This window comes from Pseudoalteromonas sp. SG45-1, from assembly GCF_014164135.1.
In the GTDB taxonomy this organism is placed as follows: domain Bacteria; phylum Pseudomonadota; class Gammaproteobacteria; order Enterobacterales; family Alteromonadaceae; genus Pseudoalteromonas; species Pseudoalteromonas distincta.
The window spans coordinates 1-54,634 of the sequence record NZ_JACJEP010000027.1 but is presented as its reverse complement, the minus strand read 5'-3'; the positions used below and the strand labels follow the sequence as shown (position 1 = coordinate 54,634).

42 protein-coding genes are annotated in these 54,634 nt (G+C 39.2%); 26 read left to right on the top strand and 16 right to left on the bottom strand.

The window, feature by feature from the left end:
* Positions 1-427: 427 nt before the first annotated feature.
* The 3 genes from H5117_RS17530 to H5117_RS17520 form a co-directional block, all read right to left on the bottom strand.
* Complete coding sequence (locus H5117_RS17530) at positions 428-3,349, bottom strand: TonB-dependent receptor (protein WP_182738781.1); 2,922 nt, start codon at positions 3,347-3,349, stop codon at positions 428-430.
* A gap of 416 nt (positions 3,350-3,765) precedes the next feature.
* Positions 3,766-4,464 carry a metallophosphoesterase gene (locus tag H5117_RS17525; protein ID WP_182738780.1) on the bottom strand — a complete coding sequence of 233 codons (699 nt, stop codon included), beginning with the start codon at positions 4,462-4,464 and terminating at the stop codon, positions 3,766-3,768.
* A gap of 214 nt (positions 4,465-4,678) precedes the next feature.
* Positions 4,679-4,927, bottom strand: coding sequence for a YfhL family 4Fe-4S dicluster ferredoxin (locus H5117_RS17520; RefSeq protein WP_024595039.1), 249 nt, complete (start codon positions 4,925-4,927; stop codon positions 4,679-4,681).
* Between the two features lie 596 nt (positions 4,928-5,523).
* Here H5117_RS17520 and H5117_RS17515 point away from each other — a divergent pair.
* The 3 genes from H5117_RS17515 (at position 5,524) to H5117_RS17505 (ending at position 9,972) form a co-directional block, all read left to right on the top strand.
* Positions 5,524-6,051, top strand: coding sequence for an RNA polymerase sigma factor (locus tag H5117_RS17515; RefSeq protein WP_182720719.1), 528 nt, complete (start codon positions 5,524-5,526; stop codon positions 6,049-6,051).
* Positions 6,052-6,114: 63 nt separating this feature from the next.
* Positions 6,115-7,092, top strand: coding sequence for a FecR family protein (locus tag H5117_RS17510; RefSeq protein ID WP_182738779.1), 978 nt, complete (start codon positions 6,115-6,117; stop codon positions 7,090-7,092).
* Positions 7,093-7,116: 24 nt separating this feature from the next.
* The gene (locus H5117_RS17505) at positions 7,117-9,972 is read left to right on the top strand and encodes a TonB-dependent receptor (RefSeq protein WP_182738778.1); all 2,856 of its coding nucleotides are present in this window, start codon (positions 7,117-7,119) and stop codon (positions 9,970-9,972) included.
* On the opposite strand, the gene H5117_RS17500 is transcribed toward H5117_RS17505, so the two are convergent.
* A complete protein-coding gene (locus H5117_RS17500; RefSeq protein WP_182738777.1) occupies positions 9,969-11,756 on the bottom strand; it encodes a metallophosphoesterase in 1,788 nt (595 codons plus the stop codon). The genes H5117_RS17505 and H5117_RS17500 overlap by 4 nt on opposite strands.
* Positions 11,757-11,936: 180 nt before the next feature.
* On the opposite strand from H5117_RS17500, the gene H5117_RS17495 reads away from it, so the two are divergent.
* The 3 genes from H5117_RS17495 (at position 11,937) to H5117_RS17485 (ending at position 17,002) form a co-directional block, all read left to right on the top strand.
* Positions 11,937-12,998, top strand: a complete 1,062-nt coding sequence (locus H5117_RS17495) for a Ca2+-dependent phosphoinositide-specific phospholipase C (RefSeq protein WP_182738776.1) — start codon at positions 11,937-11,939, stop codon at positions 12,996-12,998.
* A 21-nt stretch (positions 12,999-13,019) separates the two neighbouring features.
* A complete protein-coding gene (locus H5117_RS17490; RefSeq protein WP_182738775.1) occupies positions 13,020-15,743 on the top strand; it encodes a TonB-dependent receptor in 2,724 nt (907 codons plus the stop codon).
* A 365-nt stretch (positions 15,744-16,108) separates the two neighbouring features.
* Positions 16,109-17,002, top strand: a complete 894-nt coding sequence (locus H5117_RS17485; protein WP_182738774.1) for a LysR family transcriptional regulator — start codon at positions 16,109-16,111, stop codon at positions 17,000-17,002.
* A 44-nt stretch (positions 17,003-17,046) separates the two neighbouring features.
* Here H5117_RS17485 and H5117_RS17480 read toward each other — a convergent pair whose 3' ends face one another.
* Positions 17,047-17,919, bottom strand: coding sequence for a DMT family transporter (locus tag H5117_RS17480; protein WP_182738773.1), 873 nt, complete (start codon positions 17,917-17,919; stop codon positions 17,047-17,049).
* Positions 17,920-18,177: 258 nt separating this feature from the next.
* The gene (gene yegQ, locus H5117_RS17475) at positions 18,178-19,563 is read right to left on the bottom strand and encodes a tRNA 5-hydroxyuridine modification protein YegQ (protein ID WP_182738772.1); all 1,386 of its coding nucleotides are present in this window, start codon (positions 19,561-19,563) and stop codon (positions 18,178-18,180) included.
* A 275-nt stretch (positions 19,564-19,838) separates the two neighbouring features.
* Here yegQ and ndk point away from each other — a divergent pair, with 275 nt between their 5' ends.
* From ndk to der, 9 genes are all read left to right on the top strand, one after another.
* Positions 19,839-20,270 carry a nucleoside-diphosphate kinase gene (gene ndk, locus H5117_RS17470; RefSeq protein ID WP_002961288.1) on the top strand — a complete coding sequence of 144 codons (432 nt, stop codon included), beginning with the start codon at positions 19,839-19,841 and terminating at the stop codon, positions 20,268-20,270.
* A gap of 170 nt (positions 20,271-20,440) precedes the next feature.
* Positions 20,441-21,571 carry a bifunctional tRNA (adenosine(37)-C2)-methyltransferase TrmG/ribosomal RNA large subunit methyltransferase RlmN gene (locus H5117_RS17465; protein WP_002961289.1) on the top strand — a complete coding sequence of 377 codons (1,131 nt, stop codon included), beginning with the start codon at positions 20,441-20,443 and terminating at the stop codon, positions 21,569-21,571.
* 126 nt (positions 21,572-21,697) lie between these two features.
* Entirely contained in the window at positions 21,698-23,536 is a 1,839-nt protein-coding gene (gene pilW / locus H5117_RS17460; protein ID WP_182738771.1) for a type IV pilus biogenesis/stability protein PilW, read from the top strand.
* Positions 23,533-24,399: a RodZ domain-containing protein gene (locus H5117_RS17455; protein WP_182738770.1), complete on the top strand. Its 867-nt coding sequence runs from the start codon at positions 23,533-23,535 to the stop codon at positions 24,397-24,399. Before pilW ends, H5117_RS17455 begins: the two co-directional genes overlap by 4 nt.
* Before the next feature lie 5 nt (positions 24,400-24,404).
* Positions 24,405-25,523, top strand: coding sequence for a flavodoxin-dependent (E)-4-hydroxy-3-methylbut-2-enyl-diphosphate synthase (ispG, locus tag H5117_RS17450; RefSeq protein ID WP_182738769.1), 1,119 nt, complete (start codon positions 24,405-24,407; stop codon positions 25,521-25,523).
* Between the two features lie 136 nt (positions 25,524-25,659).
* The gene (gene hisS / locus H5117_RS17445) at positions 25,660-26,940 is read left to right on the top strand and encodes a histidine--tRNA ligase (protein ID WP_008168943.1); all 1,281 of its coding nucleotides are present in this window, start codon (positions 25,660-25,662) and stop codon (positions 26,938-26,940) included.
* Between the two features lie 19 nt (positions 26,941-26,959).
* Positions 26,960-27,580: a tetratricopeptide repeat protein gene (locus tag H5117_RS17440; protein WP_182738768.1), complete on the top strand. Its 621-nt coding sequence runs from the start codon at positions 26,960-26,962 to the stop codon at positions 27,578-27,580.
* Positions 27,581-27,590: 10 nt separating this feature from the next.
* Complete coding sequence (bamB, locus tag H5117_RS17435) at positions 27,591-28,769, top strand: outer membrane protein assembly factor BamB (RefSeq protein ID WP_002961301.1); 1,179 nt, start codon at positions 27,591-27,593, stop codon at positions 28,767-28,769.
* 93 nt (positions 28,770-28,862) lie between these two features.
* Complete coding sequence (gene der / locus H5117_RS17430; protein WP_024597862.1) at positions 28,863-30,329, top strand: ribosome biogenesis GTPase Der; 1,467 nt, start codon at positions 28,863-28,865, stop codon at positions 30,327-30,329.
* Between the two features lie 60 nt (positions 30,330-30,389).
* On the opposite strand, the gene H5117_RS17425 is transcribed toward der, so the two are convergent.
* Complete coding sequence (locus tag H5117_RS17425; RefSeq protein ID WP_182692298.1) at positions 30,390-30,893, bottom strand: zf-TFIIB domain-containing protein; 504 nt, start codon at positions 30,891-30,893, stop codon at positions 30,390-30,392.
* A gap of 27 nt (positions 30,894-30,920) precedes the next feature.
* Entirely contained in the window at positions 30,921-31,508 is a 588-nt protein-coding gene (locus tag H5117_RS17420) for a DUF4202 domain-containing protein (RefSeq protein ID WP_024597860.1), read from the bottom strand.
* A gap of 226 nt (positions 31,509-31,734) precedes the next feature.
* On the opposite strand from H5117_RS17420, the gene H5117_RS17415 reads away from it, so the two are divergent.
* Both H5117_RS17415 and H5117_RS17410 read left to right on the top strand, forming a co-directional pair.
* The gene (locus H5117_RS17415; protein WP_182738767.1) at positions 31,735-33,462 is read left to right on the top strand and encodes a DUF885 family protein; all 1,728 of its coding nucleotides are present in this window, start codon (positions 31,735-31,737) and stop codon (positions 33,460-33,462) included.
* 119 nt (positions 33,463-33,581) lie between these two features.
* Positions 33,582-34,889, top strand: a complete 1,308-nt coding sequence (locus tag H5117_RS17410) for a DASH family cryptochrome (protein WP_182738766.1) — start codon at positions 33,582-33,584, stop codon at positions 34,887-34,889.
* A 29-nt stretch (positions 34,890-34,918) separates the two neighbouring features.
* On the opposite strand, the gene H5117_RS17405 is transcribed toward H5117_RS17410, so the two are convergent.
* A complete protein-coding gene (locus tag H5117_RS17405; RefSeq protein ID WP_182692300.1) occupies positions 34,919-35,983 on the bottom strand; it encodes a YeiH family protein in 1,065 nt (354 codons plus the stop codon).
* Positions 35,984-36,104: 121 nt separating this feature from the next.
* Between H5117_RS17405 and H5117_RS17400 the strand changes: the two genes are divergently transcribed.
* Positions 36,105-36,983 (top strand): LysR family transcriptional regulator, encoded by an 879-nt coding sequence (locus H5117_RS17400; protein ID WP_182720705.1) that lies wholly within the window; start codon positions 36,105-36,107, stop codon positions 36,981-36,983.
* Positions 36,984-37,106: 123 nt separating this feature from the next.
* Here H5117_RS17400 and H5117_RS17395 read toward each other — a convergent pair whose 3' ends face one another.
* The 7 genes from H5117_RS17395 to H5117_RS17365 form a co-directional block, all read right to left on the bottom strand.
* Positions 37,107-37,544 (bottom strand): hypothetical protein, encoded by a 438-nt coding sequence (locus H5117_RS17395; protein ID WP_182738765.1) that lies wholly within the window; start codon positions 37,542-37,544, stop codon positions 37,107-37,109.
* Positions 37,545-37,980: 436 nt separating this feature from the next.
* A complete protein-coding gene (locus H5117_RS17390) occupies positions 37,981-38,439 on the bottom strand; it encodes a thioredoxin family protein (protein ID WP_182738764.1) in 459 nt (152 codons plus the stop codon).
* 95 nt (positions 38,440-38,534) lie between these two features.
* Positions 38,535-40,502, bottom strand: a complete 1,968-nt coding sequence (locus tag H5117_RS17385) for a hypothetical protein (protein WP_182738763.1) — start codon at positions 40,500-40,502, stop codon at positions 38,535-38,537.
* A 144-nt stretch (positions 40,503-40,646) separates the two neighbouring features.
* A complete protein-coding gene (locus H5117_RS17380) occupies positions 40,647-42,281 on the bottom strand; it encodes a DUF6892 domain-containing protein (protein WP_182738762.1) in 1,635 nt (544 codons plus the stop codon).
* Between the two features lie 64 nt (positions 42,282-42,345).
* On the bottom strand, positions 42,346-42,819 hold the full coding sequence (locus H5117_RS17375; RefSeq protein WP_182738761.1) for a hypothetical protein: 474 nt from the start codon (positions 42,817-42,819) through the stop codon (positions 42,346-42,348).
* A 69-nt stretch (positions 42,820-42,888) separates the two neighbouring features.
* Entirely contained in the window at positions 42,889-43,275 is a 387-nt protein-coding gene (locus tag H5117_RS17370; protein ID WP_033036383.1) for a hypothetical protein, read from the bottom strand.
* Between the two features lie 166 nt (positions 43,276-43,441).
* Positions 43,442-44,341, bottom strand: a complete 900-nt coding sequence (locus H5117_RS17365) for a LysR family transcriptional regulator (protein ID WP_182738760.1) — start codon at positions 44,339-44,341, stop codon at positions 43,442-43,444.
* Positions 44,342-44,515: 174 nt separating this feature from the next.
* Between H5117_RS17365 and H5117_RS17360 the strand changes: the two genes are divergently transcribed.
* From H5117_RS17360 to H5117_RS17325, 8 genes are all read left to right on the top strand, one after another.
* Complete coding sequence (locus tag H5117_RS17360) at positions 44,516-45,193, top strand: glutathione S-transferase family protein (protein WP_154904096.1); 678 nt, start codon at positions 44,516-44,518, stop codon at positions 45,191-45,193.
* Positions 45,194-45,298: 105 nt separating this feature from the next.
* Positions 45,299-46,426 (top strand): zinc-binding dehydrogenase, encoded by a 1,128-nt coding sequence (locus H5117_RS17355; RefSeq protein WP_154904095.1) that lies wholly within the window; start codon positions 45,299-45,301, stop codon positions 46,424-46,426.
* Between the two features lie 223 nt (positions 46,427-46,649).
* The gene (locus H5117_RS17350) at positions 46,650-49,208 is read left to right on the top strand and encodes a CotH kinase family protein (RefSeq protein WP_182738759.1); all 2,559 of its coding nucleotides are present in this window, start codon (positions 46,650-46,652) and stop codon (positions 49,206-49,208) included.
* A 77-nt stretch (positions 49,209-49,285) separates the two neighbouring features.
* On the top strand, positions 49,286-50,200 hold the full coding sequence (locus H5117_RS17345; RefSeq protein ID WP_182738758.1) for a polyphosphate polymerase domain-containing protein: 915 nt from the start codon (positions 49,286-49,288) through the stop codon (positions 50,198-50,200).
* Position 50,201: 1 nt separating this feature from the next.
* The gene (locus tag H5117_RS17340) at positions 50,202-50,789 is read left to right on the top strand and encodes a DUF4956 domain-containing protein (RefSeq protein ID WP_033022227.1); all 588 of its coding nucleotides are present in this window, start codon (positions 50,202-50,204) and stop codon (positions 50,787-50,789) included.
* Position 50,790: 1 nt separating this feature from the next.
* Positions 50,791-51,885, top strand: a complete 1,095-nt coding sequence (locus H5117_RS17335) for an OprO/OprP family phosphate-selective porin (RefSeq protein WP_182738757.1) — start codon at positions 50,791-50,793, stop codon at positions 51,883-51,885.
* A 298-nt stretch (positions 51,886-52,183) separates the two neighbouring features.
* On the top strand, positions 52,184-53,218 hold the full coding sequence (locus H5117_RS17330; protein ID WP_182692308.1) for a type IV toxin-antitoxin system AbiEi family antitoxin: 1,035 nt from the start codon (positions 52,184-52,186) through the stop codon (positions 53,216-53,218).
* On the top strand, positions 53,199-54,056 hold the full coding sequence (locus H5117_RS17325; protein ID WP_182738756.1) for a nucleotidyl transferase AbiEii/AbiGii toxin family protein: 858 nt from the start codon (positions 53,199-53,201) through the stop codon (positions 54,054-54,056). Before H5117_RS17330 ends, H5117_RS17325 begins: the two co-directional genes overlap by 20 nt.
* The last annotated feature ends 578 nt before the right edge of the window (positions 54,057-54,634 follow it).

The following is a 54,634-nucleotide window of genomic DNA, read 5'->3' as shown; positions in this document are numbered from 1 at the left end:
CGAGTGCCCACACAGATGATTGCTTTATATTGTTAAAGAACGTTTTGAGTCGCTTTAGCGTCTCAAGGGATGCGAATAATACACCCTTTATTTTTCGAGTCAACACTTTGTTTTAAACTTTCTTTCGACAATTTAAAACCGAAGTTTTATTTAACTCTCTGAGTAGTTCGTGCCTCGCTATGCGTTGTCCGCTGCGCGTCGCCATATCCCGTCTCAGTGGGGTCGCATTATAGGGAGAACAGATTTTTACGCAAGCGTTTTATTGACAAAACTTTAAATAAAGCACTGTTCGCTGAGAATTTGAGCTAAACGCATTAAAAACACAACATAACTAGCATTTTATTAACATTTAACGCCTATTAAAGTGTTTGTTATGGCCTGCGCTATCAAAAAATACTGTCTACAGACCTGCTATTAAGTCATTTATCTAAAAGCTATAGTTAAAGCCCGCGTAAAAACGACGACCTGAGTAGCTAGTATTGAGTAATCGCGCATCGGTGTCATTTCCTAAACGCGTTACTGATTCAGATTTAGTTAAATTAATAACCGCTGCGGTAAAGCTAAGCCCGTCGTATAAATTTACGGATGCATTTACATCGAGTTGTTCGTAAGGGTCTTGGTATACATTTAATCCGCTATTTAAACCGAGTACTGTTTCGCCGCGCTTATTATAAGAAGCACGTACATTAAAATAATCTCCTTCATAATAAACAGAGGTGTTGTACTGATACTTTGCACTACCTATTAAGGCCGACTGACCAAATTCTTCACCATTAATTGTTACATCTGCTTTATTGGTTTTGTTATAGGTGTAATTTGCGTAAAAGCCAAAACCACTATCAAAGGCATGCTGAATAAATACTTCCGCGCCTTTTGATACTGCATCGGTGCCATTACCTACAGTGCTGTAAGGGGTTATATTAATAGTCCCTGCATCCACTATATTATTTTTACCAGCAAAGTTTTGCTCTACGTCGATCACCAGTGGCACAACAAAGTTATCTACTTTTTTATGAAAAAGTGCCAACCCAACAGCAGAACCTTCGCCATAATAATACTCAATAGATAAATCAGCTTGAACTGATTCAAATGGTTTCAAGTTTTTATTTCCGCCACTACCGCTAAAACCAGGAAGCTCGTTAAATGCGGCTCTATCTTCTGCCCATTCATCTGATACATAAGTAATGCGCTGCTGCGCACCTAAATCACTATAGTCAGGACGAGATATTACTTTAGCTATTGCCCCACGAATAACTAAATCGTCGGTTGCATCCCACGCTATATTAAAGCTTGGCAAAACTTGAGTGTCTTTGTTTTGCTGAGTGACTAATTGATAGTCTTCTACAAAACGAGCGTCACCTGTTACTGGCTCACCTGTTTCATCATTTGTGTGATCTAATTGGTAGGTATATAAGTCAGTAGATGAAGTAAGTGTTTTTGTTTGCACAACACGCACACCCAAATTACCTCTGACTTCACTAAATTCAAAATCACCTTGTATATAAAAAGCCGATATTTTTTCTTCTATATCGTAAACAAAATTATCTTCAATGCGCGTATAAGGTACATAACTAGCAGTGACCATATCGCGGTATTTATTCCAGTCGATACTTGGCATTTGGTTTATATCAAAACCACCTGCAATATTATTCTCACTAGTAAATACATTTTGAGCTAATGGCATTCCACCATTCCATTGGTAGCTATCAAAACGGGTAATGCCTTGCTCACTTGCTTCCCCTGCAGCAATATCAAAATTTGGTTCTAAAAAGAAGGTGTTGCCGGTTTCACGGTGAAGAATTGAGTTGCGGTACTTAACACCGGTTCTAATTGTTTTTAAAAAGCCCCAATCAACATAAAAATCCACATCAGCTTGGTAGTAATCTTCTTCTAGCTCACTGCGTACAAAGCTTGAGTTTGAAGAGCCCGCATCACGACCGCCTCCAACTCCATTTTGTAAATTAACTAATGTATTAGGGTCGATATTAAGTGACACATTATTTTGATTGAGCGACCAGCCAGCCGTTTGAGCTGCGTTTTGAATAGTGGCTGCGTTTTCGCCCGCGTTAGAACTTTTATACGCCGCTTCCCAGCTTTCTTCTGGGCCGCCCTCTGATTGTGTATTACCAATTACAAAGCGCGCTTTAAAATTATCACCTTCATAGGTTAAATTAAAATCAAAGGTATCGGAGGTAGATTCCTCACGTACGTAGCTACCACGCATCCACGGAAATTGCATATCATTTTCGACACCACTTGCCATTGCATCGTATTGCATACCAGTAACAATAGTGCCCGACTCATCAAGGTTTACATCCGTTAAAAAATCAGGATTTAAAGACCACTCTGGTATATCAATCACAGATTCTGTTCTGTCTTGCCCAAGTGTAAAACCAAAATAATTAAAGCCAAGCTCTAAACGATTTGTTGGTCGCCACTGTGAACTAAATTGAATCCCTTCGCGCTCACGTTTTTCGTTAAGAACAGAACCTCGAACAACTTGCGGAAACCAAACGCCATCGTAACTGTTGCCGTTTGCATCATTAATAGTATCCCAGCCATTATTGTTATCAACTGAGTTGCCAGTAACATCAGTAGGTTGGCCGTCACCGGTGTAGCGCCATACATTTGCATCGGTACCACCTGAGAGCGTTCTATTTGTTCGCTCTTGATAGGTATAGCCTACTAAAATGCCAAAATTTTCATCATCGTTTTTCCACGAATACAACCCAGTAAATTGAGGTTCATACTCTTTGGTAACATCGGCGTAAGTGCTTTCTACATTAAATACACCTGAGTTCGCCTCCATACTTAATGGCTTTCGGCTATGCATTAATACAGTACCACCAACACCACCTTCATCTAAACGCGCTTCTGGCGATTTAAATACTTCTACGCTTTCAATCATGGAAGAGGGTAATAGCGTATAATCAAAAGAACGTGAAGGCTCGCCCGGCGAAGACGCAATAAAATTACCATTGAGCTGAGTAAACGTAAGCTCAGACGATAAACCACGAATACTCACCGACGCACCTTCGCCACCATCGCGTTCAATAACTACACCTGGAACACGTTGCAATGAGTCAGCCACATTTTTATCAGGGAACTTACCAATATCCTCAGCAGTAATTGCGTCTACCACTGATCCCGACATACGCTTAACATCTAAATTTTCGGCCATGCTGGAACTTATTCCGCGTACTTCTATTACTTCCATACCTTTTGCGTGCTGCGGGTTTTCTTGCGCTGCAAAAGCACACGTAGAACCCAAAGCAGAAAAAATTGATATATAAAGTGACGACTTACAAAACGTTGAAAAAGGGAAAGGGTATATGCTTGCTACTATCATGTGAGAGGCTGTTCCATTTAAATCTGCTTATATAAAACCTAAAGCGAGAAGTTAGTCCTTTTACGTAAATTATTTACGAAATGGCAAAAATTGTTCCCAATTCTACACAGCCAAACTTAACCGTTTGTTAATCATCAATATTAAAACTAAATAAACGTCTCATATAACTGTATTAATACCTATTGAATGAAACTTAAAATCCAACCCACACTTCAAAACCACTCTCAATTAACAAACTAAGAGCGGCTTTGTGGTATTTAATAGCTTAATGAATAATTACAATGCATAAATCATCATAAAGTGTATACAAAAATACGAAGGGGATAATTTGATGTGGTAGTCAGCAGTTTATACTTTAAAAAGCAAAACTGCCGGATGATATTTGAAAGAAGTAATAATTGCTAAATAGCGCTTGGTTAATCAAGCGTAGCAATAACCTCTGAAAGCTCGAGTAATGTCGGCTTTCCACCATAATAATTTGTATCTATATGATAACTATCACCAACCCAAAAAGGCGCTTTAGTTGAGTTATGTCCATGTATTGAAAAGTCGACTCCATGACTTTTAACTACCTTATTTTGTTTAACTACTTCGCGATCCCACAACAAAGATTGCACGATTAGCGATTTATCATCAGGGTAATTTTCCCAATCCCACGATTGTGCAAATGTATGAGACAACCCTATTGTATAACCACGATACTCTAGTACTATTGAAAGCGGTTTAGTTAGTAACTCATCGCACATAACACTGAGCTTTTCTCTCGATACCGACTTGTGCCAATTGCCACCATTGTCAGTCCATAATTTAAAAGCCGCTATATCATTACTTAATAATGATTCCAACATTAAATGCTCATGATTACCTAATATCATACATGCCCTAATGGCTTGTAAGTATGTAAATAAGTCATATGTTTTATCCCCGCGATCAACAAAATCGCCTAGGCAAAACAAAGTATCTCTTTCAGGATTAAAATTTACGTTATTAAGTGCGTTTTTTAAGGCCGGTAAATCACCATCAAGATCGCCAATTACAAATACTCGGCACTCATCATTAATAAATATGGCTTGTTTTGAAGATACAGCCTGAATAGCGTTAATACCTATATCCAAAATAGACTCCTATAGAATGCAATCTAAAACTTAGATTAATACTTGAGTTTATAAAGCCTTAAGGTAACACAATATAGTTGATAATTAATGAAGGTAATAAGATTTGATTGAAACTAAAAATGCATGACAGAGGACCTTAGCTACAACCTAAATAATTAATGTAAGTAGTGTTTTTAGCCTAAATTAAAAGCTGCTTAGCAAAATACCTGACGAGTTATTTGCCAGTTACCCGCACAAATTTTTCTGCTAGTTCGTCCAAAGTTTCACGCTTATTCGGATCGGGCTTTATGCAGTCAATAGGGCAAACACTTACGCAAGTAGGTTTATCATAATGCCCTACACACTCTGTACATTTGTTTGCATCTATTTGGTATATTTTAGCGCCCATATAAATAGCCTCATTAGGGCATTCTGGGTCACACATATCGCAGTTAATGCATTTACTATTTATGAGTAAAGCCACTTATAAGCCTTTTCAATTAATATCATTACAAAACAAAAAGATAGATTTAAATGAAATGTTTTTTGACTGCTTTTCATACAATCCAAGTTCAATAAAAAACCTTTGTTTTTCATTAAATCGTAGCACACATTCGTAACTCACCATTTTATTTTTAGGTGTAAATTTCAGCCATAAATTATGCCTATTTTTCTCTGTTGCTTTGTTGATCCTAATCAATAAAAATAGCTGCACTTTTACTAAGCTTGATACTATTATTTTAACTTTTCTATGTCATTTTTTAAGCTAATATAAAACTAGCTGATCTGCCGAAAAGCGCTTAAGCCCTCTAGTCATACGCTAATCTCGCCAAAAGAACATTCAAATAAGTGATAACAAGGGAATATAGTACCTCCAAAAATTTAGTCTTTCTCAAAGCGTTATTTGCTCAAATACTCTATGCCTAAAATTAAACCCTATCTAAAGCGTTAAGATGCTCTAAATGATAATTTATTCTTCGTATCATTACTTTAATTTACTTAATCGCCCAACCGTACCTGTAATCAATTGGTCATATTATTCACTTAGTATTTATTTAAAATAAAATTCTAGACTGAGTAATGAAGACTTTTAAAAGCCCCCTGCCATCGAATTTAAATATTTCTTCTGAACAAAGCGATGTAAAAAACGTTATCAGCCATATTCGTAAGTTTGTTAGTCGTCGAACAAATAATACCGATGACGTAGACGACCTAGTCCAAGAAGCTTTGCTGAGAACTTTAAATAGAAATGACACATTAGAAATTGAAAACTTTCAGGCGTACATAAATCAAGTCGCAAAGTCTGTTATGTATAGTGATTGGCAAAAAAATAAAAGCCAACCAAATAATGCAGAAGATATTGAGCTTTTTACAGATGATAATAGCGATCCAGAGGCGCAGTCAATTACAGAGCAAAAGCTCGAGCTTGTTAAAAGTGCGTTGGAAGAGTTGCCACCTCTAAGAAGAAAAGTATTTAAGCTTCGACGTATTAACGGATTAAGTCGCGAAGAAATTAGTCTGCAGTTAAATATGAGCCAAGAATCTGTAAAAAAACATATTACGCGCGCAATGATACAAATAACGCTTCACATAGAAAAAAATCAATAAAAATGTCCCCTTTATTACACTTTTACGCTCTTTATATTTAATCAACGCAGGTTAGGTTTTTTAATGAACGAACAACGCTTAGAACAGGCAGCAGATTGGGTAGATCGGATTAATGATTTAAATGATCATGACCGTAAAGAACTATCGCTTTGGTTAAAATGCACAGAAAATAAGGCTGCATTTGAGAAAATAGCCAATGTATTTGGCGATCCTGCTGTTAAACAGGCTCTACACATTTACACTAAACAATATAGTTTACCGACTCCAATAATTACGCCTAATGCTAAACGTTCTAGGGCTTTCCCTATGCTCGCCTTAGCAGCTAGTTTTAGCGCTATTGCTTTTGCAGTGTACTGGCTTTCTATATCTCAACAAGCGTTTACACCAACACCTATTGCAAAAACAGCAGTTGAAACTAACCTACCTCAGCTTTTAGAAGCACGTTTAGGCAAACGTGTATCTAAGTTATTAGATGACGGTTCATATTTACACTTAAATGCAGATAGTGAGTTGACTGCGCACTTACTACCACACTCTAGGCAAATCGAATTAAAAAAAGGACAGGTTTTTTTTGATGTAGCCAAAGATAAAACACGGCCATTTATAATAAATTCCGGACAAGCAAGCATTAAAGTACTAGGTACTTCTTTTGATGTAGAGCGCAATAAGGATGAAGTAGTGGTAACAGTGTACGAAGGCAGGGTAGAAGTCTCGGCCTTAGATAAAGTGATATTAACTCCCTCTCAACAAGCTGTTATAAAAAATGGACATATAGCTGTAGATTATAGCCAGCAGTTGACACAACTCCCTGCTTGGCGAATGGGTTGGATTGATGCAAAAAAAGAACCTCTAACCACTGTTATTAAGCAATTGCAGCGTTATAGCCCTATGGTAATTAAAGTAGATAACGCACTAAATAATACTTTAATTAGCGGACGATTTAATCTCGAAACGCCGCAACGAAGCCTTATGCTAATAGCATCTACTTACAACTGGAATGTAGAAAAAAAGAGCAACGAACTTCATTTAACGCGACCTTAAATGAAGTATGTTGATTAAACTCTTATGCTAAAACATGTATGTACATTAGATAAACGTATTTTAGTGTACTTTTTTATTGCTGTTAGTTGCTTAACAGCAATGCCAAGTGCCGCAAAAAACATACATACGTTTGTTTATATACCTGCCGGTTCTCTCAGTGACAGCTTAAGAGAAGTAGCAAATGCATATGCAGTCTCTTTTAGTAGTAACCCTTCCCTTATCGACGACAAAACTACATCCACCTTAATTGGCGATCATACACTTGCTCAAGCACTAGATTTTTTATTAATAGGCAGCGAGTTAACATATAAAATTCAAGACAAGGGTTTTGTTATTTTTCAACAAAAAATAACGACCAATAAAGAAACACTTGAAGAAATAACAGTAAAGGGTATCCGCTATTCGTTGGCTCGCTCACGAAACTTAAAACACAATAATAAAACGATTAGCGAAGCCATTTCTGCACAAGATATTACCGACATTCCCAATACTAACTTGGCTGAAGCCTTACAGTATATTCCGGGTGTAGCCATTACTCGCGAAGCAGGCGAAGGTCGCCAAGTATCAATACGTGGCAGTTATCCTGATTTTAGTTTGGTAACACTCAACGGTATGCCTGTATTGGCAAATAATGATTCACCAATGGATAGTCGAGTGCAAAAACAGCGCGATCGTTCTTTCGACTTCAATATTTTACCTGCCGAACTATTTAAACAAATTCATGTAATTAAAGCCTATTCTGCCGACAAAATTGCAGGTGGAATATCTGGCACTATGGCACTGCAAACTATAAACCCCTTAGATAATGAAGGATTTAAATTTATTATTACACCAGAAGTCGGCTACAACGACTATGTGGGTACAGGCGCAAAACGCTATTCAAGCTTAATTTCTAACACGTGGAATAATTGGGGGGTACTTGCAAGCGTTGCGTACACAAACAGAGAATCGTTAGAGCAAGGCGCTAATACATTTCGCTGGCGAAATATTGCCATAGAAGGCGCTGATCTCTCGGCGTTAACTCAATCACAAGCTCAGCATTTAACTCAAGGCGATTATATAATCCCTCGCGGTAATCGCTACTCGGTATGGCAAGCAACCCAGCAGCGATTTGGGGCAAACCTATCTGTAGAGTATAAAAACGAAACCACGCATTTTGATTTTGATATGCTCTCAGGTTTTTTAAAAGGAGAGCGGCATGAATATCATTTATACCCTAGAGGGGATCAGTCAACGCCTATAATTAAAGGGCTAACAACAATTAAAGACATTCAAGCTAATGAAAATAATGAGCTTGAGTATGCACGTTATGAAAATGCACGCGTGGCAACCGAAAGCCGAACTCAAAAAATAAATACGGCATATCAGCAAGGCGTGCTGTCATTTTCCCAGCAACTAGATAAAAATTGGAAAATAAACGCCATATTAGGAAACGAGCGCTCAAAGTATGACATTCCTTACAGCAATAAAATTTATACCCAAGGTATAAGTGACGTTACAATTGATTATCGTAAAACGCCATTTTATGCAGATATTAAGTACAGCGAAAACTTGAAAAATCCGACGATGTGGCAAATGCATCATGGTGATATAGAGCAATACAATTCAAATAGTGAGTACACCTTCGCAAAATTAGATTTTCAATATGACGTTAATAGTTTAATAACTCTTCAATTTGGGGCTGACTGGACTCTGTTTGAAAATAAAATGAATAACGCACAGCAAAACGATATTTTTTTTAATGAAATATCCGATACACCACAACAATTAATTGACCTTCCTGCATCGTATGTTTCATCGCAAAATGCACATAAAAAACAGCAGTGGTTAAAAATAAACACTAATGAGGCACTTAAGCTTTATGGCATTGACCCATTTAATGTACAAGCCAATAATTTTTTAATCACGACTAAAGCTGAACACATAAAGGAATATAGCAGAGGTGCTTATACTCTATTAAGTACAGAGCAAGAAAAATGGGAGGCTCATATAGGTGTACGTTACCAATCAGAATCTATAACATCTTACACTCAAGCGCCTTACTCTCCGATTTTGTATAGTTTATGGCTTCCAACTTTTAATGGGTCATATTTTATTAACGATAATTGGCGATTTCGTGCAGGACTTTCTAAAAACTATTCAAAACCATTACTAAATTCACTCAATTTTGATGGCTCAAACGATACCCCCAATAGTACAAAATACATATTTAACTCAAATCTAAAACCTTACTTATCTTATAATAGCGATATTTCCTTAGAGGCTGATTTTAGTAGTCGCAGTTCGTTTAACATATCACTTTTTTATAAAGATCTAGAGGATTACATAGTCACAACACAAGCGCCTTTATTTGAAGATTCGCCGCCTACAACCTCCGATAGTCAATTACTTTGGTTAAGTAATGCAGAAACGGGCTATCAGTGGGGAGCCGAGGTAAGTTTAAACTACTTAATACATAATTCTGATTGGGGCATTAATATACAAGCGGCTTATAATAAAGGTAAAGTCACCTATTACAACTCAAATAGTGGCACTGCTTTATTTAAAAAAAACCTGCCTTTTTTATCTAAAATTACCGCATCAAGTATGATTTTTTACGACCACCCTAAATTCAATTTTAAACTCGGCGCTATTTTTAGAGATAAATATTTAGTGCGTGCTGGCAGCCTTTTACTCGATGAAAACGAAACCGGATTTATGCCGACTATCTATTGGGATGCAAGTGTAAATTATTATTTTTCTAATTATTGGAAACTTAAATTTAGCGCATTTAATCTCAGTAATGAACAAGAGCAACAATACAGTAATTCAACCCTCAGAGCTTACAACTCAACCACAAGTGGACGTACCTTTTACTTAGGGTTGAGTTATCAGTATTAAATGATTTTTCCTGTTTTTAAATCAACGCGGAAATTCTCCCCCTGGGTATGTTGACTAAATTTTGCCATTACTTTTATTAACAGGGCTAAGTATTGCTGTATTTGCGTATCTGTTTTACATGTCGATTGTGCTAAAAAAGTATTTAGTTGTTGATAAGTAAGACGCTTTTGAGGTGTTATATCTGCTGTTACATCACCATTTCTTAATAAATAAAAATCTTGAAGCCATTCTTTTGTCGATACAGCTTCAAGCTGAGAGAGCAAATTAGGCGGTGCTTCATTTAAACATTGCATATTTGTAAACCAATCGGCTAAATGATGATTGTCATTTAACCATGCCACTAAATTTTTAGGCCAATCGCGTTTTAAAAAACGCTGTTTAATCAGCCCAAATAAATGTTGCTTGGTAAAATCACCATAACTCTTTGAGTTCAAAATAGTGCGGTCAAAATTACTAAGATTATGCAAGTTACGATACTGCCATTCCTTTTCATATAAACTAAATAAGTTATTAAAACCCGGCACATCGTCTAATGTATGAGTACTAATAAGCGCGGTTTGCTTAGCTAAATTTAGCTCTACAACTTTATAGGCCGCTTTGTAAGCCGCTAAACTTGGCACTTGCACATTAACTAACTGGGAGTGCTGATTACTGGTTATCAGCGCCGTATCATTTAAATGCATATGCCCTGCAAAATGGAGCGTTAACCCTGTATCTGCCAGTATTTTTGCTGTACGTGGTGTTGGCACTCTTGGTAGAGAAAAATGACCACGGCTAAACACTTTATGTAATTCGTCATTTGCATTGTCGTAAAACTCCCCCATTGGAAAGTGACTAAATGCAACCAGTGTTTTATTTTGCGTTTTGGCTCTTTTTACAACCGTTTTTATCCACTTTAACAATAGAGGCTTTGCATCAATTAAAGCATTATAGCCAGCACCAGACGACCCTTTAAAAGTGAGCGGTGAGTTTTGCCATTGCGGTGCATAAACATTGGCATCAATTGCCATTAACCAAACCCCTTTTATAGGCTCAACTAAATAACTCGCATCGGGCATGGTGATACAGTGTTTTTTGTTATTGGGGTTACACCATATAAACTCTCGGTTTTTATAAGGCGTTTCATATAGCACATCACCTTTATGTTTGCTAAATCCAAAGTCATTGAGTGTGCTTAGTATTTCAGCGTATCCCCAGTTTTTTAAACCATCATCACATACTTCCAGCTTAGCCATACACTTTTCATGTTGATAACTATAAACGCCAAACTCTTTACCTTGAGCCGTTAAGAAGTCCGCTTTACCTGCCGGTGTTGTATATGGTTTTACGGGATCGTGATTACCCGGTATGGCAAAGAAACGCATTCCATATTTCTTTTCATAATGACCTAAAATACGCGCCAGTGCCCGCACATTAATAGGTTGACCATCATCAGTAAAATCGCCAGGTAAGGCGACTAGTTTTATTTTTTTTTCGGCTAATTCATCTAATACATGTAAAAAAACAAAATAATTTTCATTAAAAAGACGTGTTGAATGAAGCTGGGCAAGCATACTACGCACTAGTAATGGTTGCTTTGAGGTAACGTCCTTTGGTAGTTCTATATTATCTACGTCATGTAAATTAGCAAAAATATCATGTAGATGAATATCAGCTAAAAATGCCACTTTAACCGTCTCCATCTGCGACGCACTTTTAACCTCAAAGTACTCAATAGCACTTACTTTGCATGTAATACATAACCCAATCCATAGTGCTAACCATAGTACTTTGACTCTAATCATGATGGCTTTATCCCGTTTTTATTTCACTCATTATTTAGAGCGAGGTAATGGATAAAAGGGGACATAAAATTTTATAAACATGCTTTTCTATTATGAAACTTTTATTAAATGCATATTTTTGTGTCCCCTAATTTATAAATGCTCGCTCTTAGATAGCAAACTCAACAATTGAGACGTGCTATGCCATTTTTTATTTTTATTATTTTTGCAGGTTATGTAAGCAGTGTTAGCGCTAAGCCATTAAACACCCTGCAAATGATTGGCTCACATAACAGCTATAAAAAAACATTAAACGTAAGCGTTAAACATAAATTAAATGATTTAAGCCCCAAGCTAATGGCCCGTATTGATTACGGTCATTCATCTATTATTAAACAGTTAAATAGCGGTGTTCGCCATTTAGAAATTGACGTTTTAAAAGACCCTAATGGGGGTTTATACATAAAACCTTGGGCTAATACTTTTGCAACAACGCCTTTGTTTAATGAGTTAGAAAAAAAGCAATTAGCTACTCCTAAATTTAAAGTAATGCACATTCCCGACATTGATGTGCAAAGCCATTGTGTGTTGTTTAGTGGCTGTTTGAATACATTGAAAGCATGGTCAGAGGCAAATCCGCAGCACTTTCCAATTGTTGTAATGCTCAATGTAAAAGAAACACGCTCTGATTTAATTTTAGGAACCCAGCCACTTAAATTTACACCGAAAGATTATTATTTACTCGATGAAGTAATTCAAAAATCGTTACCTAACTTATTATTCACGCCAGATGATTTACGCAAAACGCCATTATCTTTAAACCAAACAGTCATTAAGTTTGGGTGGCCAAGTACACGTGCCTTAGCAGGTAAGTTCATATTCTTATTTGATGGCAATACACAACAATCCGCACTTTATAAACAAAATAGGCCTTCGTTAAAAGGGGCTAGCATGTTTGCCCATTATGATGAAAACCACCCCGAAGCTGCTTTTATGATTGTGAACAACCCTATACGCGACTTTTATAAAATTCAGCAACTTGTATTAAAAGGCTTCATGGTGCGTACCCGCGCAGATGCAAATTTAAGTGCCACTAATTCGCAACGAACAATGCAGTTTAATGCTGCAAAAAATAGCGGCGCACAAGTAATTTCAACCGATTTTATACCCGGCTCGCCACAGCAGGCGCGCTTTAACTATGTGGTGCAATTTGACGAAGGTCATTTAGTGCGCACAAACCCTTTTATTAATAATCAACTTTAAATTAAAAACCAAGGAAGCATCATGTTGAACAAACCATCTCGTACGCTTTTAGCAACGGCTATAATGAGTTCATTAGGCGCGTCTAATTATGTGTATGCAGAACAATCTGCGCAAACAGAAGTGGAAGAAATTGTTGTACAGGGTTATCGCAACAGTTTGTTAAAAGCAAAAGATTTAAAACGAAATGCTGTGGGCGCACAAGATTCTATTGTGGCTGAAGATATTGCAGATTTTCCCGATCTAAATCTAGCAGACTCACTACAACGTGTACCTGGCATTGCCATAACTCGAGAGGGCGGCGAAGGCCGACAAATTTCGTTACGAGGCTTGGGTCCAAACTTTACACAAGTACAACTCAACGGTATGGAAGCTTTAGGTACATCGTCTTCAGCAATGGATAGCCGAGGTTCCGTAAGTCGCTCTCGCGCTTTTGATTTTAATATATTTGCTTCTGAGTTATTTCAACGCGTTGATGTGAAAAAATCATTTTCAGCCGAAATGGATGAAGGCGGCATAGGCGGCACTGTTGGGCTTCATACAGCTAAACCATTTGATTTTGATGGTTTTAATACTGCTCTATCAGGTCAACTTGGCGACAACTCACAAACCGATGATGTTAGCCCACGAGTTGCAGCGCTTATCTCAAATACATGGGATGATAAACTTGGTGCATTATTTTCAATTGCATACAGCAAACGTGATGTAAATGAGCAAGGTTACAATACTTATCGCTGGCGCAAAAAAAATGCATCAGGCTCAGATATATCTGAACTATCAGATGAATTACAAGATAAAATTAACAACGAAGAAGTGAGCTTTTCACGTGGTAGCCGCTATTCATTATTTGAAAACGAACAAGAGCGCCTAGGGACAACACTTGCCCTGCAGTATCGCCCAAGTAATAACCTTGAATTTAGTTTTGACGCTCTATATGGTGAACTGAATAATGACCGCAGTGAATACCACTTACAAAATAGAGGTTCTAGTTCAACAGCTATTGGTTGTACTGGACCGGCTTATAACAACGAGCAAATATGCTCAAAGCTAACAACTCTTGAAATAAATGAAAATAACGACGCTATTTACTCAGTATACGAAGACGCCGCAATACACTCAGAAAGCCGCAGCCAATATGCAGACACTAAAATAAGTCAATTTGTATTAAAAAGTGACTGGCAAATTACAAACGATTTAAATATGACCGCTCTCGTGGGGCGCTCAGAAACCAAATTTAATACAGGGAGTGTTAAAGTTTATCTAGAAACATTTGGCGATGAAACAATTGATTACCGCCAAGATGCTTATTATGGTGAAAACACATACGGGTTTGAGCCTACAGACAGTAGTTTATTTCGTTATCACGAAATTGATATATCTGAAGAAGAAATAACTAATACATTCGACTCTATGAAATTAGATTTTAATTACACACTAAACAATGCTTCAAATATAAAGTTTGGTGTATCTAATAAAAAGTTTGAAAGTGAAAACGGTGAAAGTAAATCTGATAATATTAATCGCAGTGATTGGGAAGATGGCGTACTGGATGACACGGTAGATTCAAGCCTTACATTTACCAATACCGCACACAATAAACAACAATGGGTAAGTGTTGATGTACTAGGCACTCTAGCGAGTATGAATATCGACCCTAACTTAGATAACCCTGATTTTACCGATAACGTACAAGAAAAAACCTTTGGCGCTTATTTGCAGTACGAAGCTGAATGGGAGCTAGGCTCAGGTTACTTAATGGGTAATGCGGGCGTGCGTCATTACGATACGACTACCAATGCTATAGGGTTAATAAATGGAGAAGTAGTTGACGTTGAAAATACCTATTCAGGGTTACTACCCGCTATAAATTTAGTGTGGGATAGTAATAACAGTTTAGTGCTACGTGCAAGTTACGGCGAAAATCTCACCCGCCCTTCACTCGCTGCATTAGTGCCAACAGGTGTGGTACAAAATGATGCCACATCAACCAATGGCCTAAGTATCAGTTCAGGAAACCCAAACCTTAAACCTTATGAATCAGTTAATTTAGACTTTTCAGTTGAATATTACTTTGAAAATATAGGGTATGCAGCCGTAAGTTACTTCCATAAATCTATTGATAATTTCATTATCACCGAAACATATGACATTCCATACAGCCAGACTGGCTACCCAGTTAGTTTATTAGGCGACGTAGACGAAAACGGCAACCCACAAACAGCAAGTACTGTTTTTACCGTTATTCAACCACAAAATTTAGATGAAAGTGATATTAGTGGCTGGGAACTGGCCTTTCAACGAGATCTCGACTTTTTACCTGCTCCTTTTAATAACTTAGGTGTTATTGCGAATTATACCTTTGCTGATGGTGAAGCGCTGTACCGTAATGTGGGTAACTCAGGTGTTGATCAATATAAATCGTTCCCAGGACTTTCAGAACACTCTGGTAACTTTACAGTATATTACGATTCTGACTCATGGGGCGCACGTGTTGCAGCCGCTTATAGAAGTGACTATATTGCAGCGGTACAAGCGGGTAACGGCGATGAAGACGAAAACGGTTTTCATGCCAGTACATACATAGATGCATCCGCCTTTTATCAGGTTAATGAAAAGCTAAAGCTCACTATAGAAGCCAGTAATTTGACTAATGAACGAGAAGAGCAATATTCAGACTCTAATGATCGTTTATACAATACGACGGTTAATGGCCGTACTGTTTATTTAGGTGCCAGTTATCGCTTCTAAATTATAAAAATGAGGCTCTATTTTTGTGTAGAGCCTCTAATTATTTTTTAGGGATTCATCAAAAAAGACGACTTATAAAAATGATCACTTAATTAAGCGAATTTATATAGAGCACTCGATGTAAATCACTATTTGTAAATCTACTTTCAACGGCTCTAACAAGAACGATTTAAAACTACTTTTAATTTATTTAGATGAACAGATTGAGTTACGTTATTTACCAGTCCACCTTATTTAAGAGTTATTAAATTAAAATCACATAAAATTTGATTGCCTAATTTCAGTTCTCCCCCCTTTAATCTCTAATGAAATTTTAAAGCGTCGCTTTTAATATTGCCTACATCCTAAACAATAAAGTAGTTCTGATGGCAGCTAGTTATTCTCTCGATGATTTACGTTACTTTTGCACCATAGTAAAACTAGGTAGCTTTAAAAAAGCATCAGCAAATCTTGATATGTCACTATCAACCTTAAGCCGCAGAATACGTCTATTAGAGCAAGCTCTTCAATTAACGCTACTCAATCGAGATGCCCATCGAGTAACGCTAACGCATACTGGCGAGTTATATTACGACCGCTATCGCAAGTTATTTGAGGAAGTAGAGTGTATTGAGCAAGCACTTTGTGATGAAAAAGACCAACCTAAAGGGAAAATTAGGATCTGTGCCCCCATTTACATGGGTAAACATTTTTTAAGTGCTATTTTTTGTGATTTTTTACTGCAGTATCCCGATATTCAACTAGATTTACGCTTTTCAAATAACCTTATTGATATTGAAAAAGAAGCGATTGATATAGCATTTAGAGTAAGAAACCCTGCCATTGATAATTGGGTTATTAGAGAGCTTAAACTTATTCATAATGTGCTTTGTGCTCACCCAGACCATGATTATCAATCCATCACTCATCCTAAACAATTAGAGCAGCACCCAAAAATTGCGTGCGTTGGGTTGGTTCCGTGGCAATTAAACAATCAGCCAACGAGCGAAGAGTACAGTTTTAATCCAAACACACATGTTCGATTGGAGGTTGATGAAATTCAAATGATGAAACAAGCAGTTGAGTCTGGTGTGGGTATTAGCTACATCCCTGATTATATAGCATTACCACTTATTAAAGCCGGAAAGCTTAAACGCATTCTTCCTGATTGGCAAAGCAAAGGGCAGCCATTTTCTATGCTTTATCGCGACAGAAAACAAATCCCTTATCGAGTGCGTTTACTCATAGAGCATACACTGCAACACTTTACTAATATGTAGCAGTGTATACTTTTTACAGCAAAGTGATTAAGCTCATTCGTCTTTTAAAAACTAAGCCTTAGTACAATTACACCTAAAAATGCTGTTGCTAATCCTATCACTTCTTGGCGGGTAAAAGACTCTTTTAGAATGATGCGTGAGTAGAGCAAAATAATTAAAATGTTCATCCCCGAAATCGCTGAAACTAGCCCTGTATTACCAATAGCAAAAGCCGATATTATTGCAACCATGCCAGCCACATTAGTTAAACCAATAAGTAACCCGCACGAAAATGTTTTACCGGCAGACCAATACGCTTGAGAAGCGCCTTGCTCTGCTAACATTTTTTTGCGCTTTACTAACCAACTAATAGCAAAGAGAAAACTACCAAACCCGAACATCGACGTTAAAGTGGCGAATGTATCTGCCTCAAGGAGTGTTGATTGCTTACCCATTAAATCATTAAATGCAAAGGACAGAGCAGCCAGTAATCCCCATTGCGCACCTTGTAGGTTACTCAATGAGATATCGCTGGAGTAGCGAATAATATAAAGGCCGCCAAAAATAATAAAAAAGCCGATTAATTGAATAACGGTTAAGGTTTCTTGCCATAATAAAAAGGCAAACAAAAGGACAAATAAAGGCGTTAGCCCCGATAGAATACTAATTAAAGACGCCTTTCCGACTGAAAATCCTTTATGCAAAAATCCATTAGCCGCAAAAGATCCAAAGCCTAAAGCAAGCCCAACCGTAATATCTGCCCAGCCGTACCATGTATGTTCAAATATTACAGTACCTAACGCGCTGATTATGAACCCTACAAAAAAAACACCGAATAATAATAGATTACGGTTAATCTTTTTTTGCGACGTCCATTGGTACATTATCCCTCGAGCACCAAAAAAAACAGTTGCGAGTAATGCAAAAATTATCCACATACTAAAATGATTCCTTTAAAAACAACAATAGAGTATCTGTGCTGAGCGCTTTAACAACACGTGTTAAATTTGTAAGGCTAGTATATTTACTTTTTAAATTTTATAAATAAGCATTACTGGCAATATAGGTTTCATAAATGACATTTACATGAATGCAGGTAGGCAATTTTCGTAAAGGGCGTCATAGGCATAACTGCTCAGCTCCACTCTATAAATTATATAAGGTAATAAAATAGCTTTGAGCAGTTACTGAAGAGGCTAACTAGGTTGTTTAAATGGATTACGTGTATCTTGGTGATCCTCAAGATTACGCATTAAAATAGCGTGATCTAAGTTAATGCCGTTATCTAGCGGGATTTTTACAATGTGACCGGAGCCTTTAGCATCGCTAATACTTTCGCCTTTTTTGTTTTCCATATCTTCAAGCGTAAAAATAAAGTTACCTTGTGGTGTCATAAGCTCTAAAGAGTGACCAGTACAAAATTTATTTTTAACGTCTATTTCAACTAATCCATTTTCGCAGCGCCCAAGTACTTCACCCACAAATTGCTGCTTAGTTGATACAGAGTGACCGTATTCATAGTTTTGATAATCTTGGTGGGCATGGCGTTTTAAAAAGCCTTCGGTATAACCACGATGCGCCAAGTTTTCTAATGTTTTAAATAAGCTAGTATCAAATGGTTTACCAGAAGCCGCATCATCTATTGCTTTACGATAAACTTGTGCAGTGCGCGCCACATAATAAAATGACTTAGTACGCCCTTCTATTTTTAAACTATGTACACCCATTTTTGTTAACTGCTCTACGTATTGCACAGCGCGTAAATCTTTGGAATTCATAATATACGTGCCGTGTTCATCCTCAAACGCAGGCATATACTCACCAGGGCGACCTTGTTCCTCTAGAATAAATACATCGTTGCTTGGCGCGCCTTCACCCAGTGTAGGAATCATCTGTTTGGGGTCAATTTTATGTACCATTTCGCCAGTTTCGTTCTCAACACCAGGTTTTACATCGTAATCCCAGCGACATGCATTAGTACACGTGCCTTGATTTGGATCGCGCTTATTTATGTAACCAGAGAGCAAGCAACGCCCCGAATACGCCATACACAGTGCGCCATGTACAAATACTTCAAGTTCGGTGTCTGAGCAGAGTGTGCGTATTTCGGTTATTTCTTCGAGCGACAGCTCTCTTGATAAAATAACCCGTTCGATTCCCTGCTTTGCCCAAAATTGTACACTCGCGTAATTTACCGCATTTGCCTGTACTGATAAGTGAATGGGCATCGCAGGCCATTTTTCACGAACAAGCATAATTAAACCAGGGTCCGACATAATCAGCGCATCGGGCTGCATCGCAATAACTGGCTCTATATCACGTAAATACGATTTTACTTTCGCGTTATGCGGCGCAATATTAGACACCACATAAAACTTTTTATTTTGCGCATGCGCTTCACTAATACCAATTTGCAGCGTGTCTAAGTCAAATTCATTATTGCGCACACGCAAACTATAACGAGGCTGCCCCGCATAAACCGCATCTGCGCCATAAGCAAACGCGTAGCGCATGTTTTTTAAACTGCCTGCGGGGCATAATAATTCAGGAATAAAAGGCATTGAAGAAATAACGGGTAACATGTGCGCTCCATACATCGAACTGGGTTTAAACCAGTTGCATGAGTTTTACCAATTTGATTGAAAAATTAAGCATTAATCCAGTGAAATTGGTGTTATTGAAAAATACATAAACACAAGCGCAGCAGTATAAATATGGCTAATAATTTAAATTTGATCGAGATCATAAAACAGCAATCAAACTGGTTTTTAATAAAATTAGGATTTTTCACTTAAAACGCGTATAATTCGCGCCCGTTAATATTCACACTTTTACTTAAAATTATTGGAGCATAAAGATGGCTTTAGAGCGTACTTTCTCAATCGTAAAACCTGATGCAGTTGCTAAAAACCACATTGGCGCTATCTACAACCGTTTCGAAACTGCTGGCCTTAAAATCGTTGCAGCTAAAATGGTTCACCTTTCACAAGAGAAAGCTGAAGGTTTCTACGCAGAACATAGCGAACGTCCTTTCTTTGGCGCTTTAGTATCTTTCATGACATCTGGTCCAGTAATGGTTACAGTTCTTGAAGGCGAAAACGCTGTTCTTAAAAACCGTGAAATCATGGGTGCTACTAACCCTGCTGAAGCACTAGCTGGCACTTTACGTGCAGACTACGCTGATAGCATCGACGAAAACGCTGTTCACGGTTCTGATGCTGTTGAATCTGCTGCTCGCGAAATCGCGTACTTCTTCGCTGACGAAGAGCTTTGTTCACGTACTCGTTAATTCGAATTCGTTAACAAAATGAAAAGGGCTTTCGGGCCCTTTTTTAGTCATTACGCAAAGTATCCATAAGTGCATTTTTTGATATTTTACTTAATGATTAAAGTGAGTGAATTGTGTACAATTCGTCCTCGTAAATTTTTATCTCCACCGTCACCGATTGAGGTTGTTTCATGACCGAGCAAAAAAAGATTAACTTATTAGATTTAAACCGAGATGCAATGCGCGAGCTATTTGCATCGTTCGGTGAAAAGCCGTTTCGTAGTGACCAGGTGATGAAATGGATTTATCATTTTGGCGTAGATAACTTCGACGAAATGACTAACGTAAATAAAAAGCTTAAAGAAAAGCTTAAAGCTGAGTGCGAAATTGTAGCGCCAGAAATAACAGTTCGCCAACAAGCAAGCGACGGTACTATTAAGTACGCGCTTATTCTTGAAGGCGGCCAAGAAGTAGAAGCCGTTTGGATCCCTGAAAAAGAGCGCGCTACGTTATGTGTATCATCACAAGTGGGTTGTGCGCTTGAATGTACTTTTTGTTCTACTGCTCAACAAGGCTTTAACCGTAACTTAAAAGTATCTGAAATTATTGGCCAAGTTTGGCGTGTAGCTAAAGATATAGGCCTTGATGGTCATAGCGAAAAGCGCCCAGTGACTAATGTTGTAATGATGGGTATGGGCGAACCTTTACTTAATCTTAAAAACGTAGTGCCAGCAATGGAACTAATGATGGACGATTGGGGCTTTGGTTTATCTAAGCGCCGTGTAACATTAAGTACTTCAGGCGTTGTACCTGCTCTTGATTTACTAAAAGAAAAAATTGACGTAGCACTGGCTATATCTCTTCACGCACCCGATAACGCACTGCGTGATATTTTAGTGCCTGTTAATAAAAAGTACCCTATTGAAGAGTTTTTAGCGGCGTGTCGTCGTTATATCGACGGTTCAAAAGCTAATAAAGACGTAACTGTTGAATACGTTATGCTTAATGGCATTAACGACAGCACTGATCAAGCGCATGCATTAGTACAAACGTTAAAAGGCACACCGTCTAAGGTAAACCTTATTCCGTTTAACCCGTTCCCGGGTAACGAGTACACACGCTCAAGTAATAGCCGTATCGACCGCTTTTCAAAAGTACTACAAGCTGCAGGTGTAACCTGTATTGTGCGCCGTACTCGCGGTGATGATATTGACGCAGCTTGCGGTCAGTTAGTCGGTGACGTAGTTGACCGTACTAAACGTTTAGCTAAAAAGAAAATCCGCGACGATAACGCGATTGCCGTTAATATCCACCAAGCATAATCTGTAACAGCCTTATACGAATAAACCATATAAGGCTGTTAAGTTGTTTATTTTTAAATAAATGATGCAAGAGTAAAGCTTTTAGGTAAGATAGGCGACATGGACTAAAAATAAAGAGATAAGGTAATGCGATCTATACTTGCTATAACACTATCAACACTTGCCCTAAGTGGCTGTGTGAGCGAAAGTAGTTATAACGGCAGTAATAAACCCGTCGTCGAAAATAAAGTTAATAATACTGGCGCAGCACGAACACGAATTGCTTTAGCCCTACAGTATTTAAAAACGGGTAATAATTCTCAAGCCAAATACAATTTAGAACGTGCAGCAGCATTTGCTCCTGACCTACCTGAAGTACATTACTCTCTTGCTTATTATTACCAACAAGTGGGCGAAAACCCGCTAGCTGATAAAGCCTACCAAAAAGCACTTGAAATCAAGCCAGACGATCCTAACACCCTCAATAACTACGGTGTGTTTTTATGTGGCATTGATGAATACGATCGTGCAACTGATCAATTTTTAAAAGCCATTGAAGTACCAAGTTATATTCGCGTTGCCGAAAGCTACGAAAATTTAGCCCTGTGTGCTATTGAATTTGATGACTTTGAAAATGCAGAAAGCTACTTTCAACAGGCACTTAATCACAGCTCTCAGCGAACATCTACATTAATTAGCTTAGCCGCACTGTATTACGCAAAAAGTGACTTATACAAAGCCAGTGAACTTTTAAAACGCTATGAAAGTACGGGTCAAGTATCTTCTCGCGCATTAATGCTTAGCTATCTTGTAAAAAACCAAATGGGCAGAATTGAAGAAGCTGAAAAAATTTCCAACACTATTTTGCAAACTTACTCTACCAGTAACGAAGCCTATGCGTTAAAAGAGAAAAGAACACGCTTTAATGAGTTTGAAATACTGCGAGAAAAATACCGTAAAGCGCAGTTAAAAGAACTAAAAAATGACGCAAGCGGCACACACGTTAGTTCAAAACCAAAAATAAAAGTTATTAGAAAGAAACGTTCGCCAGAGGACGGTTCAACAAGCTTGGTAACAAACAACGAGCAAAAGACAGATAAAAAGCTCGCAACAGCAAATAACCAAGATGTAAATCCAGTTATAGCAAGAGAAGAGCAAGCTCAAGCATTGCCAAATACGCTCAGTACGCAAGCCGACGAAGCAACCGTAATAGCAAAACAAGTAACAACCCAAAAAGAAGAAGCTCCTAAAGTCGTCGCGCCAAGCAACCCTACCGATACATCGGCTGTTATGCTTGCACTTACTACTGAGCACGACTCTGCAGATTCTATAGTAGCAGCGCCTGAAAAAGCGCAACCTGTTTTAGAACCTCAAAAAGAAGTTATAGCAACAAAACAACCGGCTAAAGCCGATGACGAGGTAACAATAATCTCGTTTGGCGCACCTAAAACAGGCCAGTTTAATTCGCAGCAAACTAGTAACTACAGTAATTCTGCACCTGCAGTTACAAATCAAAAAAACAGTAGCGACGTGGTATTCTACGAAGCGACTAAAAACACAACCGTTTTTGAAAACAGTAACTATCAAAATAATGCTGATATTGAATTTAAAAGCTACGAAGCAGTGCAAAAAACTGAGCTTCCAATGCTTAATCCTAAAGTATCGCCTTTACGCGTGCCATTTCATGTAATTGCTGTTGGCGAAAACCTATTTAGCATTTCGGTGCGATACAATGTTAAACTACAAAAACTCCTGCAATGGAATGGTTTAAAAGAGTCGGATCGGGTAATGAATGGAAGTAAAATATACCTAAACGATCCTAATATTTATTACGAAATTAAAGCTGGTGATTCCCTTTACGATATAGCTACCCAGCGGCATGTATTAATTGATGAATTAATGCGATGGAATAAATTAAGTCCTGATATAGCATTAAAACCAGGGCACAGACTTTTACTAGTGGATCCAGACTCATACACATTATGAATGAAGAAAATACGCAAACACAGAGCGAACAGCCAACTGTAGGCCAAATACTAAAAAATCATAGAGAGCAAGCAAACGTTAGCATCGCAACTATCGCTGCACCGTTAAAGCTGTCTGAACTTCAAATTAAACGCCTTGAAAATGATGAATTTGCGTTACTAGGCCCTATCACTTTTGTTAAAGGCTATATAAAAAATTATTGCCGTGAATTAAAAGTCGATAGCGCACCTATATTAGCAATGATGCCGGCTCCACCAGAGCCGACCAAGCCCGCTAATATGCAAAGCTTTTCGCGCCGAACAGAAAAAGAAGCAAGCGACAGCCGTTTAATGTTTTTTAGTTATTTAATTTTAGCGATTGTTATTGGCTCATCTGCTTTATGGTTTTGGCAAAACGCCACCCCCATTGAAGAGCAAACCAGTAAAATAAACGTTGCCAACTCAATAATGAGTGAACGACAAGCAGCTCAACCCAGTATTTTACAGCAACAGCAACAAGCCGAAATTAACGACGAATCACTATTAGAATCAAAAGATACGCTTGAAACATCAACAAGCTCAGAAGCCGTTACAGAAATGGCTCCTATTACATCTAACAACGAAAGCCAAGAAGATGCTAGCAGTACAATTGTTATGAACTTTAACGGCGAAAGTTGGGTTGAAATTTACGATGGCGAAGGCGAAAAAATAGCATTCGGCGTTAAAAAAGCAGGCTACATTATGACCGTAAGCGGAACGCCTCCTTTTTCAGTTGTGCTTGGTAAGCATGACGCTGTAGACATTACTTTAAACGGCGAACCTGTAGATGTTTCTGCATTTCCTAAAAACCGTTTAGCCAAATTTACATTACCACTAGCAGAGTAGTCGCTATGTTTTCAGAATCCCCAATTAAACGCAGAAAATCCACCCGTATCAATGTAGGTAACGTCCCTATTGGTGACGGCGCCCCTATTGCTGTGCAATCAATGACCAACACCGACACCATGGATGTTGATGCAACCGTTGCACAAATTCAGGCAATACAAAATGCCGGTGCCGACATAGTGCGTGTATCAGTACCGACTATGGACGCAGCTGAAGCGTTTAAAAGTATTAAAGAACAAGTGACTATTCCGCTAGTAGCCGATATTCACTTTGATTACCGTATAGCCTTAAAAGTGGCAAAGTACGGCGTAGATTGTCTGCGCATAAACCCAGGTAATATAGGTAGCGAAGAGCGTATAAGAGCTGTGGTCGATTCTGCTCGCGAGCATAACATTCCTATTCGTATTGGTGTAAATGGCGGCTCACTTGAGCGCGACTTACAAGAAAAATATGGCGAGCCTACACCTGAAGCCTTATTAGAATCAGCAATTCGCCATGTAGATATATTACGCCGCCTTGATTTTGACCAATTTAAAATATCGGTAAAAGCATCAGACGTATTTTTAGCGGTAGGCGCCTATCGCTTACTCGCTAAAGAAATAGACCAACCACTGCATTTGGGTATTACCGAAGCGGGCGGCATGCGATCTGGCTCGGTTAAATCAGCCGTAGGTTTAGGTATGCTACTTGCCGAAGGTATTGGCGATACACTGCGAGTGTCGCTTGCAGCTGACCCTGTTCAAGAAATTAAAGTAGGTTTTGATATTTTAAAATCGCTGCGCATACGTTCGCGCGGTATTAACTTTATTGCCTGCCCTAGCTGTTCTCGTCAAGAGTTTGATGTAGTAAGCACCATGAACCAGCTAGAAGAGCGCCTTGAAGATATTATTGAGCCTGTATCGGTTTCGGTAATTGGCTGTGTTGTAAACGGCCCAGGTGAAGCACTCGTTAGTGATATAGGCCTTGCCGGTGCAAACCGTCGCTCAGGTTTATACATTAATGGTGAGCGCCAAAAAGCGCGTATTGACAACAACAACATTGTTGACCAGCTCGAAGGCTACGTGCGCGACTTTATTGCTCAAAAAGAGCAGCAAACACCTATCGATATTAAAATAGTCGAATAAATACCGTATAAAGCGCCAAACAGCGGTGTTTGGCGTTTACCTTTATGACCAGAACGCTATAATAGCGGGTCAATTTTTAGCATTCTTGTTGTGTAAGCATTTTTTATTACACATAAACAGCATTTAGGATTTATCAGTGGCAAAACAAATTCAGGCAGTTCGCGGTATGAACGATTGTCTGCCGGGCGATACACAAGTTTGGCAGAAAGTAGAAAGCATTTTACGCGAGACAGTAGCATCGTTCGGTTATCAAGAAATTCGTTTTCCTATTGTAGAATCAACCGACTTATTTAAACGCTCTATTGGTGAAGTTACCGATATAGTAGAAAAAGAAATGTACACCTTTGCCGATCGCAATGGCGACTTATTAACACTTCGCCCAGAAGGCACCGCAGTATGCGTACGTGCTGGCAACCAAAATGGCTTACTATATAACCAAGAACAACGCCTTTGGTACATGGGTCCAATGTTTCGTCACGAGCGTCCGCAAAAAGGTCGTTACCGTCAGTTTCACCAATTTGGTTTAGAAACATTTGGTATTGCCACAGCCGACATAGACGCAGAAGTTATTTTATTAACAGCGCAACTATGGGAAGCCTTTGGTATTACTGACCACGTTCGTTTAGAGCTAAATTCTTTAGGCTCTAACGAAGCGCGTGCAGATTACCGTGATGCGTTAGTAGCCTACCTTGAGCAACACATTGATGTGCTTGATGAAGACTCAAAACGTCGTATGTATTCAAACCCATTACGCGTACTTGATAGCAAAAACCCAGACGTACAAGCAATTTTAACTGATGCGCCTAAATTGTCTGAAAACTTAGACGCTGAATCAAAAGAACATTTTGAAAATTTATGTGAACGTTTAGACGCTGCTGGCGTCTCATATACGGTTAATGAAAAGTTAGTACGTGGTTTAGACTACTACAACCGTACCGTATTTGAATGGGTAACCGACAGCTTAGGCGCACAAGGCACAGTATGTGCTGGTGGTCGTTACGACGGCTTAGTTGAACAGCTTGGCGGCAAAGCAACGCCAGCAGTTGGTTTTGCAATGGGTCTAGAGCGATTAGTGTTATTACTACAAGCGCTTGAGTGTGTAGGTGACATTCGTCGTAATGCTGATGTATATTTAGCAGCAATGGGCGACAAAGCAAGCATTCAAGCTCCTGCAATTGCAGCGCAACTACGTAAAGACGTACCAGGTTTACGCGTTATGGTGCATGCGGGCGGCGGCAACTTTAAAAAACAATTAAAACGTGCTGATAAAAGCGATGCACTTGTTGCAGTGATTATTGGTGAAGATGAATTAGAAAAAGGCGTTGTGACCATCAAGTATTTACGCGAGCGTAAAGAACAAGTCACATTAGAATTAGAACAAGCTAAAGCGCTATTAGCTGAGCTTATTAACGGCTAAGCGAAAATTAGAGGTAAGAATGGATATTTATTCAACAGAAGAACAACAAGCAGAAGCCATTAAACGCTTTTTCCGTGAAAACGGCATTTCCCTTGCACTAGGCATACTTGTTGGCCTAGGTGGCTTATATGGCTGGAAAGCATATAACCAAAACCAAATTACTACCGCTGAAAAAGCATCAGATTCATATACAGCGCTTGTTGAAAGCGACGATGTATTATCTTCAGCTGATGCGTTTATTAGCGAAAATAAAGATACAAACTACGCAACACTTGCTGCATTTGTTGCTGCAAAAGACGCTGTAGAAGCAAAAAAATTAGATGTAGCAAGCGAAAAGCTAAGCTGGATAGTGTCTAATACTGAAAATACAGAATTAAAAGCAATTGCGATTACACGTTTAGCGCGAATTCAAATTGCACAAACTAAATATGACGATGCATTAACTACATTAAATGCACCATTACCTGAAGCATTCAATGCAAACGTTGCCGAGCTTAAAGGCGATATTTACACACAGCAAGGTAACAAAGATCAAGCACGTACTGCATACCAAGCAGCAATAGATGCGGGTGGATTAACAAGTAACCCACTATTACAAATTAAGTTAGATGACCTAGCAGTAACTAGCCCAGCGGCATAAGGTTTTAGGCATGAAAAAATTTACAACAGCAGCCCTTGCCCTATGTATGGCAACACTGATGGGTTGTTCATCAAGTGATGATGAAGATGAACTAGTACTTCCTGAAATTGTAAACCAATTTGAAACTGACGTTGTTTGGCAAGAATCTGTAGGTGATGGCGTAGAGCATTACTTTTCTCGTTTAACACCAGCTGTTTACAAAGATACTGTATATGTTGCTAGCCGCGAAGGCCAAGTAGAAGCGCTTTCGCTTACTAACGGCGATACCAAGTGGGAAACCGATGTACGCCAAGATTTATCGTTTTGGCCATGGGCTGACAACGGTAATGCAAAATTATCAGGTGGTATTTTGCAAGCCTATGGTAAAATTTATATAGGTTCTGAACACGGCTTTATCATTGCTCTTGATCGCGAAACCGGTGAAGAAGTTTGGCGTAAGAATGTACCAGGCGAATCACTGTCTAAACCGACAGCAGGCGATGGCTTAATATTTGTAAATTTAGGCTCTGGTAAATTGTTAGCCCTTCACCCAGATACGGGCGAAGAGCGTTGGAGTTTTGAACAAGAAGTTCCACCACTAACATTACGCGGACAAAGCTCGCCAACTGTTGCTAACGGTGGTGTATTAGTAGGCCTTGAAACAGGCAAGCTAAGCGTTTTAATTTCAGACAGTGGTTACTCAGCATGGAGCGCAGAAATTGCGGTTGCTAAAGGCGCATCAGAATTTGAACGCCTAGTTGACGTAGACACTCAACCGCTTATTAGCGGTCCATACGCTTACGCTATAGCTTACAACGGCAACTTAGCTGCTGTAGATATTCGCTCTGGCAACGTAGTTTGGAAACGTGAGTACAGCAGCTACCGCGAAATTGCGATGGATGCACAAACAATTTATTTAGTAGATAGCGATGGTGTTATTTACGCATTAGATAAAAATTCAGGTATTGAACGTTGGAGCCAACCCGCTCTACGTGGTTGGTACCTAACAGGCCCTGCAGTTGCAGGTAGCCACTTAGCTTTAGGCGACCAAGAAGGTAACCTACATTGGCTAAATAAAGAAACTGGCGAGCTAGTATCTCGAGAAGACTTTGACAGCTCAGGCTTTTTTGTTGAGCCAGTTGTTGCCGACGATAAGCTAATTTTATACACCCGTGATGGTGAAGTTAGTATGGTAAAAATACCAAACTAACTGACTGCTATTAGTATAACCTGCTAATAGTTAATTGTTTTTTGTAAGGCTTCGCACTGCGAAGCCTTTTGTTGTTTTTTAAAGAGGTAGTTTATGCTTCCCGTGATCGCTCTAGTTGGGCGACCCAATGTGGGCAAGTCCACATTATTTAACCGTTTAACACGTACTCGTGATGCACTCGTAGCCGATTTTCCAGGTTTAACACGAGATAGAAAATATGGCCAAGCTAGTTACGATGGCTATGAATTTATCGTGGTAGACACGGGCGGTATTGATGGCTCAGAAGAAGGCATCGAAATCGAAATGGCAGATCAATCTCTGCTAGCCATTGAAGAAGCCGACATTGTTCTGTTTTTAGTAGATGCTCGTGTAGGTATGACCGTAGCTGACCAAGCCATTGCTAATCACTTGCGTAAACAAGAGAAAAAGTGCTTTGTTGTTGCCAATAAAACCGACGGCATTGATGCAGATTCAAACTGTGCTGAATTTTACCAATTATCATTAGGTGAAATACATCACATTGCAGCTGCACATGGCCGTGGTATTACCCTATTACTTGAACAAACACTTCAGCCGCTTATTGCTGAACTAGCTGCTCAAGATGAAGAAGTAACAGGTGATGACGAAGAATTAATCGATCTTTACGAAGAAGGCGAAGGTGATGATACCGATCATCAAGCGTTTGCTGACAAACCTGTAAAGCTTGCTATTATTGGTCGCCCTAATGTTGGTAAGTCAACACTTACAAACCGTATATTGGGTGAAGATCGTGTAATTGTATATGATATGCCAGGTACAACGCGCGATTCTATTTATATTCCAATGACGCGTAACGACAAAGAGTATGTGTTAATTGACACAGCCGGTGTTCGTAAGCGTAAAAAAGTAAGTGACGTAGTTGAAAAGTTCTCAGTAATTAAAACACTACAAGCAATCGAAGATTGTAACGTGGTTTTACTTGTTGTGGATGCGCGCGATGGTATTTCTGATCAAGACTTAAGCTTATTAGGTTTTGCGCTTAACTCAGGTCGTTCGCTGGTTATTGCCGTTAATAAATGGGATGGCCTTGACGACTACGTTAAAGATCGTATTAAAACAGAGCTTGATCGCCGTTTAGGCTTTATTGACTTTGCACGCTTACACTTTATATCTGCACTTCACGGTACAGGTGTTGGTCATTTATTTGAATCGGTTGATGAAGCGTACGAGTCAGCAACTAAGCGTATTAGCACCGCAATGCTTCGCCGTATTATGGACATGGCTCAAGCCGATCACCAGCCGCCACTTGTTCGTGGTCGTCGTGTTAAGCTTAAATATGCGCATGCCGGTGGTTATAACCCGCCACGTATTGTAATTCATGGTAACCAAGTTCACGATTTACCAGATAGCTACAAACGCTACCTTATGAACTACTACCGTAAAGCACTTAAAATTATGGGCACCCCAATCAAAATTGAATTTAGAGAAGGTGATAACCCATTTGCAGGGCGTACTAATAAAGTAACGCTTTCGCAAAAACGTAAAATACGTGCGTTTGCAAAAGAAAACCGTAATAAATAAACTGCATAAGCGTTAATCTATTACAGAAAAACGGCGTACTTTTTAGTACGCCGTTTTTTATTACTGAAAATTAAGTAATGCTAATTGCACCAGCCGTTCAACTGTCGTGTCTTGAACATTTTTAGGCGCTTTGGGGTAATACTTTGATTTTGGCGGCTTAATAGTTATAAACCCATGATTGGTCGCCATTTCGTGGGCTAACAGCTTACGCTCTCGGGGGGTTAAATGGTTTTCGTGTATTTTTGCCAGCTCGCCGCTATCAAGCCATATGCCTGCACAACCAGGGCATTCGTCTATCTCAACCACTTTGAGCGGCGAAAAATACCGGCGCATCATCACAATACTTGGGCATTTAGGGCAATTTACTCGCGATAAGACTTCGCCCTCACCTTCGGTATAATTACTCAAATACTTAAGTAAAACCTGACCATGCTTTAACTCCGGCGAGCTAAATTTAAAAATTTGGCTGTTATCAAAAAATACGCCGCCTTGCGCTGACGTAAAAACAGTAATCCCGCCAACAAGTAAAGGTTCAAGTGGCGTATTACTACGAGGACAATACATTTAAAATTCCTTTTTATTTATTTTCTTTTACTCAAGTGCTTTATGAATAAGCCCAACAAGCGGGCCGGGCAATGTAATATTACCTGCAAGTACAAACTCATGCGCGTCATCTGACATTTTTTGCCATGTACGGCGAATAATACCAATCCATTTTTCTTCATTGTAATCTGGTTTTGCATTGGCAAACCCAAGCATATAATGTTCAATAAATACAAGGCTTGCTACATCTTCTACTAATTGGCTGTCTGGGTTACGTTTAATATTTTTTTTAGCGACCGCATCGTACACTCGGTTTTGCTCAGCTTCACCGTAACCAGCTTGCTTCATGAGCGCAACCACGCTGCTAGCATGAAATATATAAAGTGCACTGCGCCACTGATGATAGCCCTGTTTGTTCATTTCAAAATCACTACGTGGCGACTTCCAACGCTGAATATGCTGTGCACGCACTGCAATTTGCATGAGTTCATCGGCATCTGGTTTAAAACGAGTTAACATTTCGCTCATGCGCAAGGCGTATAAACTTTCTTTTGGAAAGCTTTGTCCATTGTGCTGCTCAGTATTAGGGTCTTGGTCGTTTGCTTCATCAATTAAGGTAATTACTTTATTAAACATGACGATCATTTTTTATAATAAGTTTTAGTCATTCTAAACGCTGATAAAACAATAAACTAGTACGCCAATCAGTTACGCAGTGAAATTTGTTCAATCAAAAAGTAAAACCAAGAGTTACAGGTTGTAAAAGTAAGCGCATTGATTAAGTTAACTTGGTACTATATTGAGCACAAATTAAAATAAAAAGCGCGATAAATAATAACTAACTCGCCAATAACGGATGACTATGTTTAAAAAAAGTATTCTAGCTATATGCTTAGCGGTTGCATCGCTACCAAGCTTAGCCGACACTAACACTGATTTAAAAACCATTATTGATAACCACTGGCAAAACGCCAAAGCTGAAAAAATATTTTTTCGTACCGACCCAGACGGCTGGAAGCCAAACGGTACATTGCCAAATTGGAGCGAGCAAGCCATTGCAAAGCGCCAAGCTTATAACAACAGCGTACTAAAAAGCTTAGCCAGCATTGACCCAAAAACGCTCAACAACGAGCAGCTAATGAACTACCGCTTATTTAAATATGAGCGAAAAACCGAGCAGCAAAGTTACCTTTTTCAAGATAAGTATTTTCCGGTTAATTTTTTAAGTGGCTGGCATACTTATTTTGCCGAAGCCCCCGCTAACATGGCATTTTTAACACCCGACGATTACAACGCATTTTTAATCAGCCTTGCCGACTACCCTCGCTTTAATCAGCAAAATATTGATTTAATGAAAGAGGGTATAAAAACAGGCTTTACTCATTACTGCAAAACCTTTGAAAATTACAGCCAAAGCATTAGCGTGCATATTGTTAAGCAACCTGAAAACAGTGCCCTTTACGAGCCCTTTACACGTATACCAAACACGTTTACAGCAGAGCAAAAATCTACATACCAAAACAAAGCTAAGGCCTTAATCAGCTCAAAAGTAGTACCTGCTTATCAGCATTTTTACGACTTTTTTGAGAACGATTACATGCCTAACTGTAGAGCGCAGCCGGGTATTTCAAGCGTTAAAGGCGGGCTTGAGTATTACAAATATGCAGTTAATTACTACACCACAACAGACGCCACGCCAAAGCAAATACACGAACTAGGCTTAAAAGAAGTCGCGCGTATAAAAACGCAAATGCAAAACATTATTGATGAAGTAGGTTTTGATGGCACATACAGCGATTTTTTAGAATTTTTAGCGACCGATAAGCAATTTTACGCAACAGACGCGCAAGACCTGCTAGAAAAAACCGCTTTTATTACGCAAAAAATGTATGGCAAGTTACCAACCTACTTTAATCATTTACCGCGTAATACCTTTACTATTAAAGGCTCAGCGAGTCGCGGCGCGTTTTATATGCCACCTGCTGATAACCGTTCCCCCGGCACTTATTTTTTAGCCTCAACACCTAAACTACAGCCTTTATATAATTTAGAAGCACTTAGCTTACATGAGGCAATACCAGGGCATCATTTACAAAACGCTATTGCTATGGAGTTAAATGTACCCGAATTTAGACGCACACTTAGCCACTCTGCATTTGGCGAAGGTTGGGCACTATACACAGAGCGCTTAGGTAAAGAAGCCGGCTTTTATCAAAGCCCGTACAGCGACTTTGGTCGTTTAGGCTACGAAATGTGGCGTGCAGTAAGACTTGTTGTTGATACCGGTATTCATGCCTTTGGTTGGAGCCGCCAAAAGGCTATTGACTACTTGGCAGATCACACTGCTTTGCCACAAAGCGCGGTGGAGGATCAAATAGATCGTTATATATCATGGCCAGGCCAAGCGCTTTCGTACAAAATGGGCGAAATAAAAATACGCGAACTGCGTGCAAAAGCCGAAAAAGAACTAGGTGCTAAGTTTGATATTCGCAGCTTTCACGACACCGTTATAGGCCAAGGCTCGCTGCCTATGGAAGTATTAGAAGACGTAATAAACGATTGGATAGCAAAACAAAAATCGGCTATTTAACATTCAAGGAGGCGGTATTATTTGCCGCCTCTTTTTAAAACCCTCTTAAACACCTCAAAACTAATCCCTACCCGCTTTTGCTTCGTAAACTTAATGATTACAAAAACCTGGGCAAACCTATGAGCAAACGCATTTTATATTGGCTACAAAACGATTTACGTCTAACCGACAACGCTATTTTTAGTGACCTTGCGTCGCAGCAATGTGCACTCGATATTGTATTTGTTATAAACCCGCACTGGTTTAAAAATAATAACTATCAACAAAAGCCGTATGGCGTGCATAAACAGCAGTTTTTAATGCAAAGCTTGTATGAACTCCAACAAGAGCTTATTGAGCGCGGGCAAACCCTGCATGTGCTTGAAGGCGAACCTGTATCGCTTTTGAAAGCGCGTATTAATGAGCAAAATATAGATGAAGTTGTATACAGCGAGCAATTTGGCCTGTACGAGCAACGCCAAATAAACTTACTCAAAGCACATTGCCCAAATACACAATTTACAGGAACGCAGCAAGACACACTCTATAAACAAAGTGACCTACCGTTTGATGTAAGCGAATTACCTAAACACTTTACCCCGTTTCGTAAAAAGGTAGAGGCCGCCACTAGCCCCATTTCACTTTCAACATTACCAAACGGTTTGCTCCCTCAGCCAATAACCCTGTGCGCTAAAAAACCTCTAGGGCGTATAGCAAATAATGGCGTAATGCATGGCGGGTTTAAAATTGCGCAAACACACTTAGAGCAATACTTTTCAGGTTTACTACCAAGTACTTATAAAATAACTCGAAACGAGCTTGATGGCTTTAATAACACCACAAGATTTAGTACCTGGCTTGCTTTTGGGTGTGTAAGTGCGCGGCAAGTTTATAAAGCAGTTGAGGCGTACGAACATAACCAAATAACAAACGAGTCTACCTACTGGATTAAATTTGAATTACTATGGCGAGAATATTTTAAATGGCATGCACTTAAGGCAGGTAAAAGCCTGTTTAATTTTAAAGGCCAAAAGCAAACAAAACCCCTTACTACATTTATGCCAAACCGCTTTGCTGCATGGTGTAATGGCTCAACACCCTACCCATTAGTCAATGCCATTATGAACGAGCTAAACGCTACGGGTTATATATCAAATAGAGCAAGGCAAATTGCAGCCAGTTGTTTAGTGAACGAACTTGGCCTTGATTGGCGCTATGGCGCAGCATATTTTGAACAACAATTGATTGATTACGATGTAGCCGCTAATTGGGGTAATTGGCAATATATAGCAGGTGTAGGCGTAGATCCGCGTGGTGGTAGGCACTTCAATATTGAAAAACAAACGTTACAGTTTGACCCGCACGCTGTTTACACTAATAAATGGCAAGGCAATAAAAATACCAGCACGCAGCTGGATACTTTAAACGAAGTTGATTGGCCAATTTAAGCCGCCAATCAACTTTTACCAAGTAACGTTTAAAACAACTCAGCAATACCCACATTAATAGCGTAACCACCCAAGGTTAAAAACAAAAATAAACAGCCTGCTAATAACAGCGGTTTTATACCCGCTTGGCGAATAGCGCCAACATGTGTGCGTAAACCTAAAGCCACCATCGCAATGGTGAGTAATATATTATCAAACCAAACAACTGCGCTTGTAGCCACTTGAGGAATAATAGAGAGTGAATGCACACCACTTGCCACAATAAATAACACCGCAAACCAAGGGATTGTAATACCCGCTTTTTGCTCGCCGCCAGGCGCGTTTATATTTGCATGCTTTTTACTTTGCCAAAACGATAAGCCCACTAAAAATGGCGCAAGCATCATCACCCTTAGCATTTTTTCTATAACGGCGGTATCTGCAGCATTGGCGCTTACAGCTGTGCCCGCTGCAACCACTTGCGCTACTTCATGAATAGTTGAGCCTACAAAAATACCGTAAGCGTGCTCGCTCAATCCCATGTAATCAAACATGATTGGGTAGGCGAACATGCTTAACGTGCCAAACACCACCACCGTTGCCACCGCTACCGATACTTTATGCGCCTGCGCTTTTATAACTGGCTCAGTTGCCATAACCGCAGCGGCACCACAAATAGAACTACCCGCGCCAATTAATATGGTTGTTTGTTCATCAAGCTTAAATACGCGCTTACCTAGCTGCACTGCCAAAATAAATGTGCCTAACAGCATTACAACATCGGTTAATAAGCCTTCCCAGCCTACGCCCGCTACTTGCGCAAAGGTAATTCTAAACCCAAACAACACAACCCCCGCTTTAAGCAATATACTTTTAGCGTAATCAACACCTATATCGGTTTGCGTAGCAATACGCGAAAACACACTGTTACCCACAATAATGCCAAGCACTATACCAATAGTTAAAGAGCTAAATTGCGCACTTTGCATTATGGGTAACTTACTTAATGCAACAGATGCCCCCGCCAAAACCACCACCAGCAGCATACCTAACCACCAGCGCGTATCGCCGTATTGCTTAGTATTAATACCCAAATTTTTAATAGCGCTAAGCATAATATTCCCTCAATTGAACAACGTTAAACTGTTGACTTCATTTTAAGAAAGCGCAAAATATAACTCCAATACATTAAAATCATGATTCGATAACTTAAAGTTATCGAATTTGAGAGGCACAATGAACTTGCATGCACTTCGGGTGTTTTATACGGTAGCAAAGCTTGGTAGTTTTTCAGGCGCAGCCGAGGCGCTTTTTATAAGCCAACCGGCTGTATCTAAAGCGCTAAAAGAGCTTGAGCACCAATTAAATATTCAACTTATAGAGCGTGCATCTAAAGGCAAAAAACTTACCTTAAGCGAGGGCGGCCAAGCCTTGTATGATCATGCACGTAGCATTTTTGCCATTGAAAAAGCCGCCATAGAAGATATTAAATCACGCACAGGGCTTAAGCGTGGCACGCTCGTTATAGGCACTAGTACAACCATTGCCAGCTATTGGCTACCGCCCTACTTAGCTAAATTTTGCGCGCAGTACCCTGATATAAAAGTAGAAGTACAAGTGGCTAATACAGCGCAAATTGAGCACGCCCTACTTGAATGCACTATCGATTTAGCACTGGTTGAAGGCACACCTACCGAGCCGCATATAATAAGTAAGCACTGGCAAAACGATTTAATGAGTGTCGTTATACCCAGTAACTTTAAGCCCGCTAAAAACTTAAAAGCCTGGTTAAACAAACAGTTTTGGTTATTACGTGAGCCAGGCTCTGGCACTTTAGAAATGTCGGTAAAGCTATTAGCACAACATGACGTACAAGCAGAGCAAAGTATGCAATTAGGCAGCAACGAAGCCATAGCAAGGGCCGTCGCTCAAGGTATGGGGGTCGCTTTATTGCCAAATGTAGTCACTGAAGATTTAGTGCAGTTAGGCAAATTAACACGCCTGAGCCAAAAAAATAACGAGCAACTTTCTCGGCCACTTTATCAACTGCATTATAAAGACAGACCGTCTTCACACGCTGCGCAAGCGTTCGAAAAAAGCCTGTTTAGTGAATAATGCTCGCAATCTATAAGTAGTAAGGCACCAGTAGCAAATTTACATAAAGTTTAATCTTTAAAGTCAAAATTTGAGCCCTTTAGTCTTTCTAATGCCTATTAGCTAAGTTAAAACTCACTTGTGTTACGTGATACACCTTTCATGCTTTACTATTAAATTAAAATAATTTTTAAACATGTGTTCAGAGCTGGTATCCCTTAAATCCACATCAAAATAGTAGCCGTCTTCTAAAACTTTCAAACTCTCTAAATCATTGCATATGCGTTCAAGAATTAAATATTTATACTTTGGAGTTATGCTTTTAATGTCATCCGGAATGAGCCCTTCAGCATCAAAATTCAAAACAACTCTTAAACTGGTACCTGAATAGCCATAGTTTACAAAACTAATTCGGCTATCAATAGATGAAAAAAAAGCGCTGTAGTGATCTTTATCTTCTTCGTATTCCCATTGAGAAGCATCCCCCCAAATCAAGACAAAAATAACGCCAAAAGCAGCTGCAGCTACAAACAATTTGTTGGCATTTATCATAAACCACAATTGAACTTTTTCAGATCGCATTAATTTCATAAGTCACATAACTTTTAAGTAAAAGACTAATAATCAAAACTAAAGTCTTGCTCATTCACATGTGTGGATAATATAACTAAGGTTAAGAAAAATACCTTGATGCTACACCAATGCCGATAAGTAAAATAATTAATAAAACCCAATATCTTTTTGAACCATCTAAATTTTCACCGCACACTGGGCAAGATGATGACGCGATTGAAGTCCCGTTAAGATTTGTCGTTTTAACTATTGGGGAGGTAATTCCTGATTTACACTTTTTGCACTTCATAAATATCCATATTAATTATAAATAAAATCGCGGGATGATGCTCACATAACGCTTACCTAATTGACGCTAAATGACAGGCTATAATTAGCAACAAATCAAAGAATGCCAAGTTTTATACATCCTTTTAATTGAATTGCCATAGCATAAGAATAGACCTTACAAACCCTTCGTTAAATCTTGTGCCAATGTGCCCGTTGGCTTTTCAATTACGCGTACTAACTCTTTACCATTATCTTTTACTATAAACGTTGGGGTGTATTGCAAGTCGTTAGCCTGTGCAATACCTGCATCGTCTTGCTTGTTGTAACCTACGGCCACATATTCAATGCTTGCAAGTTGTACTTTAGATTCATCTAGTAACTTAATTAAACGCGGCACTTCGCGCTCACTGTCGTGGCACCACGTGCCAAATAATACAATTAGCTCTTTACCTTCTAGCTTTTGCATTAACGCAATGTCTTGTGCTGTTGGTGTATACGCCTTGTATTGCTCGTTAAACTTGTCGTAGTCGCTTAGCAGTGCTTGCGTACTTATCTCGCCCGAAAATGGCGCTGTAGCAGCGCAGCTTACAAGCGGCATGCTTAAAGCGCACAGTAAAATTAATTGTTTAAACATAAGGTTGCTCTTAATTTAGGTATTAATTTAGGTATTAATTTAGGTATTAAACGACTATACCCAATATTGAGTGTGGAGTGAACAACTCAAAACCGTTACTTTTTATCCATAAAAAAGTTAACTTGCGATAAGTTAGTTAAATATTCTCGCCTTACGTTTTTATTCTCAGCTAGCTTATCTAAATCACCAATTAGGGTAACTAGTTTATTATGAGAATGGCTGCTTGTTTTTTTAAACTCGTCTTGCTTTTCGTCACTCTCAACACGCTCTTTTTTATTCATGTTGTAGCTGTTTTCGTTTTCTTCAAGCCAAATATCGTCAATTAAACGAATGTCACTTTTGCTAATGGTTTGTTCTTGCATCGCCATTTGCAGCTCGTATTGATTGGTTTGCGGATTAAACTCAAACATTTTTGTATCAACATCAACCTCGTGAGACTGAACAAGCCCCAAAAGTTCTTTATTTTTAACCGCAGTACCTACGTTATAACTCTCTTCTTTGTTGTAGTAATCAGGGCGACTGTATTGATAATCAAAGTGGCTACTTACATTTTTACTTTGCGTTACACTGCTAAGCTCCCCTAATTGGCTTTGTTCAGTCGCTTGGCTTAGCTCAATTGTACTTTTAGGTTGATAGTCGCCGTTATCAAGCGCATAAGAAAACGTGGCATCAAAATCAGCGAGCTTAGAAATCCCCGCACCCAATGTATTTGGCGCTTTATTACTAAGCCCTTGATAACGGGTATCGTTTGTAATCATGTTATCAACCAAATCGGCAACCATAGCGCGCCCGTCATTAAATTGCTGTTCTGCAAGTGACTCCAAACTGCTATAACGCTCAGCAGCCGACGACATACTCGCAAAAGCGCCTTTAAACAATGCAAAACCTTGTTGCATTGCCTCATCGCCACTTTTACCAAATGCAGATGTTTTATCATCTTTAGTACTGTTTACTCGGCTATCTTCTAGGCTTTGATCTAGCGACGCTAAATACCGCTGCATTTGCTGCGTGTCTTTAGCGCCAATGGTTGACATACCGAGTGCAAAATCAATGTCGTTTTGCCCACCTGCGGCTGTAAACACAAGTGCTTGCTGGTTTGATGCTTCATCAATGGAGTAACTCAAATCAAGCGTGTTCTGGGCAGTATCAAGCGCATCATTTTGCGTTGTCGAAAACGACACATTAAAACCGGCTAACTGTTCACTATTAAAGCCCGCTAAAAAGTCTAAGCTCATGTCTGCTTGGTTTGGCACTATAAGAGGATTGAATGAATTTTCACTCACTTTAAAAAACTCATCAGCCATTTCGCCAACACCCGCCATAACCTGCGTTAAAGCGCCATGTTCAGCCTCAGATAAATTGCCATTAACTTCGTAACTTATGCCAAAGCCATCTATCGCTTCACCGGTTTCTTCGTCATAACCTTGCGATGAGTTAAAGGTAATGTTTATAACATCACCTTCTTTAGTTTTTACCGAGAGCTCAAACAGGTAGTTATCGTCATCCTCGTATTTTGCGCGATTGAGGCTTTCCATGTAGGGATTAAGTGAGCGCTCAACACGTTGCTGACTTGAGGCTAAAAACGTTTTTTGCTCATGCCCAAGCTGACCTAAACTCGATAAAATATCGCTGGTATTAGCATAAGCACCCTGAATATTTTTAACCGACGTATTTAATCGCTCAATTAATTGGGTACTGTTTTCGTTTTTTAATAACCCCTCATGCTGAGAGCTTATTACGGTGCGCAGGGCGAGTTCTTCATCGGAGAGTTTATAGTTAAGCGTGCTAGGCGTACTTGAAATAGTAAATAGCGAGGTAAGTTGCTGTTGTAAAATATCCCCTACTTTTTGATTGCTAACTAGTGCTTCGTCAATAGCTTCGTTATTTAGCTGGCTTAATAATTCATCGGATATTTTGGGGGCGTTAGTTTGTAAATCATTAATAGCTTGAAGGTCGCTACCGGTTAGCAGCGAAGGACTCACAGAGGTTTGGTTAGCGTTATTAACTGATTGGGCAAGTAAAGTGCTTAAATTAGACTGGCTGCCAAGTGCATTATTAACCATGATTATCCTTAACCGCTTAACCCTATTAAGTAATTTATCGGTCATTTGGCTAGAAGCTTTAGCTACAGTTAATTAAGCTAAAAGCAGAAAAAATTAATACTTAAATTCAAATAATAATGGTCTGCTTTTAGGGAGCAATCTAAATTAACCCTCTTCTTCCAACACAATATTTCGCTCAGCTAAGGCATTTAATAATTTTTTACTCGGCTCGCTATTTTCTAAACCAATTATTTTAGTAAGATTAGGTAGTAAAGCTAAATCATCAATTGCTTTGTTCGTTACTTTGGGTACTTCATCTCCCATTCCGGGATCCCAAAATGGATGCATGTGTTCTAAAAATACAGCCCCTCCACCCAAACCACTGTCTTGATAAAGCTGCGTTACTTTTTCGAGTAAAGTCATCGGTATTTCTACGTTTTTAAAGTACTTTTTAACTTCAGCAATGCACTCATATCCATCTTCTTCTCGATCAATTTCGCGTTTTATATACTCTTTGGCAAATAAATCTAAATCAAACTTTGGTAAGAGGATCTCTTGTCGATACATCAGCTCTTCAATAACGAGTAACTTAAAATTAAAATCACGAAATAAAATGGTTGGTTTATTATTAATATTAAACAATTTAGGTGTGTTTTTTAAAGCATCAGCTTCTAAAAGTAACGATTTTAAGTGTGTCACTTTAGCTTTATCGGTAGTGGCTTTAAGTAATATGTCTAAGCTTTTCCGAGTAGGGGCTGAAACGGTAATTCTACGCAGAGCCGTTTTAATATTTTTGTTGTATTTTTCTTGGCTAACTGCATCTATATTATCTAATTTTTGTTGATAATCGTTAATTATACTTTGTTTTGCGCCCTTTGCTTTAATGTGATTTAGGTGTTCTTGAATATGTGCTTGTTGTGTTTTTTTACCTTCAATCCCAAGCGGGCATAGTATTAAATTTTCAATTAAATAATCCATCTCAATATCAGAAAAATCAAAGTCATTAATCAGGCTTTTAAAAATCAGAGGTGCGTTTTTATAAAACACATCTGCAGGCTTTGCAAGCATACTTAGTAGTTCTGAATGCATCCAGCCGTAACTGCTATTTCTAGCATGCCTAACAATGCTCGAATGTAATAGCTGAGTAAACTCGTTTATAACATCTGGGTGAAACTCTTCAAAAATACCCATTATCAAATTACTATCTTCATCTGGAAATGCTCGATAAAAAGAAGGAAGCAATAGCGCTATATCAACTTTATTGAGTTCATACCGCTTGATAAAATCTGGAGTGTAACTGCCTACTGAAAGATAAAAATATAGCTCTATTAAACCTGAAACAACTAAGTTAATTTTTGTATTTTGCTGATGTACCCGTTGGTGTTCAATAAGTTCTTTTATTTTAGTTAGTATAGTTTGGTGATATTTTAATAACACCAAAGCATTTGGCGAATAATCTGAGCTACTTACAGTCTCAATAAACGTAGCAAGGTACTCAACCTCAAGTGTGTCAGATAAATCTATGGTTGAAAGCCAATTCATCATTGCGCTGTATATTTCATCTTCAATGCTAAAATCAGCCCTCATTAAACTACGACATTCTGGCCAATCAATGAGCCCTCGATCATATTGCCTTTTAATGGTTGCTTGCTGTTCTTCTATTAATTTTTTCCATTGCGCATGAATGTTTCTTACTGTTGCTTTATTTTTTTTATTAGGTACACCTTTTTGAACAACACCAAAATTAGGGTCACGAATTAAATCTATATTTTTTTGTATCTGAGAATGTATAGTCAACATATTTACTCGGTAGTCCTTACTCGAAAGATATTTTTGTGGGGTTATAGGGTATTCTTTTTATTTATTAGCAAACTGCAGACAACTTAATCGACGAACCATCACCATAATCATCATGAACCATAACTAATACTGGAATAGGATAATCCCAGCCTCCAGCCTTCCACCAGCTCTCAGCCAGCCATTGTTTTGTTAGATTAGCAATTAAGTAACCCGCGTTGAACTCTTCATTGATATAATATTTCTCATCAAAATGAGGTATAGCATAATCACCCGAAAGTAACTCCACTGATTTACCAGAAAATATTGAAGCATCAGCGCTATTTATCTTTTTTTGTTTTCCTTCGTAATATATCCAAGCTGAAGGAGTCTCCATACAATCATCACCTAGAAATATTTGAATCTCAGCACCTAAAACAGATTCAGGAATTGAAACTGTAAACAACTTCTTGAGCTCGCGAATAAAACAAGGTGATATCTTTTCTAATGAAACTAAAAACTTAGCTTTAAACTGCTCTGAACTTAAACCAAATGGCACCATACGTACTTCTCCCAACAACTAAACATTAAGCCAGCTGATACCGCTTAACATACTGATTAAACTTGTCTTTTATAATTTTATTTCAATGTTTTTTTGTAGATCAGGGGTTGACTCTAAGAATAACTTCCACGCGCCAAGAGCTTCTTTAAGCTGCTGCGTAGATATATTTTGAAAATAGCTATCGTCTAGTAAAGAATATACTTGTGCATTGTGTAGCGTGAATTCAGTTCCCCATCTTTCGCGGTTCCAGTCAAGAAAGCTACATTCACTTGCTAAAACAGAGTTTATTCTCTTTATTCCTTCATCAATCCAAAAAATAGTTTCACTGTAATGTAACCCACCATCATCTAATAAAAGACTTAACAATACACTCTTACCATTACTGTTTACATTTTCACAAGAGCATATTGGTACAATGCGACCAAACTGAATTCGCCAAGAAAAATTTATTTTCATAGCCCACCCTAAATACATTTGAAATTAAACTAGGGGAATATAAATATTCCTTTAAAGTCAAAACGAGCTTATTTATTAAGCATTGAATTTATACTATTTAGGAATTTTTAACTCCTCTTCTATGATATTAAAAGCAATTACTGGAGAACAAAAATATAAAATTTATCTAGCTTTTTATTCTTTGTACTAAAAAGTCGACCGCCGCTTTTACCTTTGGTACTAAATAGCGCTGCTTTTGATACAACAAATAAACCGCCATAGTCGCATTTTGGCTTATCGCTAATTCATGCTCAAACTTAAGCTCTTGCAACTGGCCAGACTCAAGGTATGAGTCGAGCGCCCACCGAGTTGACATTAAAATGCCCTCGCCATTACACGCTTTTTTAGCCAGCCACGACCCGTTATTTGAAATAGCGACCGCAGGCCCAGAAACGTCGTGCCATTGCTCATCCACTTTACATAACCAAGGCGTTGGCCCCGCTGGCGTTTTAAAATAAAGACCACTGTGGCCCTTTAATTCCATAACATTAGTAGGTACACCGTATTTTTGTAAATAGCAGGGTGACGCAACAGGAATAAAGCCGTTATCCATTAGTTTTATTGCCAACACGCGTTCATTTGGCGCATAGCCACCGCGAATCGCAATATCAACATCGTCACGCCCAAGTGTCGACAGCTCATCACTTAAGCTAACATCTAATATAATTTCGGGGTATAGCGCGCTAAATTCATCAAGCAGAGGCAGTAGCATTTTGTCACCAAAACTCACCATTGAGCTTATACATAATCGCCCCATTGGTGTTGTTTGATAACTGCGCACAGTTTCATGGCTTTGCTCTAGCTGATTTAATATTTGCTGAACATCGTTATAGTAAATTTGCCCAACTTCGGTCAATTTAACTATGCGGGTCGAGCGCTTTAAAAGCGTCGCCCCTAGGCTTTTTTCTAAATCAGCAACTCGCCTCGACAACGACGAAGGCGGCACATCAAAAGCTTTGGCGGCTTTGGTAAAACTGCCCGTTTCAACCACCTTAATAAAATACCGTATGGCTTTTAGTTGATCCAAGTCGCCTCTCCATTAAATAAAATGCTTTATTGTCTTAAAGACAAAAGTGATTCGCATTTTCCCCTATATATAAGCAAATTAAAACAAGTAATAATGTACTCAACCTAAAGACAGGGACTTAAATTGCATTTTTTGGCAATGAGTATCTTCACGTTAATAATGGAAAGCTGACTTATGATTACTTTGCACGGTTTTGCTGCTAGCAACTATTACAACCTAGTTAAACATGTACTTTTACACAAACAACTGCCATTTAAAGAACACCTTGTTTACGGCGGTAGCGAAGAGTTATTAGCAATCAGCCCTGCAGGCAAAGTGCCTGCAATCACAACAGCTAACGGCCTTAATATTTCTGAGTCAAGTGTTATTTGCGACTTTATAGAAGAGTCGTACCCACAAACCCCGCTATACCCTGAAGATGCAGGTGAGCGCGCAGTTGTACGTCAAATTATGAAAATGGCAGAGCTTTATTTTGAACTGCCGAGCAGACGGTTCATCCCTTATGTATTTTCAGGCGCTGAAGTACCTGAAACCACTAAAGCCGAAGTACGCCAAGTATTAACGCGTGGCGTAACCGCTTTGAGTAGCGTGTGTAAGTTTTCACCTTGGATTGCAGGCGAGCAATTTACAATGGCAGACATTTACGTTTATTACGTAAACACCATTGTTAGCGCCTTTGGCTCAAGCCAGCTTGATTGGGATGTACTTGCACAAGTACCCGGCATGAAAGAGTGGAACGAATCAATGAGCCAATTAGCCATTACCCAAAGCATAGAGGCCGATCGGCAATCAAATATGGCTGAATTTATGCAAAAAGTGAAAGCGCAAATTCAAGCAGCCAACGCTAAATAACGCGTAGCTACAAAAGTATCTATTCTAATTTTTAATTACTAAGACAGATCGCCAATACAATAATGCTATTGGCTTAACAAATTTAATTCTTTGCAGGAAAAACCTATGACAAATAAAAATATCCAACTTACTTCAACTATCAGCGAAGACAATAAACTTACACTTGCCTTAAAAAACATCGAGATGCCAAAGCCAAATGCCGATGAAGTTGTTATTCGTATTGAAGCTGCACCATTAAACCCATCAGACTTAGGCGTTTTATTCAGCGCAGCTGATATGTCTACTGCAAAACAATCGGGTACTGATGAAAATCCAGTAATTACTGCCGATGTTCCAGCTCAATTTATGCCATCACTTAAAACTCGTGTTGGAAAAGCAACCCCTGTAGGTAATGAAGGCGCAGGCACCGTAGTAGCTGCGGGGTCATCACCAGCTGCACAAGCGTTAATGGGTAAAACCGTTGCAGTAATTGGCGGCGGTACGTATCGTCAATTTATATGTGCCAATGTACAAAGTTGCCTAGAGCTAAAAGAAGGGACTACTGCTAAAGAAGGTGCATCATCTTTTGTTAACCCACTTACCGCACTAGCAATGGTAGAAACCATGCGCGCCGAAGGCCATAAAGCTATTATTCACGCCGCAGCGGCCTCTAACCTTGGCCAAATGCTAAACCGTATTTGCATTGCCGATGGCGTTGATTTAATTAATATTGTTCGCAAACCAGAACAAGAAAAATTACTGCGCGATATGGGTGCAAAATATATTGTTAACTCAAGCAGCGACACTTTTCTTGCTGACCTAACAGCTGCAATAATCGAAACCGGTGCAACTATAGCGTTTGACCCTATTGGTGGCGGCCAACTAACAAGTGACATTCTTAACTGTATGGAAGTTGCAGCTGCGCGCGATATGAAAGAGCACACAATTTATGGCTCTGATACATTTAAACAAGTGTACATTTATGGCGCACTAGACCGCGGCCCTATTACACTAAACCGTAACTTTGGTTTTGCATGGGCTGTAAACGGGTTCTTGTTATTTAATGCCTTAGGTAAATTAGGCACAGATACAGTAATGAAAATGCGCAAACGCGTTGCTGATGAAATCACCACTACATTTGCGAGTAACTACACGCACGAAGTGTCATTAGCTGAGGTATTACATTTACAGTCAATCGCGGCTTATTCTAAACAAGCCACCGGCGAAAAGTACTTAATTAAACCTCAAGCTTAATTAAATATTCTTCGTTAAAAATTAAAAAGCAGATGCTAATTAGGTATCTGCTTTTTTACGTTTAAATATACGCACTCTACTATTGCTAGGTTTGCAGTTAACGCGTCCTTAAAAGCCTGTCATAAAACCATCACAAAAACGTAATTTACTGAATGTTTACACATTGTTTGCACCTTTTATTCTTATAGTTTATCCACTTTAATAAAATAATAAGCGTGCCTACATGAATATAAAACCTTTTATATTTTATTCAGTTATTGCCTCTACTACATTATTGTATGGCTGCGGCGGTGCTGAGCAAACTACCGACACTAGCACAGAGCAAAGTACTGATTCATCATCAACAATCACGTCAACTGGCTTAGTTATAAATGAAATTGTCGCAAGCCCAAGTGATACCTCCTACGATTGGATTGAGCTATATGCCACTGAAGATATAGCCGATTTGTCGGTATTTTCACTTGTTGATGATAACGCCGACAGAGAGCCTCAAGCATTACCCGCAGTAGCGCTTTCGCAAGGAGAGTTTATTGTTATTCAAGCCATTGATGAAACCGACACACCGCCCGATAATGGTTATTACGTTACCTTTAAACTAGGTAGCGACGACGCTGTTACGCTTTATGAAAATAGCACTGCGGTGTCTGTACTTGATTGGGAAGAAGGCGAAGCCGCTGAAGGTTTTAGCTACGGCTTATACACCGACGGCACCGGCACCGCGCAAACATTAACACCAACACAGGGCGCAGCTAACCAAACAGCCGACACCTCAACACTTGTTACCACGCTAATTGCTGAAGATGCCCCACTGCGTATAAACGAAGTAGTAGCAAAAGACAGCAGCGGCTCCGAGGACTGGATAGAGCTTTATGTAACAAGCAGTAGCGATGTTTATTTAGCTGACTACACACTAAGTGATGACAATAACGAGCAATTTGCCCTACCCGATATTACTTTAGCGCCCGGTGAGTTTTATCGCATTTACGCCAGCACCGATGATTTAGGCGACCTCCCAAGCGTAGCGTTTAAATTAGGCTCAAGCGATACCGTAAGCCTTTACAGTAACAATGTAATTATAGAGCAGCTATCGTGGAAAAAAGGCCAAGCGCTTAGCGGTTACAGCTATGGCCGCTACCCAGATGGCAGCGATGCAACAGCGGTATTAACTCCAACAGAGCTTAGCCAAAACAGCAAAGCAACTCACGGACCACTCGTTATTAACGAAGTGGTGGCAAGCGCTGCAGACGATGGCAACGACTGGTTTGAGCTATACAATAACAGCGAAAATACTATTAACTTAGGAAACTACCAAGTTATTGATGAAAGCGACGACATAGACCCAGTAACCCTGCCCGACATAGATTTATACGCAGGCCAATACATTACTATTTATGCCACCGATGAAGATCCAGGCACTTACTACGTACCCTTTAAACTAGGTAAAGAAGACGAGTTAAGCTTAATACTCAACGATGAAGTAATTGACTACATTGATTGGGACGAAAGCGATGTAGCCACAGGCTTTAGTTACGGCCTAAGTAACAGCACCGACTTTACTCATGCGTTTTTAACCCCTACTCCAGGTAGTGAGAATACCGTTGCAACCGCATTTACACCCACAGCTGTTAATACGCTTTCTATTACAATTACCGACGAAAACTGGCAAGACATTCTAGATAACCCACTTGATGAGGAATATCACGAAACTGCTATTACCTTTAATGGAGTAACACTCGATAGTGTGGCTATTCGCACTAAAGGCGGCTCAAGCTTAAGCAGTGTTGCCAACTCTAGCAGTGACCGATACAGCTTTAAGGTCGACATTAACGAATACGTGTCGGGCCAAAAGTTTTTTGGGCTAAAAAAATTCACACTGCAAAACTCGTTTAACGACCCGTCGTACATGCGTGAAGTAATTGCCTACGACCTAATGGATGAAATAGGCGTACCAACGCCTGAGCATGCTTACGTTAACTTTTATGTAAACGGCGAACTATTTGGTTTGTACTTAATGGTAGAAGCCATAGATGGTGAGTTTGTAGAAAAACACTTTGCCAACAGTAACGGCGATTTATACAAGCCTGATGGCACAGGCAGCGATTTACTATGGCTAGGTGACGACATACAAAGCTACACCGACATAAACTTACAAACCAACGAAGACACCACCGATAACGGCGCATTTATTAACTTTGTAGAATCGCTCGATGACGGCGAAACCAGCGCCATAGAGGTAGATACACTTTTACGTTATATGTCGGTTAGCACTTCGCTTTCTAATTTAGATAGCTACCACGGTACGCTTGCTCATAACTATTATATTTACGATGACGATGGCGTATTTAGCATTTTGCCATGGGATTTTAACGAGTCATTTGGCACCTTTAACATGAATTGTAATGGCGTAGATGTAAGAGAGCTCTACATTGATGAGCCAGTAAGCGGCGCATTAAATGAGCGCCCGTTAATTGCTAATGTATTTGCCGAGCAAAGCAACCTTGATGTGTACCACAGTTACTTAACGCAACTTATTAATGGTTCACTTTCAAGCGACACATTTAGTGCCCGCGTAAATGAAATAGCCGACTTAATCCGTGAGCACGTACAAAACGACCCCACTAGTTTTTACGGCTCAGATTACTTTGAGCAAAACCTAACCTCTACTACGGGGCAGTTTTACGGTTTAACGTCGTTTATGCAGTACCGCGTAGCAAATATGGCCGCGCAGCTCGATGGCACATTGCCTTCAGCCGGCGACGGCAGCGGCTTTTGCTCTAGATAAACAACCCATCCTTCATGCAGTGCCAGCACGCTGGCACTGCACTCTGTAACTTTGCAATTTAATAATCTGAGAAAATTATGACAATTCAAGCACGTTTAAAGGATGAATTTTTTGAAAAGGATACTTCAATCTCACCAGTAGCAATTACTGCAATAAACACTAAAAATAAGCAGGCCCAACCTGAAAAGCCAACCGCTGATAGCCCATTATCAACATTAATTAACGAGCTACTCACCCCGTTTGAAGGCTACGGATTAAAAGATCTTAATAACGCCAACTTAATGAACCGTGTAGACAGCAAGTTTATGCTGCCACTGTCTTTTTTACCTGAGCTACTAACTCACTTACAAGGCCAGTACAGTGTGCTTGATATACAAGGTAAGCGTTTATTTTCTTACTATAATCAGTACTTTGATACGCCCGAGCTTGATTTATACAAAGCCCACCATAACGGTAAGCTTAATCGATACAAAGTGCGCCAAAGACGCTACGTTGATACCGCCACCGAATACCTAGAAGTAAAACTAAAAAACAATCAAAGCCGTACGGTTAAAACACGTATCAAGCTCGAAAAAAACAACGAGCAAGCTCATTGTACTGAGTTTATGAAAGAACAAATGAAAAACAGCTTTGCACATTTAAACGTAACCCAACAAAGCGGCTATAACCGTATAGCTTTAGCCAACGAAGAAAAAGCCGAACGCTTAACGCTTGATTTTAACCTGTGGTACAACACCCCAAAAGGCGATAACAAAATAACCCTACCGGGCTTTTTTATTGCCGAACTTAAGCAACGTAAAAAAACAAAACACTCGCCATTTTATAAGCTGATGAGCAAACACCACATATTCCCTGCCTCGTTTAGTAAATACTGCATTGGCTGTGCTTTGCTCTACCCCGAGCGCTTAAAAGTAAACCGCTTTAAACCCGTTTTAGCCCGTTTAAAACACCTTAACCGCACTAACCCGCTTTTACCTTTAGAGAATAATTAAAATGACAAAATTAGATCTTATTTTTCTTTCCCGTTTTTTAGTAAACATCCTATCGCTGGCTGTACTTTGCTATGGCTGTTACTTTCGCATAAGTAAAAATGCAGTGGTGGCAGGCTCGTTTATTTTATTTGGCGTAGGCGTTTTTATTATTACCTTTTTGCTGCATGGCGTTGATATGTCAATGGAATTTGCATTTGGTCTATTTGCCGTATTTACCATGCTAAGGTACCGCACTGAGTCTATTTCGATTAAAGAAATGACTTACTTATTCCTTGTTACTGCTATTGCTTTACTTACCTCTGTAGGGCAAATGAGCTTAATTGAGCTAAGTATTCTTAACGGCATAATTTGCTTAATTGCCTTTGTAATTGACTCAAGCATATTTGTAAAACGCTACGAAGTACAAAGCGTTTGCTACGAGCGCATAGAAAACATAACCCCGCAAAACCAAGCCACACTCATCAACGATTTAAAACTGCGCACAGGCCTAAACGTAGTTGCTGTAGACATAGAGCACATCGACTTTTTAAAAGATGTAGCCCAACTAAAAGTGAGCTACTTAGCCGAAAAACAAACAAAGGTAGCCTAACATGACCTCTAAACTAACTATTTCTACCGTGGCGCTTTCAACACTTTGTTGTTTTGTTAGTAACGCAAGCTTTGCCAAAATTAACGATGATATAGACCTAAGCGGCTATATCATGCTCGACTACAACAAGTTTGATACCTCATTATTAGAGGAGCAATACGACAGCAGCAGCTCAGAAAGTACCTCAGAAATACGCCGCGCTCGCCTAAGTTTTAAATCAGACATAAGCAAAGACTGGAAAAGTAAATTTCAGCTTGGCTTTGCCGATGGCGAAACCGAAATAAAAGACGCCTACCTAGAATACTCAGGCTGGAGATATGCTGATTTAACCATAGGCCAGCAAAAAGAAGGTTTTGGCCTAGAAAAACTAACCAGCTCTCGTAATTTATTAATGCTTGAACGCAGCATGATAAGCGAAGCGTTTTCGCCAGGGCGAAGTTTAGGTATTAGCCTTTCAGGAGAGATAGCCTCAGTAAATTGGCAACTTGGTTATTATCAGCCCGACGAAGACGAAGCAACATCAGCTATTACAGGGCGGGTAGCCTGGGTGCCATGGCAGCAAGATACCAACCTATTACACTTAGGCGTCGCATTTAGTGAGAGGCAGTACGACGGTAACGAATTTAGAGTAAATGAGCCACTTGAAGTTTATACCGCCGACTCATTAATAGAAGGCGATAAAATTAATGCCGATAACCTCTCGCAGCAAGGTATAGAGCTGTTATGGATTAAAGACAGATTGACCATGATGGCCGAGTGGCAACAAGCACAAGTAACCAGTATTGAAGAGTCAACCAATGATTACGAAGGCGGCTATTTGCAATTTGGTTATCAACTAACGGGCGGATACCGCAAGTATAAAAACGCAAAACTAGGCGCAAGCTCAGAGCCAGGCTGGGAGCTCACTGGCCGCTATAGCTTACTTAAGCTCAAGCAAGAAAACCAAGACGCAAAAACCTACGCACTTGGTGTTAACTACACCGTAAACAAAAACATAAAGTTTATGGCCGACTACATTAAAGCCGACTACTTTGAAGCGGGTGGTACTATCACATCGGGCAATGCAATCTCATTAAGGCTGCAATATTCGTTTTAATGCGCTTGGTGTTTAGTCGTTTAGCCTAAAACTATAAAGCCCCTGTGTTAAACGTTACGTTTAACACAGGGCTATTTTAATAGAGCTGTTATAAACTCTCTAAAGGTAACTTATCAGGCTGGTACTTATCCCACTAATTACAGTAAGGCAATTTAAGCTTGTGAGCTTGCCACTCCCCTCGTTCATTAATGGTGACCGTTCAATAAAAATGAACAGCTTAAATTAGTGAACAAAACTTGACTGGCGTTCAATTTATATTTATGTTCATAAACAATGAACAGTTAAATTTAGTGAACAAATGATGGGCCACGAGATAATACAGGCAGCTATTGAGAAATTAAACTTGCAGACGAGTTTAGGCGCAGAGTATAAAGCTTTTAAAAAAGAGTGTACTGAAGGCGAACTCGCTTTGCCTAATGTTAAAAGCAATTTAATTATTAAATGCAAAAAGCACCTAAATATAACCACCTTACAAAAGTATATTGCTGAATTAAAAATAAAAAATCAGATAACCAATGCCCTATTAATTACTGAGTACATCAACCCTAATCAAGCAGCTCTATTAAAGGAGCAAAATACATCCTTTATAGACCGAGTTGGTAACACGTATATTAATTGCTCCCCAATTTATATTGATATTCAGGGAAATAAGCCCGAAAAAGCCCACAATGAAATAGCCTTAGCCAAACAATTAGGTAAGGCATTTCAACCCAAGGGTATGAAAGTAGTATTTATGTTTTTAGTGCAACCGGAGCTGGTAAATAAACCCATGCGCACAATTGCAAAGATGGCCGAGGTTGCACTGGGAACGGTTAAACAAGTAATTGACGATTTAATATATCAAGAGTTTATAGTTCAAAAAGACCAACACACTAAAACAATCAACAATTCAAAAGCTTTACTAGAGAAGTGGTTAAACGCTTATCCTGTAACTGTTGAAGCTAAATTAAAACAAGAAATCTTCACTACTGATAACACGGAGCTACTACAAAAACTTGAACTAAATAATGTAAATGCCATATGGGGAGGCGAATATGCTGTTCAACAATATGATGATTATTTAAATACAAAAAATTATCTAATTTACGTAAGCCCTGAACATAAAAAAGTCATTTTAAAAACTGCACGATTACGAAAAGTAAAAGCAGAAGATAATATAAACGATGCAGTAACAAAAGTAGTTTTAGTGGAGCCATTTTTAGCTATAGAAAAACTTGTTGGGTCAAAGACTCATTTAGCACACCCGTATTTAATTTATGCTAATTTATTAGCTAGTAGAGACACAAGAAACATAGATGCTGCAACGAGGTTTTATGAAAAGCACATCGCTTAATGTTGTTGGTAAATTACCACGAGGGTTAGTTGGCCTTTATCAAAAAATAAACGCCCATACTGAAGCATTAGGGATCCCTTACCTAGTCATAGGTGCTACCGCCAGAGACATTATACTCCACCATGGCTACGGTGCTGCAATTGAGCGAGGTACAAGAGATATTGATTTTGGTATACAAGTCCAAAACTGGGACCAGTTTGAACAGTTAAAGGAGCATCTGCTAAAAAATGGTTTTACCCCTGATCAAACAAAAGTACACCAGCTAGTAACTACCGTTCCTAGCGGTGAGCGCTGGGAGATTGATATTATTCCATTTGGAAATATTGCTGGTGATGGTAACTCTATTACTTGGCCGCCACAGCACGATATTGGAATGTCAGTAACAGGCTTTAACGAAGCATTTAAACATGCCCTAGACGTAGAAATTGCCAATAACCCCAATCTTAATATTAAAGTTGCATCGCCTGCTGGGATGCTATTGTTGAAGTTAATTTCATGGCTAGAAAGGGAGCATAGCGTTAGACGTAAAGACGCAATGGATATTTTTTATCTCACTAGGCACTACTCAAAAATACCTGATATCGCAGATTCACTTTATGAGGATGACTTTATGGACGCTCAAAACTATGATGAACATAAAGCGAGCACAATGAAACTAGCCACTGATGCTTGCAGCATCGCTAACGAAGAAGTTCTTTCATTCATTAATGAAAAATTGTTCAATATTGAGTCCAAAGTAGATAATTTAGTACTAGATATAAGCAGAGCAGTTCAAATTGAATATAGTGATGCTGAAGAGCTTTTAAGTATTATTTCTGAGCAGCTAAATACTGCTTAACTGTTTCAATAGCTCCTTTGTTTTATATATAAAGTAATCGCTATTGAAACCGCCGGATGCAATTTTCTTATTCCCATAAGTTACTAAAACAGCTTTGCTTATATGTTCTTTCTCATTCAAGCTTGGAACAGGGCTTTATATAAGGCGAGGCTTTGATAAGTGAATTTCCAATAGGAAGTTGGAATATTTCCCATTCAATGCTGGAATTGAGCTTATTTCTCAATTAACGCTGGAAGGGATCACCCGTACGTTGCTAGCCACTCAAGTACATTAAAGGTTTAAGGATATAGTTAATTTGATAGGCGTGCTCTGGCAAACTTCGCTAGTGCGACATCAGCAGGCACTGGCAAACCTTGATGTATGAAGTCAAAATTTGACTCTTTTGACCCAAAAATTGTTGGCTAAAATAGGCGACGCAGGAGCAAAAGCCCACTGTTTTTAGTCCTTATTGATTTTCTTGTATGGATAATAAACCCATAAATTAATTAATACTTTAACCAAGTTCGGGTAATGTGAGGCCCAAGCTTTGGCTGCAACCAAAGCCTTTTATACAGTAGTTCGATTGATTGAAGGCTCCT

What these genes read in the sequence shown, in the direction of transcription:
- pilW (WP_182738771.1), top strand. Translation starts at nt 21,698, where the DNA reads ATGCGATCTATACTTGCTATAACACTATCAACACTTGCCCTAAGTGGC.
- H5117_RS17490 (WP_182738775.1), top strand. Translation starts at nt 13,020, where the DNA reads ATGTTGAACAAACCATCTCGTACGCTTTTAGCAACGGCTATAATGAGT.
- H5117_RS17375 (WP_182738761.1), bottom strand. Translation starts at nt 42,819, where the DNA reads ATGGTGCCATTTGGTTTAAGTTCAGAGCAGTTTAAAGCTAAGTTTTTA.
- H5117_RS17425 (WP_182692298.1), bottom strand. Translation starts at nt 30,893, where the DNA reads ATGTATTGTCCTCGTAGTAATACGCCACTTGAACCTTTACTTGTTGGC.
- H5117_RS17530 (WP_182738781.1), bottom strand. Translation starts at nt 3,349, where the DNA reads ATGATAGTAGCAAGCATATACCCTTTCCCTTTTTCAACGTTTTGTAAG.
- H5117_RS17455 (WP_182738770.1), top strand. Translation starts at nt 23,533, where the DNA reads ATGAATGAAGAAAATACGCAAACACAGAGCGAACAGCCAACTGTAGGC.
- H5117_RS17370 (WP_033036383.1), bottom strand. Translation starts at nt 43,275, where the DNA reads ATGAAAATAAATTTTTCTTGGCGAATTCAGTTTGGTCGCATTGTACCA.
- ndk (WP_002961288.1), top strand. Translation starts at nt 19,839, where the DNA reads ATGGCTTTAGAGCGTACTTTCTCAATCGTAAAACCTGATGCAGTTGCT.
- ispG (WP_182738769.1), top strand. Translation starts at nt 24,405, where the DNA reads ATGTTTTCAGAATCCCCAATTAAACGCAGAAAATCCACCCGTATCAAT.
- H5117_RS17325 (WP_182738756.1), top strand. Translation starts at nt 53,199, where the DNA reads ATGAAAAGCACATCGCTTAATGTTGTTGGTAAATTACCACGAGGGTTA.
- H5117_RS17465 (WP_002961289.1), top strand. Translation starts at nt 20,441, where the DNA reads ATGACCGAGCAAAAAAAGATTAACTTATTAGATTTAAACCGAGATGCA.
- H5117_RS17350 (WP_182738759.1), top strand. Translation starts at nt 46,650, where the DNA reads ATGAATATAAAACCTTTTATATTTTATTCAGTTATTGCCTCTACTACA.
- H5117_RS17495 (WP_182738776.1), top strand. Translation starts at nt 11,937, where the DNA reads ATGCCATTTTTTATTTTTATTATTTTTGCAGGTTATGTAAGCAGTGTT.
- H5117_RS17395 (WP_182738765.1), bottom strand. Translation starts at nt 37,544, where the DNA reads ATGCGATCTGAAAAAGTTCAATTGTGGTTTATGATAAATGCCAACAAA.
- H5117_RS17405 (WP_182692300.1), bottom strand. Translation starts at nt 35,983, where the DNA reads ATGCTTAGCGCTATTAAAAATTTGGGTATTAATACTAAGCAATACGGC.
- der (WP_024597862.1), top strand. Translation starts at nt 28,863, where the DNA reads ATGCTTCCCGTGATCGCTCTAGTTGGGCGACCCAATGTGGGCAAGTCC.
- H5117_RS17345 (WP_182738758.1), top strand. Translation starts at nt 49,286, where the DNA reads ATGACAATTCAAGCACGTTTAAAGGATGAATTTTTTGAAAAGGATACT.
- H5117_RS17385 (WP_182738763.1), bottom strand. Translation starts at nt 40,502, where the DNA reads ATGGTTAATAATGCACTTGGCAGCCAGTCTAATTTAAGCACTTTACTT.
- H5117_RS17340 (WP_033022227.1), top strand. Translation starts at nt 50,202, where the DNA reads ATGACAAAATTAGATCTTATTTTTCTTTCCCGTTTTTTAGTAAACATC.
- H5117_RS17335 (WP_182738757.1), top strand. Translation starts at nt 50,791, where the DNA reads ATGACCTCTAAACTAACTATTTCTACCGTGGCGCTTTCAACACTTTGT.
- H5117_RS17440 (WP_182738768.1), top strand. Translation starts at nt 26,960, where the DNA reads ATGGATATTTATTCAACAGAAGAACAACAAGCAGAAGCCATTAAACGC.
- yegQ (WP_182738772.1), bottom strand. Translation starts at nt 19,563, where the DNA reads ATGTTACCCGTTATTTCTTCAATGCCTTTTATTCCTGAATTATTATGC.
- bamB (WP_002961301.1), top strand. Translation starts at nt 27,591, where the DNA reads ATGAAAAAATTTACAACAGCAGCCCTTGCCCTATGTATGGCAACACTG.
- H5117_RS17330 (WP_182692308.1), top strand. Translation starts at nt 52,184, where the DNA reads ATGATGGGCCACGAGATAATACAGGCAGCTATTGAGAAATTAAACTTG.
- H5117_RS17360 (WP_154904096.1), top strand. Translation starts at nt 44,516, where the DNA reads ATGATTACTTTGCACGGTTTTGCTGCTAGCAACTATTACAACCTAGTT.
- H5117_RS17415 (WP_182738767.1), top strand. Translation starts at nt 31,735, where the DNA reads ATGTTTAAAAAAAGTATTCTAGCTATATGCTTAGCGGTTGCATCGCTA.
- H5117_RS17380 (WP_182738762.1), bottom strand. Translation starts at nt 42,281, where the DNA reads ATGTTGACTATACATTCTCAGATACAAAAAAATATAGATTTAATTCGT.
- H5117_RS17485 (WP_182738774.1), top strand. Translation starts at nt 16,109, where the DNA reads ATGGCAGCTAGTTATTCTCTCGATGATTTACGTTACTTTTGCACCATA.
- H5117_RS17500 (WP_182738777.1), bottom strand. Translation starts at nt 11,756, where the DNA reads ATGATTAGAGTCAAAGTACTATGGTTAGCACTATGGATTGGGTTATGT.
- H5117_RS17505 (WP_182738778.1), top strand. Translation starts at nt 7,117, where the DNA reads ATGCTAAAACATGTATGTACATTAGATAAACGTATTTTAGTGTACTTT.
- H5117_RS17410 (WP_182738766.1), top strand. Translation starts at nt 33,582, where the DNA reads ATGAGCAAACGCATTTTATATTGGCTACAAAACGATTTACGTCTAACC.
- H5117_RS17390 (WP_182738764.1), bottom strand. Translation starts at nt 38,439, where the DNA reads ATGTTTAAACAATTAATTTTACTGTGCGCTTTAAGCATGCCGCTTGTA.
- H5117_RS17355 (WP_154904095.1), top strand. Translation starts at nt 45,299, where the DNA reads ATGACAAATAAAAATATCCAACTTACTTCAACTATCAGCGAAGACAAT.
- H5117_RS17510 (WP_182738779.1), top strand. Translation starts at nt 6,115, where the DNA reads ATGAACGAACAACGCTTAGAACAGGCAGCAGATTGGGTAGATCGGATT.
- H5117_RS17480 (WP_182738773.1), bottom strand. Translation starts at nt 17,919, where the DNA reads ATGTGGATAATTTTTGCATTACTCGCAACTGTTTTTTTTGGTGCTCGA.
- H5117_RS17515 (WP_182720719.1), top strand. Translation starts at nt 5,524, where the DNA reads ATGAAGACTTTTAAAAGCCCCCTGCCATCGAATTTAAATATTTCTTCT.
- H5117_RS17420 (WP_024597860.1), bottom strand. Translation starts at nt 31,508, where the DNA reads ATGTTTAATAAAGTAATTACCTTAATTGATGAAGCAAACGACCAAGAC.
- H5117_RS17400 (WP_182720705.1), top strand. Translation starts at nt 36,105, where the DNA reads ATGAACTTGCATGCACTTCGGGTGTTTTATACGGTAGCAAAGCTTGGT.